The sequence below is a fragment of the Streptomyces sp. NPDC085524 genome (genome assembly GCF_044541755.1).
Lineage (GTDB): Bacteria > Actinomycetota > Actinomycetes > Streptomycetales > Streptomycetaceae > Streptomyces.
Genome location: NZ_JBITTH010000025.1, coordinates 56,910 through 113,029, shown reverse-complemented (window position 1 = coordinate 113,029; position 56,120 = coordinate 56,910). Strand labels below are relative to the sequence as shown.

The 56,120-nt window shown below is 72.5% G+C and carries 51 protein-coding genes, 2 pseudogenes and 1 riboswitch (2 of these 54 cut by a window edge); of the genes and pseudogenes, 30 read left to right on the top strand and 23 right to left on the bottom strand.

Annotated features, from left to right (window positions below):
• From guaA to ACIGFK_RS31830, 4 genes are all read left to right on the top strand, one after another.
• Positions 1-42 carry the 3' portion of a glutamine-hydrolyzing GMP synthase gene (gene guaA / locus ACIGFK_RS31845; protein WP_376662496.1) on the top strand. 1,545 nt of this gene lie to the left of the window's left edge, so 42 of the gene's 1,587 nt are visible here — the last part of the coding sequence; its start codon lies beyond the left edge, outside the window; its stop codon occupies positions 40-42.
• A gap of 253 nt (positions 43-295) precedes the next feature.
• Positions 296-1,057 (top strand): class II aldolase/adducin family protein, encoded by a 762-nt coding sequence (locus ACIGFK_RS31840; RefSeq protein ID WP_376660510.1) that lies wholly within the window; start codon positions 296-298, stop codon positions 1,055-1,057.
• Between the two features lie 102 nt (positions 1,058-1,159).
• Entirely contained in the window at positions 1,160-2,425 is a 1,266-nt protein-coding gene (locus ACIGFK_RS31835; RefSeq protein ID WP_400054585.1) for a hypothetical protein, read from the top strand.
• An 18-nt stretch (positions 2,426-2,443) separates the two neighbouring features.
• Complete coding sequence (locus ACIGFK_RS31830; RefSeq protein WP_376660512.1) at positions 2,444-2,950, top strand: DoxX family protein; 507 nt, start codon at positions 2,444-2,446, stop codon at positions 2,948-2,950.
• On the opposite strand, the gene ACIGFK_RS31825 is transcribed toward ACIGFK_RS31830, so the two are convergent.
• Together ACIGFK_RS31825 and ACIGFK_RS31820 are read right to left on the bottom strand one after the other, a co-directional pair.
• On the bottom strand, positions 2,896-3,120 hold the full coding sequence (locus ACIGFK_RS31825) for a hypothetical protein (RefSeq protein ID WP_376660513.1): 225 nt from the start codon (positions 3,118-3,120) through the stop codon (positions 2,896-2,898). The two genes, ACIGFK_RS31830 and ACIGFK_RS31825, sit on opposite strands and share 55 nt — an antisense overlap.
• The gene (locus tag ACIGFK_RS31820) at positions 3,107-4,405 is read right to left on the bottom strand and encodes a PspC domain-containing protein (RefSeq protein WP_400054582.1); all 1,299 of its coding nucleotides are present in this window, start codon (positions 4,403-4,405) and stop codon (positions 3,107-3,109) included. Before ACIGFK_RS31820 ends, ACIGFK_RS31825 begins: the two co-directional genes overlap by 14 nt.
• A gap of 131 nt (positions 4,406-4,536) precedes the next feature.
• Here ACIGFK_RS31820 and ACIGFK_RS31815 point away from each other — a divergent pair, with 131 nt between their 5' ends.
• From ACIGFK_RS31815 to ACIGFK_RS31805, 3 genes are all read left to right on the top strand, one after another.
• Positions 4,537-5,826, top strand: a complete 1,290-nt coding sequence (locus ACIGFK_RS31815) for a PspC domain-containing protein (RefSeq protein ID WP_376660515.1) — start codon at positions 4,537-4,539, stop codon at positions 5,824-5,826.
• Complete coding sequence (locus ACIGFK_RS31810; RefSeq protein ID WP_376660516.1) at positions 5,823-6,512, top strand: LuxR C-terminal-related transcriptional regulator; 690 nt, start codon at positions 5,823-5,825, stop codon at positions 6,510-6,512. Before ACIGFK_RS31815 ends, ACIGFK_RS31810 begins: the two co-directional genes overlap by 4 nt.
• A 117-nt stretch (positions 6,513-6,629) precedes the next feature.
• Complete coding sequence (locus ACIGFK_RS31805) at positions 6,630-7,742, top strand: alpha/beta hydrolase (RefSeq protein WP_376660517.1); 1,113 nt, start codon at positions 6,630-6,632, stop codon at positions 7,740-7,742.
• Between the two features lie 41 nt (positions 7,743-7,783).
• On the opposite strand, the gene ACIGFK_RS31800 is transcribed toward ACIGFK_RS31805, so the two are convergent.
• The 3 genes from ACIGFK_RS31800 to ACIGFK_RS31790 all read right to left on the bottom strand — a co-directional run bounded on the left by ACIGFK_RS31800 (position 7,784) and on the right by ACIGFK_RS31790 (position 10,303).
• A complete protein-coding gene (locus ACIGFK_RS31800; protein WP_376660518.1) occupies positions 7,784-8,827 on the bottom strand; it encodes an NlpC/P60 family protein in 1,044 nt (347 codons plus the stop codon).
• Positions 8,828-8,943: 116 nt separating this feature from the next.
• Positions 8,944-9,297, bottom strand: a complete 354-nt coding sequence (locus tag ACIGFK_RS31795) for a hypothetical protein (RefSeq protein WP_376660519.1) — start codon at positions 9,295-9,297, stop codon at positions 8,944-8,946.
• Positions 9,298-9,376: 79 nt separating this feature from the next.
• On the bottom strand, positions 9,377-10,303 hold the full coding sequence (locus tag ACIGFK_RS31790) for an alpha/beta fold hydrolase (RefSeq protein ID WP_376660520.1): 927 nt from the start codon (positions 10,301-10,303) through the stop codon (positions 9,377-9,379).
• Between the two features lie 110 nt (positions 10,304-10,413).
• Between ACIGFK_RS31790 and ACIGFK_RS31785 the strand changes: the two genes are divergently transcribed.
• Both ACIGFK_RS31785 and pcrA read left to right on the top strand, forming a co-directional pair.
• Complete coding sequence (locus ACIGFK_RS31785) at positions 10,414-10,755, top strand: ArsR/SmtB family transcription factor (RefSeq protein WP_376660521.1); 342 nt, start codon at positions 10,414-10,416, stop codon at positions 10,753-10,755.
• Complete coding sequence (pcrA, locus tag ACIGFK_RS31780; protein ID WP_376660522.1) at positions 10,739-13,240, top strand: DNA helicase PcrA; 2,502 nt, start codon at positions 10,739-10,741, stop codon at positions 13,238-13,240. The genes ACIGFK_RS31785 and pcrA overlap by 17 nt, the downstream gene beginning before the upstream one ends.
• A 28-nt stretch (positions 13,241-13,268) precedes the next feature.
• Here the strand turns inward: pcrA and ACIGFK_RS31775 are convergent, their stop codons facing one another.
• Entirely contained in the window at positions 13,269-14,798 is a 1,530-nt protein-coding gene (locus ACIGFK_RS31775) for a peptidoglycan DD-metalloendopeptidase family protein (RefSeq protein WP_400054578.1), read from the bottom strand.
• Between the two features lie 220 nt (positions 14,799-15,018).
• Positions 15,019-15,801 carry an esterase/lipase family protein gene (locus tag ACIGFK_RS31770; RefSeq protein ID WP_376660524.1) on the bottom strand — a complete coding sequence of 261 codons (783 nt, stop codon included), beginning with the start codon at positions 15,799-15,801 and terminating at the stop codon, positions 15,019-15,021.
• Positions 15,802-15,983: 182 nt separating this feature from the next.
• On the opposite strand from ACIGFK_RS31770, the gene ACIGFK_RS31765 reads away from it, so the two are divergent.
• Positions 15,984-16,385 (top strand): cobalamin B12-binding domain-containing protein, encoded by a 402-nt coding sequence (locus ACIGFK_RS31765; RefSeq protein WP_365172474.1) that lies wholly within the window; start codon positions 15,984-15,986, stop codon positions 16,383-16,385.
• A gap of 206 nt (positions 16,386-16,591) precedes the next feature.
• On the opposite strand, the gene ACIGFK_RS31760 is transcribed toward ACIGFK_RS31765, so the two are convergent.
• Complete coding sequence (locus ACIGFK_RS31760; RefSeq protein WP_400054577.1) at positions 16,592-18,178, bottom strand: DUF5691 domain-containing protein; 1,587 nt, start codon at positions 18,176-18,178, stop codon at positions 16,592-16,594.
• A 267-nt stretch (positions 18,179-18,445) separates the two neighbouring features.
• Positions 18,446-19,789, bottom strand: a complete 1,344-nt coding sequence (locus ACIGFK_RS31755) for an SWIM zinc finger family protein (protein ID WP_400054575.1) — start codon at positions 19,787-19,789, stop codon at positions 18,446-18,448.
• A gap of 134 nt (positions 19,790-19,923) precedes the next feature.
• Between ACIGFK_RS31755 and ACIGFK_RS31750 the strand changes: the two genes are divergently transcribed.
• The 5 genes from ACIGFK_RS31750 (at position 19,924) to sucD (ending at position 27,099) form a co-directional block, all read left to right on the top strand.
• The gene (locus ACIGFK_RS31750; protein WP_400054573.1) at positions 19,924-21,030 is read left to right on the top strand and encodes an AAA family ATPase; all 1,107 of its coding nucleotides are present in this window, start codon (positions 19,924-19,926) and stop codon (positions 21,028-21,030) included.
• Positions 21,027-23,306 carry a DUF5682 family protein gene (locus ACIGFK_RS31745; RefSeq protein ID WP_386467410.1) on the top strand — a complete coding sequence of 760 codons (2,280 nt, stop codon included), beginning with the start codon at positions 21,027-21,029 and terminating at the stop codon, positions 23,304-23,306. Before ACIGFK_RS31750 ends, ACIGFK_RS31745 begins: the two co-directional genes overlap by 4 nt.
• Positions 23,307-23,520: 214 nt before the next feature.
• Positions 23,521-24,729: a VWA domain-containing protein gene (locus tag ACIGFK_RS31740; protein ID WP_400054571.1), complete on the top strand. Its 1,209-nt coding sequence runs from the start codon at positions 23,521-23,523 to the stop codon at positions 24,727-24,729.
• Between the two features lie 279 nt (positions 24,730-25,008).
• Positions 25,009-26,187: an ADP-forming succinate--CoA ligase subunit beta gene (sucC, locus tag ACIGFK_RS31735; RefSeq protein WP_054227727.1), complete on the top strand. Its 1,179-nt coding sequence runs from the start codon at positions 25,009-25,011 to the stop codon at positions 26,185-26,187.
• Positions 26,188-26,208: 21 nt separating this feature from the next.
• The gene (gene sucD / locus ACIGFK_RS31730) at positions 26,209-27,099 is read left to right on the top strand and encodes a succinate--CoA ligase subunit alpha (RefSeq protein WP_030710487.1); all 891 of its coding nucleotides are present in this window, start codon (positions 26,209-26,211) and stop codon (positions 27,097-27,099) included.
• Positions 27,100-27,175: 76 nt separating this feature from the next.
• Here sucD and ACIGFK_RS31725 read toward each other — a convergent pair whose 3' ends face one another.
• Positions 27,176-28,777 (bottom strand): helix-turn-helix domain-containing protein, encoded by a 1,602-nt coding sequence (locus ACIGFK_RS31725; RefSeq protein ID WP_400054569.1) that lies wholly within the window; start codon positions 28,775-28,777, stop codon positions 27,176-27,178.
• 119 nt (positions 28,778-28,896) lie between these two features.
• Between ACIGFK_RS31725 and ACIGFK_RS31720 the strand changes: the two genes are divergently transcribed.
• A complete protein-coding gene (locus ACIGFK_RS31720) occupies positions 28,897-30,501 on the top strand; it encodes a DUF6350 family protein (protein WP_400054568.1) in 1,605 nt (534 codons plus the stop codon).
• Between the two features lie 101 nt (positions 30,502-30,602).
• Here the strand turns inward: ACIGFK_RS31720 and ACIGFK_RS31715 are convergent, their stop codons facing one another.
• A complete protein-coding gene (locus tag ACIGFK_RS31715; protein ID WP_376660846.1) occupies positions 30,603-31,238 on the bottom strand; it encodes a hypothetical protein in 636 nt (211 codons plus the stop codon).
• Between the two features lie 222 nt (positions 31,239-31,460).
• Between ACIGFK_RS31715 and purN the strand changes: the two genes are divergently transcribed.
• On the top strand, positions 31,461-32,084 hold the full coding sequence (purN, locus tag ACIGFK_RS31710; protein ID WP_376660847.1) for a phosphoribosylglycinamide formyltransferase: 624 nt from the start codon (positions 31,461-31,463) through the stop codon (positions 32,082-32,084).
• Positions 32,081-33,676, top strand: a complete 1,596-nt coding sequence (gene purH, locus ACIGFK_RS31705) for a bifunctional phosphoribosylaminoimidazolecarboxamide formyltransferase/IMP cyclohydrolase (RefSeq protein WP_400054566.1) — start codon at positions 32,081-32,083, stop codon at positions 33,674-33,676. The genes purN and purH overlap by 4 nt, the downstream gene beginning before the upstream one ends.
• A 122-nt stretch (positions 33,677-33,798) precedes the next feature.
• Here the strand turns inward: purH and ACIGFK_RS31700 are convergent, their stop codons facing one another.
• On the bottom strand, positions 33,799-34,407 hold the full coding sequence (locus tag ACIGFK_RS31700; protein ID WP_376662313.1) for a hypothetical protein: 609 nt from the start codon (positions 34,405-34,407) through the stop codon (positions 33,799-33,801).
• 310 nt (positions 34,408-34,717) lie between these two features.
• Positions 34,718-35,335, bottom strand: a pseudogene (locus tag ACIGFK_RS31695) (RNA-guided endonuclease InsQ/TnpB family protein); the annotation flags it as partial.
• A 192-nt stretch (positions 35,336-35,527) separates the two neighbouring features.
• Between ACIGFK_RS31695 and ACIGFK_RS31690 the strand changes: the two are divergent.
• The 3 genes from ACIGFK_RS31690 to ACIGFK_RS31680 all read left to right on the top strand — a co-directional run bounded on the left by ACIGFK_RS31690 (position 35,528) and on the right by ACIGFK_RS31680 (position 38,138).
• Positions 35,528-36,388, top strand: a complete 861-nt coding sequence (locus ACIGFK_RS31690) for a bifunctional methylenetetrahydrofolate dehydrogenase/methenyltetrahydrofolate cyclohydrolase (protein WP_376662314.1) — start codon at positions 35,528-35,530, stop codon at positions 36,386-36,388.
• Positions 36,378-36,809: a DUF3017 domain-containing protein gene (locus tag ACIGFK_RS31685; RefSeq protein WP_376662315.1), complete on the top strand. Its 432-nt coding sequence runs from the start codon at positions 36,378-36,380 to the stop codon at positions 36,807-36,809. Before ACIGFK_RS31690 ends, ACIGFK_RS31685 begins: the two co-directional genes overlap by 11 nt.
• A gap of 339 nt (positions 36,810-37,148) precedes the next feature.
• A complete protein-coding gene (locus ACIGFK_RS31680; protein ID WP_376662316.1) occupies positions 37,149-38,138 on the top strand; it encodes a malate dehydrogenase in 990 nt (329 codons plus the stop codon).
• Between the two features lie 114 nt (positions 38,139-38,252).
• Here ACIGFK_RS31680 and ACIGFK_RS31675 read toward each other — a convergent pair whose 3' ends face one another.
• Entirely contained in the window at positions 38,253-38,744 is a 492-nt protein-coding gene (locus ACIGFK_RS31675) for a carboxymuconolactone decarboxylase family protein (protein ID WP_400054563.1), read from the bottom strand.
• Positions 38,745-38,791: 47 nt separating this feature from the next.
• Here ACIGFK_RS31675 and ACIGFK_RS31670 point away from each other — a divergent pair, with 47 nt between their 5' ends.
• Positions 38,792-40,204: a PLP-dependent aminotransferase family protein gene (locus ACIGFK_RS31670; protein ID WP_400054562.1), complete on the top strand. Its 1,413-nt coding sequence runs from the start codon at positions 38,792-38,794 to the stop codon at positions 40,202-40,204.
• A gap of 148 nt (positions 40,205-40,352) precedes the next feature.
• Here the strand turns inward: ACIGFK_RS31670 and ACIGFK_RS31665 are convergent, their stop codons facing one another.
• Entirely contained in the window at positions 40,353-41,189 is an 837-nt protein-coding gene (locus ACIGFK_RS31665; protein WP_376661945.1) for a hypothetical protein, read from the bottom strand.
• Between the two features lie 117 nt (positions 41,190-41,306).
• Between ACIGFK_RS31665 and ACIGFK_RS31660 the strand changes: the two genes are divergently transcribed.
• Positions 41,307-41,621 carry a hypothetical protein gene (locus ACIGFK_RS31660; protein WP_376661941.1) on the top strand — a complete coding sequence of 105 codons (315 nt, stop codon included), beginning with the start codon at positions 41,307-41,309 and terminating at the stop codon, positions 41,619-41,621.
• A 19-nt stretch (positions 41,622-41,640) separates the two neighbouring features.
• Entirely contained in the window at positions 41,641-42,837 is a 1,197-nt protein-coding gene (locus ACIGFK_RS31655; protein WP_376661942.1) for a glutathionylspermidine synthase family protein, read from the top strand.
• Between the two features lie 77 nt (positions 42,838-42,914).
• Here ACIGFK_RS31655 and rocD read toward each other — a convergent pair whose 3' ends face one another.
• Entirely contained in the window at positions 42,915-44,120 is a 1,206-nt protein-coding gene (gene rocD / locus ACIGFK_RS31650; RefSeq protein ID WP_376661943.1) for an ornithine--oxo-acid transaminase, read from the bottom strand.
• Between the two features lie 109 nt (positions 44,121-44,229).
• Positions 44,230-44,320, top strand: a riboswitch (ZMP/ZTP riboswitch).
• A 35-nt stretch (positions 44,321-44,355) separates the two neighbouring features.
• Here rocD and glyA point away from each other — a divergent pair.
• From glyA to ACIGFK_RS31630, 4 genes are all read left to right on the top strand, one after another.
• Positions 44,356-45,627 carry a serine hydroxymethyltransferase gene (glyA, locus tag ACIGFK_RS31645; protein ID WP_376661944.1) on the top strand — a complete coding sequence of 424 codons (1,272 nt, stop codon included), beginning with the start codon at positions 44,356-44,358 and terminating at the stop codon, positions 45,625-45,627.
• 365 nt (positions 45,628-45,992) lie between these two features.
• Positions 45,993-47,006, top strand: a complete 1,014-nt coding sequence (gene trpS, locus ACIGFK_RS31640) for a tryptophan--tRNA ligase (RefSeq protein WP_386467427.1) — start codon at positions 45,993-45,995, stop codon at positions 47,004-47,006.
• Between the two features lie 92 nt (positions 47,007-47,098).
• A complete protein-coding gene (locus ACIGFK_RS31635) occupies positions 47,099-47,692 on the top strand; it encodes a 2'-5' RNA ligase family protein (RefSeq protein WP_376662230.1) in 594 nt (197 codons plus the stop codon).
• A 181-nt stretch (positions 47,693-47,873) separates the two neighbouring features.
• On the top strand, positions 47,874-48,815 hold the full coding sequence (locus ACIGFK_RS31630) for a YihY/virulence factor BrkB family protein (RefSeq protein ID WP_376662229.1): 942 nt from the start codon (positions 47,874-47,876) through the stop codon (positions 48,813-48,815).
• Here the strand turns inward: ACIGFK_RS31630 and ACIGFK_RS31625 are convergent.
• Complete coding sequence (locus tag ACIGFK_RS31625) at positions 48,763-50,007, bottom strand: D-alanyl-D-alanine carboxypeptidase family protein (RefSeq protein ID WP_376662228.1); 1,245 nt, start codon at positions 50,005-50,007, stop codon at positions 48,763-48,765. The two genes, ACIGFK_RS31630 and ACIGFK_RS31625, sit on opposite strands and share 53 nt — an antisense overlap.
• A gap of 121 nt (positions 50,008-50,128) precedes the next feature.
• Here ACIGFK_RS31625 and ACIGFK_RS31620 point away from each other — a divergent pair, with 121 nt between their 5' ends.
• Entirely contained in the window at positions 50,129-50,401 is a 273-nt protein-coding gene (locus tag ACIGFK_RS31620; protein ID WP_376662227.1) for an SCO4848 family membrane protein, read from the top strand.
• Positions 50,398-51,927: a metallophosphoesterase gene (locus ACIGFK_RS31615; RefSeq protein ID WP_386467430.1), complete on the top strand. Its 1,530-nt coding sequence runs from the start codon at positions 50,398-50,400 to the stop codon at positions 51,925-51,927. The genes ACIGFK_RS31620 and ACIGFK_RS31615 overlap by 4 nt, the downstream gene beginning before the upstream one ends.
• A gap of 220 nt (positions 51,928-52,147) precedes the next feature.
• Here the strand turns inward: ACIGFK_RS31615 and ACIGFK_RS31610 are convergent.
• The 6 genes and pseudogenes from ACIGFK_RS31610 to ACIGFK_RS31585 all read right to left on the bottom strand — a co-directional run.
• A pseudogene (locus ACIGFK_RS31610) lies at positions 52,148-52,747 on the bottom strand (RNA-guided endonuclease InsQ/TnpB family protein); the annotation flags it as partial.
• A gap of 212 nt (positions 52,748-52,959) precedes the next feature.
• Entirely contained in the window at positions 52,960-53,688 is a 729-nt protein-coding gene (locus ACIGFK_RS31605) for a TetR/AcrR family transcriptional regulator (protein WP_376661260.1), read from the bottom strand.
• An 11-nt stretch (positions 53,689-53,699) separates the two neighbouring features.
• Positions 53,700-54,137 carry a thiol-disulfide oxidoreductase DCC family protein gene (locus ACIGFK_RS31600; RefSeq protein ID WP_376661261.1) on the bottom strand — a complete coding sequence of 146 codons (438 nt, stop codon included), beginning with the start codon at positions 54,135-54,137 and terminating at the stop codon, positions 53,700-53,702.
• A 3-nt stretch (positions 54,138-54,140) separates the two neighbouring features.
• Positions 54,141-54,545 carry a hypothetical protein gene (locus ACIGFK_RS31595; RefSeq protein ID WP_376661262.1) on the bottom strand — a complete coding sequence of 135 codons (405 nt, stop codon included), beginning with the start codon at positions 54,543-54,545 and terminating at the stop codon, positions 54,141-54,143.
• Between the two features lie 199 nt (positions 54,546-54,744).
• Positions 54,745-55,272, bottom strand: a complete 528-nt coding sequence (locus tag ACIGFK_RS31590; RefSeq protein WP_376661263.1) for a hypothetical protein — start codon at positions 55,270-55,272, stop codon at positions 54,745-54,747.
• A 43-nt stretch (positions 55,273-55,315) separates the two neighbouring features.
• Positions 55,316-56,120 carry the 3' portion of a serine hydrolase domain-containing protein gene (locus ACIGFK_RS31585; RefSeq protein ID WP_400054556.1) on the bottom strand. The gene runs 317 nt beyond the window's last position, so only the last 805 of its 1,122 coding nucleotides appear in the window; its start codon lies beyond the right edge, outside the window — the gene reads right to left on this strand; the stop codon is at positions 55,316-55,318.

Below are 56,120 nucleotides of genomic sequence, written 5' to 3'. Positions count from 1 at the left end.
GACTGCACGAGCAAGCCCCCGGGCACCATCGAGTGGGAGTAGGGGCCCCCGCCCCCGCAGACGGCGCCGCCGCTCAGCCTGGCTGAGCGGCGGCGCCGTCGTTTGCCCTGACGCCGGCCTCGCACCGGTCGGCGCCGGGACGTCCCCCGGGCTCCGGCCGACTGGGCCCGGCTCCGCCCGACTGGGCCCGGCTCCGTCCGGCTCTCCGGCGGGGCGGCGGCCGGGCCACGGCTCTGGTCTCCTCGGCCTGGCGCGGGTACCTTGCGCCGCGAGCCGAGCCGTCGAAGGAGCGCCCATGCAGGACCAGCCCGTACCCGTGCCCCTGGAGCGGCTCGCCTTCGAGATGCCGCCCCGGTTCGCCACGGCCGACGAGGAGCGCGCGCACCGCAAGGAGCGGCTCGCCGAGGCGCTGCGGCTGCTGGCGCGGCTCGGCTACGGGGGCGGGGTCGGCGGGCAGATCACCGCGCGGGACCCCGAGTTCGAGGACTGCTACTGGGTGAACCCGTTCGGGCGGGCCTTCGCCGGCCTCACCGCCGACGACCTGCTGCTGGTCGACGGGGACGGGCGCGTGCTCCGGGGCGGGCGCCGGGTCAACGAGCTGGCCTTCGCGGTGCACGCCGCCGTCCACCGCTTGCGCCCCGGCGCGGTGGCCGTGGTGCGCGCGCAGGCCCCGTACGGCCGCGCACTCGCGGCACTGGGCGAACTGCTCGCCCCGATCACCGAGGAGGCCTGTGCCTTCTACGAGGACCACGCGCTGCTGGACGAGTTCACCGGCGCGGAGGAGCCCGGCCGGATCGCGCACGCGCTGGGCCCGTACAAGGCGCTGATCCTGCGCAACCGCGGGCTGCTGACGGTCGGGGACTCGGTCGACGCGGCGGTCTGGTGGTTCATCGAGGCGGAGCGGGCGGCGCAGGTGCAGCTGACGGCCCGGGCCGCCGGGAAGGCGGTGCCCGTCGACCATCGCTCGGCGGTCGCCACGCGCGCGCGGTTCGGGTCCGATCTGGCCGCCTGGGTGAGCTACCAGCCCCTCCGAGAAGAGGTGGCGTCAACATCATGAACCGTTAATCACCTGCTCTGACATCGTGCGCAATCCGGAGCACTGCCCCAGTGGTGCACAATTCGCTGGCATTGCACCGTAGTTCAGAGAGGTGGCACGCACGTGGCTGTCCAAGAGATGTCTGAGATGTCCCGCGGTACCCACACGGCCGCCTGCGCCTGCGACGAGTGCGCACGGGAAGGGCACCGCCGCGCGGTCGCCGCGTTCCTGGAGAAGCGCGATGAGTTCGCCTCCGGCCACGGCGTGCCGGCCGCCGTGGCGCACTCCCTCGGCGCCTCCCGCCAGTGGGTCTCGGACGAGCTGACCCTGTCGGCCCGCGCCGCCGCGGACCGCGGCCGGGAGGCCGGGAACTCCTGGCTGTACCTGTTCTCCCGGCGGGCCGTCCTCGCCGTGTGGATCGCCGCCGGGGTCCTGCTGGTGGTCCAGGTCGGCACCGCGCTCGGCACCGGCTGGTCCACCGCCCGCACCGCCGGACTGCTGGCCGCCCTGGTGCTGGCCGGGCTGCTCACGGTCGCGGCACGCGCCCAGTCGGTCCGCGGCGGGCTGCTGGCCCCGCTGGTCGGCGAGGACAACCGGCTGTCCACCTCGAAGGCGGCGGCGAGCGCCTGGGTCGTGCTGACGGCCTTCGCGACGCTGCTGCCCGCCCTGCGGCTGGCGGCCTCCTCCCCGGGCCCCGAGCGCCAGGCCCTCTACGCGGGGCTCGCACTGGACCGGGCGCTGCCGCTGCTGGCGGTGGTGTCGCTGACCTCGGCGGTGGCGGTGCTGGTGCGCCGGGTGGTCTCCGTACAGATCATGGGCCAGCGACTGCAGAAGCTGCCCGCGGACCGGCCGCGCGGGGTGGACCTGCTGACGGACGACGCGGGGCGCGGAAGCTTCCCCGACGCCCAGTACGTGCTGGTGTCCACGGTGGTGCTCGCCTACGCGGGGGTGTCGCTGGCCCGCTTCCCCGCACGGCTCCCCCAGCTGCCCTGGGCGCTGGCGCTGCTGGTGGCGCTGTCGGCCGCGGTGTACCTCGCGGCGAAGTACGCGGAGGGCAGCCGCCCCCTCGTCCTGTCGGTGGTCCGCAGACGCGAGCCCGGGGACCTGGACGCCGCGGTCCGCCCCGGGGACGACCTCGAGATCCGGGGCGTGGGATTCGTACCGCCCGGGGCGCAGACGCCGGAGATGCTGGCCCGGCTGGTGGTGCGGATCGGCACGATCCACGTCCACGTGCCGCTGGTCCCGGTGGCGGGCGGGTTCACCAACCCCTCCGACGCGGTGCTGACCGTGCCGGTGCCCGCGGAAGTGGAGCCGGGACGGATCGACATCCAGGTCATCACGGCCGCAGGAGTGGAATCCAACCGCTGCATCATCGACGTGGCCGAATGATCGGGGTAGACATGAGGGGTGACCCTCACCGGAACTGACGTCCAGTCCAGAGCGGAGGGGCTGCTCGCCCCTGCCTCCCGCCATGCCCTGCTGCCCCTGAGGATCTTCCTCGGCGTGACCTTCGTCTACGCGGGGCTCGACAAACTGACCGACCCCGCATTCCTGTCCGCCACCGGCACGGGATCCATCGGCGACCTGATGCACGGGGTGCGCGACACCGCCGCGATCCCGGCCATGGTGGACCTGGCGCTGAAGGCCCCCATCGGCTTCGCGGTGGCCATCGCCATCGGGGAACTGCTCGTCGGCCTCGGAGTGCTGGCCGGCCTGCTGACCCGGATCGCGGCCCTCGGCGGAGCGCTGATCTCGCTCAGCCTCTGGCTGACGGTGTCGTGGGCGGTGACCCCGTACTACTACGGCAACGACCTGATCTACCTGATGGCATGGACCCCGCTGATCCTCGCCGGGGCGCCCTACCTGTCGCTGGACTCCGTGATCCGGTCGCGCCGGTCCCTGCGCACCGCATAGGTCACCATCCCCACCAGGGCGGCGAGGCAGAGCCCGCCCAGGGCCATGGGGACGACCAGGAACCACGGCACGTCGGCCTCGCCCGCCGCGTCGAGCAGGTACATCACTCCCGCGGTCAGCAGCACGATCCCCGCGAGGAGCCGTCCCGGCTGGAACTCATGACGCGGCACGGGCCACCTCCACCTGTCCGACACCCGCGTGCAGGTGCAGATCGATCGTCCCGCCGGCCTGCGTGCCGGCGGTGGGCGGCAGCGTCTGCGTCTGGGTTTCGCCGCCGCTCTTGATGCGTACGTCCTGGCTGGTCTCCCCGGGCATGTGGATGTCGCCCAGCTTGACCGACACGTCGGCCTGCGCCGTGACCTCCCGGGGCACGATCACCTTCAGCCGGCCCGCCTCGACGGACGCGCGGACCGAAACGGTGGTGCCCTTCGGGACGTCCAGCCGGCTCAGGTCCAGGGTGGCGAGCCCGGTGCCCGCCTCGTACACGGGCCGTACGTCGGCCACCGACGCGGGCCGCCACGCCACCCGCTCGAAGTCGGTGCCGATCTCGGGCGGCAGCGCCGACGCGCCCGCCAGCAGCCCGGCGGTGACGAGCCCCAGCAGAACGGTCCCGAAGCCGGTGCGGCCCTTGACCGAGCTGACCGCGAGACCCAGGCCGAAGACGGCCAGCGCCGCGGCGAGCCCGATCTGGAGGGCGTGGCCGAGCGTGCTGCCCTCCCAGACGGAGGCGGCCCCGGCGATCCCCGCCAGCACGGCCAGTACGAAGATCCGCCCGCCGATCCCGCCGCCCGGGCGCACCGGTGCGGGGGCGGGCTTCTCGGGCGCCCGCGGGGCCGTGCCGCGGGCCGGTGCGTCCTCGGCGTCCGCGGGGCCCCACAGGTACCCGGTGGACCCGACCGGGCCGGTGGTGCCGTCCTTGACCAGCGGGTCCCGCCACCAGGACGGGCTGCCGGGCACGGGCGGGGCCTGCGTCTCCGGCGGCGCGGGGGAGTGCGCGGCCGGCATCTCCGCCTCCGGCGCCCGGGCCCGGCGCCGCTGCGACCAGTACGAGGCACCGCCCAGCGCCAGGACGACCAGGATCGAGAAGACCGCGAGCCCGCCGTTGTCCAGCATCGACAGGAACAGCGCGCAGCCGACCAGGGCCGCGAACACCGCCGCCAGCGTGGCGCCCTCCACCCGGCCGGTCAGCAGCTTCTTCGCCTCGCTCTCCTCCTCGCCCTCCTGCGGGAGCATCAGCCACGCGAAGCCGTAGAAGATCAGCCCGACGCCCCCGGTGACGGTGAGGACGCCCAGGACGATCCGGAAGACCACGGGATCCAGGTCGAAGTACCGGCCCAGCCCTCCGCACACGCCCGCGAGGACCTTGTCGCGCCTGCTGCGGCGAAGGGGCGGCCGGGCGTCGGGGGGCTGCGGGGCCCCGGCACCGGCCGGTGGGGCGTCGTGTACTTCGGTCATGCCTCCATGGTGACGGGCCCGGAACGCCCCGGGCATCCGGCCCAACCCTGGCGCAACCCTGATATCCCCCCGTCCTGAATGGGGGGATGCCCTGATGCCCGGCCGCCCGCGCGCATGTGACCCTTGGTGACATGCCCGTAGCCGCCGCTCCCCACCACGTGCCCGATACCGACGAGGCGCCGCCGCGCAAGCTCTACCGCAGCGCCGACGGCCGGATGCTCGGCGGAGTCGCACGCGGTCTCGCCGGGCACCTCGGCCTGCCCGTGGTCTGGGTCCGCCTCGCCTTCCTCGGCCTGTTCATGTTCGGGGACGGCCTCGGCGTGCTGCTCTACGGCGCGTTCTGGGTCTTCGTACCGCTCGGCGTCGGCGGCCGGTCTGCGAACCGCTCCTTCTTCGAGACCCTCACCGACGGCGGCCGCCACCTGCGCCGCCCCGACAAGGGCCAGGTCCTCGCACTCATAGCCCTCTTCGTCGGCGTGTGGATCTTCATCGCGAAGCTCCAGGCCGGCGGCTCCTCCGGCCGCTACGTGTGGCCGACGCTGCTCGTCGGCGCGGGCGTGGTCCTCGTATGGCGGCAGGCCGACAACGCGCGGCGCGCCCACTGGGGGGACGCCGTCGCGCGTCGCGGCCGGCTGTTCCAGGCCGCCCGGGCCCTCGCCGGGGTCGCCCTCGTCGGCGTGGGCCTGACCGTCTTCATCGTCGTACGGGGCTCCGCCGCGCAGCTCGGCAACGTCCTCACCGCCACCCTCGCCGTCCTCGTCGGCGTCGCCCTGCTCGCCGGTCCCTGGCTGATCCGCATGACGCAGGACCTCTCCGAGGAACGCCTGATGCGCATCCGCGCCCAGGAACGCGCCGAGGTCGCCGCCCACGTCCACGACTCCGTCCTGCACACCCTCACCCTGATCCAGCGCAACGCGGAGGACGTCGGCGAGGTGCGGCGCCTCGCCCGGGCCCAGGAGCGCGAGCTGCGGAACTGGCTCTACAAGCCCGAGGGCACCGGCAAGGACGAGGCCGAGGAGCCGTCCACCCTCGCGGACGCCGTGAAGAAGACCGCCGCCGAGGTGGAGGACCACCACGGGGTGCCCATCGAGGTCGTCGTCGTCGGGGACTGCCCGCTCGACGAGAAGCTGGGCGCACAGATCCAGGCCGCGCGCGAGGCGATGGTCAACGCCGCCAAGTACGGTGGCGAGGGCGGGCCGGTACAGGTGTACGCCGAAGTGGACGGGCAGACGGTGTTCGTGTCCGTACGCGACCGCGGACCGGGTTTCGACATGGACGCGGTACCGGACGACCGCATGGGCGTACGAGAATCGATCATCGGCCGGATGCAGCGCAACGGGGGGACCGCACGACTGCGGTCCGCGCCCGACGGCGGCACGGAAGTCGAGCTGGAGATGGAGAGGGCGGCGAAGGCGGCATGACCGAGGACAGCGCTGAGAAGGAAACCCGGAGGGTCCGGGTGGTACTCGTCGACGACCACCGGATGTTCCGCGCGGGCGTACAGGCGGAGATCGGCGAGACCGACCGGACCGGGGTCGAGGTCGTCGGCGAGGCGGCCGACGTCGACCAGGCCGTCACCGTCATCACCGCCACCCGCCCCGAGGTGGTCCTGCTCGACGTGCACCTGCCCGGCGGCGGCGGGGTCGAGGTGCTGCGGCGCTGCGCCCCGCTGATGGCGGCGGCGGAGAACCCGGTGCGGTTCCTGGCGCTGTCGGTGTCCGACGCCGCCGAGGACGTCATCGGCGTCATCCGGGGCGGCGCCCGCGGGTACGTCACCAAGACCATCACCGGCACCGAACTGGTGAACTCGGTCTTCCGCGTGCAGGACGGCGACGCGGTGTTCTCGCCGCGGCTGGCGGGCTTCGTGCTCGACGCCTTCGCCTCGACGGACGCCCCGCCGATCGACGAGGACCTGGACCGCCTCACCCAGCGCGAGCGCGAGGTGCTGCGGCTGATCGCGCGCGGCTACGCGTACAAGGAGATCGCCAAGCAGCTGTTCATCTCGGTGAAGACGGTCGAATCGCACGTCTCGGCGGTACTCAGGAAGCTCCAGCTCTCCAACCGCCACGAGCTGACCCGCTGGGCCACCGCGCGCCGCCTCGTCTGACGCCTGACCTGCGGGTGAACCCGCGGCGACACCCCGGGGCCGGGCCCCGGGGTGTGATCCACGACGCAGTCGGCGAGGGCAACCGGACGGCATCACGCCGCCCTCTTGGGTGGCGTGATGAGCCTGACGGGGACACCCTTCTTCGTGACGGCGATCGTGCTCACCGCGGTCGCCGTCATCCTTCCGCTGGCCTTGTGGAGCAAGGTGCGCGGCCCCGCCGCCGCACGCGTGGCGGTCCGCGCGCTGATGGTGGTGTTCGCTCAGGTCACCGCCGTCGCCGTCGTGTTCGTCGCCGTGAACCGGGCGGAGAACTTCTACGCCTCCTGGGGTGACCTGTTCGGCACCGGCAAGTACGTCCAGGCCGCCCCCGACCTCGGCCCGGACGGGCTCGGCGGGAAGAAGGCCGAGGAGGTCAAGCAGGCCCCGAAGGTGCACCAGGACTTCCAGCCGGTGGAGGGCCTCGGCGGGCGGGTCAAGAAGACCGAACTCGACGGCAAGATATCGGGGGTCAAGGGCGACGTCATGGTGTGGCTGCCGCCGCAGTACGACGAACCGGCCTACAAGGACAAGAAGTTCCCCGTGGTCGAGCTGATCCCCGGCATCCCCGGGACCGGCAAGTCCTGGTTCCAGGGGCTCCACGCGCACGAGGTGCTGGAACCGCTGATGAAGAGCGGGAAGGTGCAGCCGTTCATCCTCGTCTCGCCGCGCGCCATGCTGCTCGGCAACGGCGACACCGGCTGCGCCAACATCCCCGGCAAGGTCAACGCCGACAGCTGGTTCAGCGTCGACGTCCGCAAGATGGTCACCGACAACTTCCGGACCTCCGAGGACCCCAAGCACTGGGGCGTGGCCGGGTACTCGGCGGGCGCCTACTGCGCCGCCAAGCTCGCGATCGCCCACCCCGACCGCTACAGCGCCGCCGTCTCCTTGTCCGGCTACAACGACCCGGGCCAGGAGCCCTCCTCGCTGGTCGCCCAGGACCCGGAGCTGCGCCGTACGCACAACCTCAAGGCCGTGCTCCAGGCGGCGCCCAAGCCGCCGGCGGTCTCGCTGTGGATGTCGGGGGCCGAACAGGACGGCTACCTGTCCGGCATGGACCTGAAGGGGCTCGCGAAGGCGCCGACCGTGGTGCACGCGGAGAAGGTGGTCGGCGGCCACAACCTCGAGGCGTGGTCCAAGCAGCTCCCGCAGACCTTCGGCTGGCTGAGCGGCGTGGTCAAGGCGCCGTAGCGGCGCTGCGAGTACTGCAAGTACTGCGCGGGCGATGCCGGCTATGCGGGGCGCGAGGCGCCGGCCCACGGCATCGAGTCGACCGGGGCGATGCGGACCGTGGACCCGGGACGCGGGGCGTGGATCATCTGTCCGTTGCCGATGTAGAGCCCGACGTGAGTCACCCCGGAGTAGAAGAACACCAGGTCGCCGGGGGCCAGCTGATCGCGTGAGACCCGCTGTCCGGCATTGATCTGGGTGTAGGTGGTGCGGGGGAGGGAGACCCCGGCCGAGCGCCAGGCCGCCTGGGTCAGCCCCGAGCAGTCGAAGGACCCCGGGCCCGTCGCGCCCCACACGTACGGCTTCCCGATCGCCCCGTACGCGAAGGCCACCGCGCGGGCCGCGCGCGAGCCATCGGAAGGCGGGGGCGGGGTCGCGGTGTGCGGCCCGGCGGGGGCGGCACCGGCCGACTGGGCCTCGTACGCGGCGCGCTGTTCGGCGGTGAGCCTGGCGAGCAGCTGCTTGGCCGCGCTGAGCTTGCCCTCGATCTCCGCCTTGTGCTCGGCGAGTTCGTCCTGCCGCGAGCGGAGGTCGGCGAGCCGGCCGGCGGCCTGTTCGCGGAGCTTGCCCACCTCGTCGAGGCGGCGGCGCACGGTGCTGATCCCCGCGGCGTTGCGCTCCTGGGCGCGGGTGACGATCGCGGCCTGGGACAGGTACTCCTGCGGGTCGGCGGCCAGGGCGAGCTGCACGGCGGTGCCGAGGGAGCCGCTGCGGTACTGGCCGGCGGCGAGCGAACCGAGGGCGCTGCGGGCGGCGTTGAGCTGGTCGGTCTTGCGGGCGGTCTCGTCGCGCAGGCCGGTCAGGGCCCGCTCGGCCTCGTCGGCCCTCTCCTTCGCCCCGTTGTACCGCTCGGTCGCCGCCTCGGCCTCCTCGTAGAGCCGGTCCACCTCCGCCTTGACCTGCGAGGGGGTGGGCTGGGGGTCGGCCTGGGAGGTGCCTTCGAAGGCGGTGGCGGTGGCAGCGCCCGCGAGGGCCAGGGTGGCGGCGGTCGTCCGTACCGTTCCGCCGGAGAGCGGGCGCTGCCTGGGCTTTCGATGACTGGCCACGAGGGCCTCACGTCCTTCCCCTGTCGGCTGGGTCTTGGGGGAGGACGCTAAACCTGGAAGTAACGGGCGGATGACGAGATGACCCGAACTGATCGGATGTGGTGGATCGCTTGTCGTCAGTGCCAGAGAACGGCGATAAAGATGTTGATCACGGTCAGTCCGCCGACCGCGCCGAACAGCGCCTTCTCGACGCGCTCCTCGTCGCGCTTCACGTAGACGAGGGCGAGGACCACGAAGAGGACCGCCAGCTTCACGCCGATCTTGACGTGGTTGAGGGAGCCCCCGTCCATCTCCCGGAAGCCGACCAGCAGCACGCCGGTGACGAGCATGGTGAGTGCGCCGTGCAGCATGGCCGGCACGAAGCGTGCGGTGCCCGCGCTCATCGCCTTCATCTGGGTGAGGAAGCCTCCGAGGAGCGAGGCTATTCCGATGATGTGCAGGCCGACGAAGGCGTTGATGAGTACGTCCATGGCGTCGAGCGTACGGGGTGCCTGATCACGGTTTTCGGTCAGGCGGGCGAATGCGGCGGCGCCGCGGCGGGCGTGCCGGTCAGCCGAAGAACCGGGTCAGTTCGGCGGCCACGAACTCCGGCTGCTCCTCCGCCAGGTAGTGGCCGCTGCCGTCGACGCGGACGACCCGGGTGTCGGTGCCGAGCGCCGGGACCGCGGCGAGCAGCCGCTCGTAGTTGCTGTGTTCGCCGCCGAGGGCGAGCAGCGGCGCGGTCACGGGGGCGTAGCCGGCGAGGTCGGCGATGTCCTGGCCGAAGGTGCGGTACCAGGCGTTGCCCGCGCGGATCGCGTCCGGGGAGTCGTAGGCCCGGGCGTACACCGCGCGGGAGCGGGCGTCGATCGAGGCCTGGTCGACGGCCATGTCCGAGAACAGCCGGTCCAGCAGGAGGTGGTAGCGGCCCTCCAGGAGCTGCTCGGGCAGCCCCTCCACCTGGTTGAAGGCGAACCACCACAGGTGGTGCAGGCCGGACCGGGGGAGCAGCGGCATCTGCGCCCAGCTCTCGTCCGGGTGCGAGACGTCGAGCAGGGCGATGCGGCGGGTGGCCCCGGGGTGGTTCGCGGCGAAGGCGTAGGCGACCATCGCGCCGATGTCGTGGCCGGCGATGTGCGCGGAGCCGATGGAGAGGTGGTCGAGGAGGGCGCGGAGGTCGGCGGCCATCGTCTTCTTGTCGTACCCCGTCTCCGGCTTGGCGGAGCCGCCCATGCCGCGCAGGTCGACGGCGATCACCCGGTGGCGGCGGGCCAGCGCGGGCATCACCTTGTTCCACTGCCACCAGGTCTGGGGCCAGCCGCCGAGGAGGACGAGGGGTTCGCCGCTGCCGCCTTGCACGTAGTGGAGGCGGGTGCCGTTGACCTCGGCGTGGCGGCTGGTGAAGGCGCCGTCGAGGGAGGCGGCGAGGGCTGCGTCGTCGAGCGCGGCCTCGTCCAGCGCGGCGTCGTCGAGCGGGGTGGGCGGAGTGGTGGGCATGGGGTGTCCTCATGTCGGATTGACCGTACGAAGATCTCGTACGGTCATGACGGTACGAGATCTTCGTACGGTCTGGCAATGTCCGTACGAGATCTGCGTACAGTTGGTGCATGCCTGCTGAGCTGACCCACCCCGCCACCGACCGCATCGACCTGGTCGAGGTCCTGGCGGCGCTCGGGCACCCCGTCCGGCTGGAGATCGTCCGCAAGCTGGCCTCCGGGGAGGAGGCGTTCTGCGGCGAGGTCGTGCCGGACCTGCCCCGGTCCAGCGTCACGCACCACCTCAGGACGCTGCGCGAGAGCGGAGTGATCTGCCAGCGGCCGCGCGGGCGCAAGCTCTACCTGGCGCTGCGCCGTGACGACCTGGACCGGTGCTTCCCCGGTCTCCTGGAACTCGTGCTCGGCTGTCGGTCCCGCCCCCTAGACTCGGAATGCGATGAGCAGCCTCTTTGACGACAGCTTCCTGGCCGACCTCACCCCCTCCGACGAGGTCCCGCCGCCGCCCGAGGACCACGCCGCCCCCGAGTCGGGCGCGGACGATCTCTTCGGGGGCAAGTTCGACATGCCCATGTCCGGGGATGCGTACTACCGGGACGGGGCCCCCAGGCCCGTCATCGACCCGGCGACGCTCCTGGACGGGCTGAACGAGCAGCAGGCGGCCGCCGTGGTGCACGCGGGCTCCCCGCTGCTCATCGTGGCCGGCGCCGGCTCCGGCAAGACGCGCGTGCTCACGCACCGCATCGGACACCTGCTGTCCGCGCGGAACGTGCACCCCGGCCAGATCCTGGCGATCACCTTCACCAACAAGGCCGCCGGTGAGATGAAGGAGCGCGTCGAGGGCCTGGTCGGCCCGCGCGCGAACGCCATGTGGGTCTCCACCTTCCACAGCGCGTGCGTCCGCATCCTGCGCCGCGAGTCCAAGCGGCTCGGCTTCACCTCGTCGTTCTCGATCTACGACGCCGCGGACTCGAAGCGCCTGATGGCGCTCGTCTGCCGCGATCTGGACCTGGACCCGAAGAAGTTCCCGCCCAAGGCCTTCAACGCGAAGATCTCCAACCTGAAGAACGAGCTGATCGACGAAGAGGCCTTCGCCGACCAGGCCGCGGACGGCTTCGAGAAGACCCTGGCCCAGGCCTACGCGATGTACCAGGGGCGGCTGCGCGAGGCCAACGCGCTCGACTTCGACGACATCATCATGACCACGGTCCACCTGCTCCAGGCGTTCCCGGACGTCGCCGAGCACTACCGGCGCCGCTTCCGCCACGTCCTCGTCGACGAGTACCAGGACACCAACCACGCGCAGTACACGCTCGTGCGCGAGCTGGTCGGGACCGGCTACCCGGACCTGCCCCCGGCCGAGCTCTGCGTGGTGGGTGACGCCGACCAGTCGATCTACGCCTTCCGCGGCGCGACCATCCGCAACATCCTCCAGTTCGAAGAGGACTACAAGGACGCGACGACGATCCTGCTGGAGCAGAACTACCGCTCCACGCAGACGATCCTCTCCGCCGCCAACGCCGTCATCGAGCGCAACGAGAACCGCCGCGCGAAGAACCTGTGGACCCAGGCCGGCACCGGCGCCGTCATCACCGGCTACGTCGCGGACACCGAGCACGACGAGGCCCAGTTCGTCGCCGACGAGATCGACCGGCTGACGGACGCCGGGGACGCGAAGGCCGGCGACGTCGCGATCTTCTACCGGACCAACGCCCAGTCGCGCGTGTTCGAGGAGATCTTCATCCGCGTCGGACTGCCCTACAAGGTCGTCGGCGGCGTCCGCTTCTACGAGCGCAAGGAGGTCCGGGACGTCCTGGCCTACCTGCGCGTCCTGGCCAACCCCGAGGACAACGTCCCGCTCCGCCGCATCCTGAACGTGCCCAAGCGCGGCATCGGCGAGCGCGCCGAGGCGATGATCGACGCGCTCGCGATGCGCGAGAAGATCACCTTCCCCCAGGCGCTGCGGCGCGTGGACGAGGCCTTCGGCATGGCCGCCCGCTCGACGAACGCGGTCAAGCGGTTCAACGTCCTGATGGAGGAGCTGCGCACCATCGTCGACTCCGGCGCCGGGCCCGCCGTGGTCCTGGAGGCGGTGCTGGAGCGCACCGGATACCTTGCCGAGCTCCAGGCGTCGACCGACCCGCAGGACGAGACGCGCATCGAGAACCTCCAGGAACTCGCGGCCGTGGCGCTCGAATTCGAGCAGGCCCGGGAGGCTGCTGCCACCGAGGCGGCCGAAACCGGCGCCCCGGCCCCCGGCCCCGGCACCCTCGCAGAGTTCCTCGAGCAGGTCGCGCTCGTCGCCGACTCCGACCAGATCCCGGACGAGGACACGGACGGCACGGGCGTCATCACGCTGATGACCCTGCACACCGCCAAGGGCCTCGAGTTCCCGGTGGTCTTCCTGACCGGCATGGAGGACGGGGTCTTCCCGCACATGCGCGCGCTCGGCCAGACCAAGGAGCTGGAGGAGGAGCGCCGGCTCGCCTACGTCGGCATCACGCGCGCCCGCGAGCGGCTGTACCTGACCCGCTCGAGCATGCGCAGCGCGTGGGGCACCCCCTCGTACAACCCTCCGTCGCGGTTCCTCGAGGAGATCCCGGCGCAGTACCTGCAGTGGAAGCGCACCGGTGCCGCGCAGAAGCCGGCCGGTCCGATGCGGAGCATGGGCGGCGGGAAGGCCTCGTTCGGCACCTCGCCGGAGTCGTTCCTGTCCTCGTCGCGCACGAAGTCGGGTCCGTCGGGATTCGCGACGCGCCGGGCGGCCGACAAGCCGGTCATCGCCCTGGCGGTCGGGGACCGGGTCACGCACGACCAGTTCGGGCTCGGCACCGTCATGGAGGTCAAGGGCGCCGGTTCGGACGCGCAGGCCACCATCGACTTCGGGGACGACAAGCCGAAGCGGCTGCTCCTGCGCTACGCGCCGGTGCAGAAGCTGTAGCGGTCGCAGGGCCTGGAGGGACCCTCGCTCAGCGGGGGTCCAGGCCGTGGCTGCGGAGCCACGGCAGGGGGTCGATCGCGCTGCCGCCGCCGGGCCGTACCTCGAAGTGGAGGTGCGGGCCGGTGGAGTTGCCGGAGTTGCCGGAGTACGCGATCACGTCGCCCGCCTTGACCTTGCCGGACCGGATCTTGGTGCTGCTGAGGTGGCAGTACCAGGTCTCGGTGCCGTCGGGCGAGGTCACTATGGCCATGTTGCCGTAGGCGCTGTTCCACTGGGTGCGCACGGTGCCGTCGGTGGCGGCCATGACCGGGGTTCCGTAGGAGACCGGGAAGTCGATGCCGGTGTGCACCGACATCCACATGCCGCCGGCCTGCCCGAAGCTGGCGCTGAGGCCGTGCTGCGAGACGGGGATGGCGAACTTGGGGCGGGCCGCTTCCTTGGCCGCCTCCTCCTCCGCCTTCTTCTTCTTTTCCTCTTCCTGACGCAGGCGCAGGTCGATGCGCTCCTGCGTGCGGCTCGCGCGGTCCGCGAAGTCGCCCGCGTCGGCGCTGAGTGCCGTCAGCTGCGTGTCGAGCTTGGTGTTCGCCGCGACCGGCTTCACGGAGGCCGGGTCGGGTGCGGCCATCGTCGTGGTGTCGTCGGAGGACTTCTCCGTGCCCGTGAGCCCGCCGACGGAGGCGGCCGCGATGCCCGCGACGCCCATCACGCAGGCGGAGGGCACGGCCACGGTCAGCAGGGCGGAACGCTTCGCCGGGGTCCTGCGGCGGCTGCTGCTGCCCGCCTTGGCGTTGCCGCCGCCCTTGCCCTTGGGGGCGTTCCGGCGCGCGGAGCGCGGCCCGGGGGTCACCGGCATGGCCTGGGTGGGCAGGTCGTGCACCTGGTGCACCTCGGGGACCTCGTACGACTCGTACGCCTCGGGGTCGCCCGGCGCGTCGGGCGCCTCGGGTGCTTCGTCGAGTGCCGCGTCGTCGGCCGCAGCAGCGGGGACGGGCTCGAAGACGGAGGTCTCGGCGTAGGGGTCGGGTTCGTCGGCGACGGGGACGGAGGGGACCTCGTAGGCATAGCCAACGGTGGTCGCCTCGTACGCGTACTCCTGCTGCGCGGGCTGCTGCTGCTCGGTATAGGCGGAGTAGCCCGTGACGTCCGTGAAGCCCGTTCCGGCCGTGTTCCAGGCGGTGGCGTCGTAGGCGCCGGTCTCGGTGCCGTAACCCGGCATCGCCCAGTGCCCGGTCTGCTCGGCCGAGGTGTCGTAGCCGAACGAAGGCGCCGTCTGATAGCCGGAGTAGTCCGTGTTCGGAGCGCTCCAGGCGCTCGAGTCCCACTGCCCCGTCGTGTCCGCGGGTGCGGTCTGCGCGGGGATGCTGGACAGATAACCGTCCTGGGAGGTCCACGCCGTGGTGTCGTACGCGCCGGTCTCATAGGAGCCGTAGGTCGCGTAGTTGACCCCCTGACCCTGCGTTTCGTAGGAAACGTAGGTCGAGTCACCAGCGAAAGTGGTGGTGCCGAGGCCGTCGTACCCGAAATCCGGGTACTGGCCCGACGTTGGGCGGTCGTTCACCAACTTCTCTTTCGCCTCGGCAGTGGGGCCTGGGTGGCCGGTGAACCGGGGTTCACCGGAGGAGAGCAGTGGCGTGACTGTACCCGGCGGTTCCTCGCATCGACAATCTTCGGAGGGTTTCTGGATCGCCGGAACCGGGCATTCGGCCGTCTTTCGGTCGCCGAAAGACGCACCCTTGGCCTTGAGTTCGAAATTCGTTCGACTTCAGGCCGTCCGGCGGCTACGCGACCGACGCGGCTCCCGGGCCCGCGACGGCCGCCGGGGCGGCCCCGTCGAGGGCCCGCCGGACCGCGGCGATCACGGTGGGGTGCGCGGGCAGCGCGAGGTGTCCGATGCCGGTGACCTCCACGTTCTCCACGCGGAGATCCGGGTGCTCGATCCTGGCCGTCCCCACCGGGGCCATCAGTGCGTCGAACTCGCTCCAGAACGCGACGCACCGGGTGGCGCAGCCGGGCGCGGGCATCGCCAGTTCGGCCAGCACCTCGGAGTCGGGCCGCATCTGCCGCACCAGCGGGTGCGCGTCCATGAAGGGGGCGACCGCCGTGCCGGAGTGCGGGGTGCCGAGCGTGACGAGGGTGCGGACGAGGGCGTCACCGCCGAGGCGCTGGACGTAGTACCGGCCGACCAGCCCGCCCAGGCTGTGCCCCACGAGGTCCACCCGGTCCTGGCCGGTCCGCGCGCACAGCTCCTCCACGCGCCGGGCGAGGTGGCGGGCCGTGACGCGCAGGTCGCGTGTGAAGGGCGAGTAGTTGTACGCCTCCACGTGCCGCAGGCCGCCGGCGCCGAGCGCGCGGCGCAGCAGGACGAAGACGGAACGGTTGTCGGTGAACCCGTGGAGGAGCAGTACGGGCGGCCGCGCCGAAGGCGGGTCGGGGACGGTCTTCTCCTGGCACACTCCGGTGGGATAGAGGAGAAGGTGTCCGCCGAGCACGACCACCTCGAGCGCGCCGGCCCGCAGCGCGGCGCCGGACGTGGGTATCGACACGGGTATGGACAGCCCCATTGCGGCCTCCCCTGGCCTCCCCTGAGCCTTCGGGACCGCGGCCGGTAGCGCCACCGTGCCGTGCGGCTGGCGGCACGGTGGCGCAATGCCGTCCCACGTGTGATTTCCCCCTCGTGGTTGACCGTGAAACGGTGGCGTGCGCGATGCTGTACTTAACGTTCGTTCACTCGGGAGGCAGTGCGATGGGTGTGACCGGTCCGATCCGTGTGGTGGTGGCCAAGCCGGGTCTCGACGGCCACGACCGCGGGGCCAAGGTGATCGCGCGGGCGCTGCGGGACGCAGGCATGGAGGTCATCTACACGGGCCTGCACCAGACCCCCGAGCAGATCGTGGACACCGCGATCCAGGAGGACGCCGACGCGATCGGCCTCTCGATCCTCTCCGGCGCCCACAACACGCTGTTCGCCCGCGTCCTCGAGCTGCTCAAGGAGCGCGACGCGGAGGACATCAAGGTCTTCGGCGGCGGCATCATCCCGGAGGACGACATCGCTCCGCTGAAGGCCAAGGGCGTGGCCGCGATCTTCACCCCGGGCGCGACGACGACGGCCATCGTGGACTGGGTCCGCGCGAACGTCCGCCAGTAGCCTCCGGCCCGGCCCCCGTCGCCGGGGGCAGTTCCAGCCCGTCCGGCGTTTGAGGACTGGGGTCCGGGGCGGAGCCCCGGGGAACGGTGGAAGGGCGGGGCGGGGAGCGGCTCCGCGCAGCGGCGACCGGCACCCGCCCCACCCACCGCGCCAGCCCTGCCCTCCCCCGGAGGGATCAGGCGGCCGGAGCCCTCCCCCGGGAGGGATCAGGCGGCCGGAGCCAGCTCCGCCAGCATGGCCTCGCGCAGCCGAAGCGTGGCCACCAGCCGCTGAAACGCCTCGGCCCAGTACGCGGCAGCCCCCGGCACCGCATCCTCCGGCTCCGCCACCCCGGCGGTCAGCGCCTCCAGCCGCCCTGCCTCGGCAGGGTCGAGGCAGCGCTCGGCGAGCCCCATCACCCCGCTGAAGCTCCACGGGTAGCTCCCCGCTTCCCGGGCGATGTCCAGCGCGTCCACGACCGCCCGCCCGAGCGCCCCCGCCCACGGCACCACGCACACGCCGAGCAGCTGGAACGCCTCGGAGAGCCCGTGGGCGCGTATGAACTCCGCGACCCAGTCCGCCCGCTCCCCGTCCGGCAGGACCGACAGCAGCTTGGCCCGCTCCGCCAGCGAGGCCGTGCCCGGGCCGGCGGCGGGCGGTGCGGACGGCATGCCGAGCAGTGCCCGCGACCACTCCGCATCGCGCTGCCGCACCGCCGCCCGGCACCAGGCCGCGTGCAGTTCCTCCGTCCAGCCCTCGACCTCGGCGACCGGCAGCGCCACTATCTCCGCCGGGCCGAGGCCCCCGAACCGCTCCCGCCAGCAGGACAGCGGCGCCGCCTCGACCAACTGGCCGAGCCACCACGCACGCTCCCCGCGCCCGGCGGGCGGCCGCTTGACCACCCCGTCGCGGAGCATTCCCGCATCGCACTCGGCCGGCGGGGCCACCCCCTCGGGGCCGACGCAGGCCAGCGCGCGCTCCGCCATCCGCCCCGCCAGCGCCGAGTGCGGCAGCGCGGACAACAGTTCGGCGGCCGTCGCGCGGACATTGCGGCTGCGGTCGCCGAGCGCCGCCTCGAGGAACGGCTCGTCCCCGTCCGACAGGCCCACCCTCAGCGAGTCGAGGAACATCAGCCGGTCCTCGGCCCGTTCGGTGCTCCAGGTCGTCGCCAGCAGCTGCCGGGCGGCCCCCGCATCGGCTTCCCGTACGGCGCCCAGCAGCGCCACCCGTTCCGCGAACAGGCCCTCCTGCCAGAGCCGTTCCACCCCGGCCGGATCCGTCGGCTCCGGGAGCTCCCCGGCGCCGCCGGTCCCGCCCCGCAGCGCGAACCGCCAGTCGGGATTCAGCCGGGCCAGCCACAGCCCCCGCACCCCGGCCAGCGCCAGGGCGTGCGGCCGCAGGTCCGTACGGGCCCGGGCCGCATCCAGCAGTGCGGGGAGCAGCGAGGCCGGCGAGCGGTAGCCGTGCCGCCGGGCGGCGGCCAGCCATTGGGGCAGCAGCTCCGTCAGATCCGGGGCGGCCCCCCGCCGCCCGCCGCCGCCCGCCGCGCCGGAGCGGCCCGCCAGCAGCTGGGCGAGCCGCCGCCGGGCCGCCTCCGGCGGTGCCGGACGCGGGTCCCGCGGCGCGGGCTCCGGGCGCGGGCCCGCCTCGGCCGGCCGCAGCCCGGCCCGGCGGCGCACGGCGTGCACGGCCGCCGCGTCCAGCAGCGCCTGCGGTGATCCCGTGGGCCCCCCGCCCCGGCGTCGGTCGGTGCCCAGCAGCGCGGCCCCGACCAGCTCCTCCCAGTCCCCGTAGCCCTCGTCGGCCTTGTCCATCGCGCCCCTCCCTCTTCCCTCGTCCTGCTCCGTGTCCTGCGCTCCGGTCCCGCCCCCTCCGCGGGACCGGAGCGGTCGATGCCCCCGTCGGGCCCGGCCGACCCGGTCGACCGTGCTCAGCTGGCGTGGTTGTCGTTCATGCAAGCCCCCCGGCTCCTCGTCACCTCGCGACGGCGCCCCCGCGCCGCCGCGTACTTCCCGTAGTCCTTGTCAGAGGACACAGAACCCCCCAGGCCCCCAGTGATTTCTCTTCTTGTCCCGGCCCGTTCAGGCCAGCGCGACCGGCTCGGGCGAACCCGGCTGCCAGGCCGTCAGCGGAGTGAAGCCCCGATGGCCGCATTCGCCGAACACCGTCACCGGGCCCCCGCCCGACAGCGCGGCCAGCTGCCACAGGCCCCCGCGTGAGCGGCTGCCCGCCCCCGTGAGGGGCACCGGCAGGGCGGAGGTTCCCTCCGCATCCGCCAGTTGCCAGCCCAGCTCTCCCGGTATCGGGACCACCGGACCGAGCACCACCGGCCAGGACTCCAGCCACGGGTCGTCCCGCAGTGCCGCCCCGTACGCCTCCAGTGCCGCCCCCGTACTCACGCCGGCCGGAACCTCCGTGCACGGCACGGCCGCCGAGAACCTCTCCCCGAGGTCCCCCCGCAGCCCGGCGGACCCGGGCCGGAAGCGGATCTCCGCCTCCAGCACCAGCCCCACCGGCAGGGCCAGCCCCGGCGGCCGCCCGGGCGGACCGAAGTCCAGCACCAGGGCGGGCCGCCCGCTCCCCGTCCCGCGCAGCCATATCCGGCGGGTGGTGAGCCGGCCGTCCGGTGACGCCGAGTCGTACTGGGCCAGCACCAGCCAGCGGTCCCGTATGGCCTCCCCCTCCCCGGAAGCCGGCAGTCCCACCCGGCTGCGCACCGTCGCGGCCAGCTGATCGGGCAGCTCCGCCACCCCGAGCCAGGCCCGGTCCAGCAGGTGCAGCAGCGCCGCCTCCTCCAGCATCCGGGCGGGCCAGCCGGGCCCGCAACTGGGTATCGTCCCCAACTCCCGCACCCGCCCCGCCAGTCCGGGAGCCTGGGCGTCCACCATCCGGGCCGCCGTCTCCTCCCACGCCCCGTAACCGGCCTGCTCCTGGCCCGCGAGACCGCCGCGCAGCAGATCGGCCAGCCGCTGCTCCAGCTCGGTCACGCCCGCCCCGATCCGGGAAGCCCGCCGCTCCGCCCGCTTCCGCGCCCCCTCGGCATCCGCCGGGCCCCCCGCCCCGGTGGCGGGGCGCGCGGCCTTCGCCGCCCGGTCGGCCAGCCACTGGGCGGCCCACTCCGGCGCCTCCGCCGGCTCGCCCGCCCCCTCCGCGGACCAGAGCAGCAGCAGCCCCAGTGCGTGCTTGCACGGGAACTTCCGGCTCGGGCAGGAGCACTTGTACGCAGGTCCCGTCAGGTCCACGACGGTCTGGTACGGCTTGCTGCCGCTGCCCTTGCACCACCCCCATACAGAACCGGAAGCGGAACCTCCGATCTGCGACCACGGCCCCGCCCCGCCGAGTCTGCTTCCCGCCTTGCGTGAGGCATCGTCAGGAGCCAGAGCCAGTACCTGTTCCGCTGTCCAGCGGACCCCCTGCTCAGTCATGGGAACAACCGTAGAGACCCCCACTGACAATCGCTCTGACCTGCAACAACGCCTCGAACAAGGGTCGTTGTCAGTGGCGTGGTGCACCTTGGATCCAGCAGTCGGGAGCGGCTGCCGAGCATTGGAGGGGGACCATGACCACGCACGAGGACGCCCGCGGAACCGAGGCGCTGCGACCGCACGCAGAAGACGCCTTCGCACACGAACTGAAAGCCCTGGCAGCCGTCGACGACCGGCCCCGCCCGGCCCGCTGGAAGCTCTCCCCGTGGGCCGTCGCCACCTACCTGCAGGGCGGCACGCTCGAGGACGGCACGGTCATCACACCCAAGTACGTGGGGCCGCGCCGGATCGTCGAAGTCGCCGTCACCACCCTCGCGACCGACCGCGCCCTGCTCCTGCTCGGAGTCCCCGGCACCGCCAAGACCTGGGTGTCCGAACACCTCGCCGCCGCCGTCAGCGGGGACTCCACCCTCCTCGTCCAGGGCACCGCCGGCACCCCGGAGGAGGCCATCCGGTACGGCTGGAACTACGCCCGCCTCCTGGCCCACGGCCCCAGCCGCGAAGCGCTCGTCCCCAGCCCCGTCATGCGGGCCATGGCCGAGGGCATGACCGCCCGCGTCGAGGAGCTCACCCGCATCCCCGCCGACGTCCAGGACACCCTCATCACCGTCCTGTCCGAGAAGACGCTCCCGATACCGGAGCTCGGCGAAGAAGTGCAGGCCGTGCGCGGGTTCAACCTCATCGCCACCGCCAACGACCGCGACCGCGGGGTCAACGAGCTCTCCAGCGCGCTGCGCCGCCGCTTCAACACCGTGGTCCTGCCGCTGCCCGCCACGGCCGACGCCGAGGTGGACATCGTCGCCCGCCGCGTCGACCAGATGGGCCGCGCCCTCGACCTGCCGGCCGCACCCGAGGGCCTCGAGGAGATCCGGCGCGTCGTCACCGTCTTCCGCGAGCTGCGCGACGGTGTCACCGACGACGGCCGCACCAAGGTGAAGTCGCCCAGCGGCACCCTGTCCACGGCCGAGGCGATCTCCGTCGTCACCGGCGGCCTGGCCCTGGCCGCGCACTTCGGGGACGGCGTGCTGCGCCCCTCCGACGTGGCCGCGGGGATCCTCGGCGCCGTCGTCCGGGACCCGGCCGCAGACAAGGTCGTCTGGCAGGAGTACCTGGAGGCCGTGGTCCGCGAGCGCGACGGCTGGAAGGACTTCTACCGCGCCTGCCGGGAGGTGACGGTATGAGCCCGAGCCCGAAGGGCCCCCTGCTCCTGGGGGTGCGGCACCACGGGCCGGGATCGGCGCGCGCGGTGCGGGCCGCCCTGGAGGCGGCCCGGCCGGCGGCCGTCCTGATCGAGGGCCCGCCCGAGGGCGACGACCTCCTCGCCCTCGCCGCCGACCCGGGCATGCAGCCGCCCGTGGCGCTGCTCGCGCACGCCGCGGACGATCCCGGCAGGGCCGCGTTCTGGCCGCTGGCCGAGTTCTCCCCGGAATGGGTCGCCATCCGCTGGGCGCAGGAGGCCGGAGTACCGGTGCGGTTCATGGACCTGCCGGCCGCGCACTCGCTCGCCCGCAAGGAGGAGGAGGGCGGGCAAGGCGGGGAGGGGGAGGAACCGGAGCGGTCCGTACGGGTGGACCCCCTGGCCGTGCTGGCCGAGACCGCCGGGTACGACGACCCCGAGCGCTGGTGGGAGGACGTCGTCGAACACCGGGGCGCCGAGGAGGCCGACGCCCTGGGCGCGTTCGAGGCGCTCGGCGAGGCCATGGGAGCCCTCCGCGAGGCCTACGGCGACGGCGACCACGACCGGGACCTCGTCCGCGAGGCGTACATGCGCCAGCGGATGCGGGCCGCCCGCCGGGAGTTCGGCGACGGGTACGCGGTGGTGTGCGGGGCCTGGCACGTCCCGGCACTGCGGGCGAAGACCACCGTCGCCGCGGACAGGGCGCTGCTCGCCGGACTGCCCAAGGTCAAGGTGGAGACCACCTGGGTGCCGTGGACGCACCGCAGGCTCGCCCGGGCCGGCGGGTACGGAGCGGGCATCACCTCGCCCGGCTGGTACGCGCACCTCTTCGCGGCCCGGGACCGGCCCGTCGAGCGGTGGCTGACCAAGGTCGCGGGGCTGCTGCGGGAAGAGGACCGGCAGGTCTCCTCGGCGCACGTGATCGAGGCGGTCCGGCTGGCGGAGACACTGGCCGCGATGCGGGGGAGGCCGCTGCCCGGGCTGACGGAGACGCTGGAAGCCGTCCGGGCGGTGATGTGCGACGGCTCCGACATACCGCTCGCGCTCGTCGAGGACCGCCTGGTGGTCGGCGACGTGCTCGGCGAGGTCCCCGACGGGGCTCCCGTCGTACCGCTCCAGCGCGACCTGACCCGGCAGCAGCGCTCGCTGCGGCTCAAGGCCGAAGCCGCCGACCGCGAGCTGGAGCTGGACCTCCGCAAGGACACCGACAGCGCGAAGTCGCTGCTGCTGCACCGGCTGCGGCTGCTCGGGATCGAATGGGGCAGGCCGACCGCCTCCCGGGGCAGCACCGGCACCTTCCGGGAGACCTGGCGGCTCCGCTGGGAGCCGGAGTTGTCGGTGCGGGTCGCCGAGGCCGGCATATGGGGCACCACCGTCCTGGCCGCGGCCACTGCGAAGGCCGAGGCCCAGGCGGCCGCGGCGGAGGAGCTCGGGGAGGTCACGGCGCTGGCCGAGCAGTGCCTGCTGGCCGGGCTGTCCGAGGCGCTGCCCGCCGTACTGCGGGCCCTGGCGGACCGGGCCGCGCTGGACACCGATGTGGCACGGCTCGCCAAGGCCCTGCCGGCGCTGGCCCGTTCGCTGAGGTACGGGGACGTCCGCGGTACCGACGCGGCGGCCCTCGCCACGGTGGCGGCCGGCCTCGCCGAACGGATATGCGTGGCCCTCCCGTCGGCGTGCGCGGCCGGGCTGGACGCGGACGCGGCGGCGGAGTTGCGGGGCCACGTGGACGGGGTGCACGGCGCGGTCGGGCTGCTGGCGGACGCGGAGGAGGGGCTGCGCGAGCGCTGGTCCGAGGTGCTGCGGAAGCTGGCCGCCCGGGACACGGTGCCCGGCCTGATCCGCGGCCGGGCGGTCCGGCTGCTGCTCGACGACGGGCGGCTCCCGGCCGAGGAGACGGCCCGGCTGATGGGGCTCGCCCTGTCACCGGCGGCCGACCCGGCCGATGCGGCGGGCTGGATCGAGGGCTTCGCGGGCGGGAGCTCGGGCGGCGGCACCCTGCTCGTCCACGACGACCGGCTGCTGGGCCTGATCGACGCCTGGCTGGTGGGGGTGCCGGAGCGGGCGTTCACCGACGTACTGCCGCTGCTGCGGCGCACGTTCGGGGCGTACGAGCCGGGGGTGAAGCGGACGCTGGGCGAGCTGGTGCGGCGGGGGCCCGGCGGGGCCGCGGCACCGGTGCCGGGCGCGGCTCCCGAGGGCTTCGCGCCCGAGCTGGACCCCGTCCGGGCGGATGCGGTGGTGGAGGTGGTGCGGATGCTGCTGGCCGGTGCGGTGGCGTGAGGCCGGGTGCGGCGCCGTTGCCGGGGCGCCGCCCCCGGACCCCCGCGCCTCAAGCGCCGGCGGGCTGGAAGTGCCGCTGCACGGCACCCGGGGCTCCGCACCGGACCCCGCTCCTCGGCGGGGCTGGACAGCACGGCGGGCGTGGGAGACCGCCCGGAGAAGGGCCGCGGGTCACGTGCGGCCGCGATACGACGAGTGCAAGGGGGACGGACGGATGAGCAGGACGGGAAACCAGGTGGGGGCGCCGGTCGCGCAGGCCGAGGGCGCCGCCGTGAAGGGGGCCGACCCCGCCGGGGGCGAGAGGCTGCGGCGGTGGCGGATGGTGCTGGGCGGGGGAGAGGGCGACGGGACCGGGTGCGTGCTGAGCGGGCGGGACGCGGGGATGGATGCCGCGCTCGGTGCGCTGTACGGGGGCGGAGGGGGCCGGAAGGCGGGAGGTGAGCGGTCGGCCGGGCTCGGGGGGTCCGCGCCGAACGTGGCCCGCTGGCTCGGGGACATCCGTACGTACTTCCCCAGCTCGGTGGTCCAGGTCATGCAGCGCGACGCGATCGAGCGGCTCGGCCTGTCCGCCCTGCTGCTGGAGCCGGAGATGCTGGAGGCCGTGGAGCCGGACGTCCATCTGGTCGGCACCCTGCTCTCGCTGAACAAGGCGATGCCCGAGACGACCAAGGAGACCGCGCGGGCCGTGGTCCGCAAGGTCGTCGAGCAGCTGGAGAAGAAGCTCGCGGCGCGCACCAGGGCCACGCTCACCGGAGCCCTCGACCGGTCCGCCCGCATCAGCCGGCCCCGGCACCACGACATCGACTGGGACCGGACCATCCGGGCGAATCTGAAGAACTACCTGCCCGAGTACCGGACGGTGGTCCCCGAGCGGCTGATCGGCTACGGCCGGGCGGCGCAATCGGTGAAGAAGGAGGTGATCCTCTGCATCGACCAGTCGGGTTCGATGGCGGCCTCCGTCGTCTACGCCTCCGTCTTCGGGGCGGTGCTGGCCTCCATGCGGTCGATCGCGACGCGACTGGTCGTCTTCGACACCGCCGTGGTGGACCTGACCGACCAGCTCGACGACCCCGTGGACGTCCTCTTCGGCACCCAGCTGGGCGGCGGCACCGACATCAACCGGGCCCTCGCCTACTGCCAGTCGAAGATCACCCGTCCCGCCGACACCGTCGTCGTCCTGATCAGTGATCTCTACGAGGGCGGCATACGCAACGAGATGCTGAAGCAGGTCGCGGCGATGAAGGCGGCGGGGGTCGAGTTCGTCACCCTCCTCGCGCTGTCGGACGAGGGCGCCCCCGCCTACGACCGCGAGCACGCCGCCGCCCTTGCCGCGCTCGGGGCCCCGGCCTTCGCCTGCACCCCCGACCTGTTCCCCGATGTCATGGCCGCGGCGCTGGAGAAGAGGCCCCTCCCCATGCCATGACGAGCCCGGACCGCGCCACCCTGTGAATCGGTAGATCGCACGAACTTCCAGTTCAACCGTGAGGCGATCTGTGAGGGGAATCACCGCTCAGGTGTGATCTGCGATTTAGGGACCTACGTCCCACGGGGATAACCTGCGGGACGGACATGCCGCGTCCACGGTCACCGTGTGCGCCTTCCTAGTGACAGCGCCGTCACGTTGCCCTCCGCGGCACGCCCACGCAGATAGCAGACAAACCGCGAATCACTGCGAATCTTTGAAGACAAGGGACGGACGCGCGTGGACCTGTTCGAGTACCAGGCGAGGGACCTCTTCGCCAAGCACGGTGTACCGGTGCTGGCCGGTGAAGTCATCGACACGCCTGAGGCGGCTCGCGAGGCCACCGAGCGGCTGGGCGGCAAGTCGGTCGTCAAGGCGCAGGTGAAGGTCGGCGGCCGTGGCAAGGCCGGTGGCGTGAAGCTTGCCGCCACCCCGGACGAGGCCGTCGCCCGCGCGACGGACATCCTCGGCATGGACATCAAGGGCCACACGGTCCACAAGGTGATGATCGCCGAGACCGCGCCGGAGATCCTGGAGGAGTACTACGTCTCCTACCTCCTCGACCGGACCAACCGCACCTTCCTGGCCATGGCCTCGGTCGCGGGCGGCATGGACATCGAGCAGGTCGCCGAGGAGACCCCGGAGAAGCTCGCCAAGGTCCCGGTGAACGCCAACGAGGGCGTGACCATCGAGAAGGCCCGCGAGATCGTCGCCCTGGCCCAGTTCCCGGCCGAGGTCGCCGAGAAGGTCGCCGAGGTCCTCGTGACCCTGTGGCAGACCTTCATCGCCGAGGACGCGCTCCTCGTCGAGGTCAACCCGCTCGCGAAGGTCGCCTCCGGCGACGTCATCGCACTCGACGGCAAGGTCTCGCTCGACGAGAACGCCGAGTTCCGCCAGCCGGGCCACGAGGAGTTCGTGGACCACGCGGCCGCGAACCCGCTCGAGGCCGCCGCCAAGGCGAAGAACCTCAACTACGTCAAGCTCGACGGTGAGGTCGGCATCATCGGCAACGGCGCGGGTCTCGTCATGAGCACCCTCGACGTCGTCGCGTACGCCGGCGAGAACCACGGCGGCGTCAAGCCCGCCAACTTCCTGGACATCGGCGGTGGCGCCTCCGCCGCCGTCATGGCCAACGGTCTCGAGATCATCCTCGGCGACCCGGACGTCAAGTCCGTCTTCGTCAACGTCTTCGGTGGCATCACCGCGTGCGACGAGGTCGCCAACGGCATCGTCCAGGCGCTGGCCCTGCTGGAGGAGAAGGGCGAGGCGGTCACCAAGCCGCTCGTCGTCCGTCTCGACGGCAACAACGCCGAGCTGGGTCGCAAGATCCTCTCGGACGCCAACCACCCGCTGGTGCAGCGCGTGGACACCATGGACGGCGCGGCCGACAAGGCCGCCGAGCTCGCGGCTGCGAAGTAAGGGCAGAGGTCAAAGACTCACATGGCTATCTTCCTCAACAAGGACAGCAAGGTCATCGTCCAGGGCATGACCGGTGCCACGGGCATGAAGCACACCAAGCTGATGCTGGCTGACGGCACCAACATCGTCGGCGGCGTGAACCCGCGCAAGGCCGGCACCACCGTCGACTTCGACGGCACCGAGGTCCCGGTCTTCGGCTCCGTCGCCGAGGCGATGGAGAAGACGGGCGCCAACGTCTCCGTCCTCTTCGTCCCGCCGGCCTTCGCCAAGGCCGCCGTGGTCGAGGCGATCGACGCCGAGATCCCGCTGGCCGTCGTCATCACCGAGGGCATCGCGGTGCACGACTCCGCCGCCTTCTGGGCGTACGCGACCGCCAAGGGCAACAAGACCCGCATCATCGGCCCGAACTGCCCGGGTCTGATCACCCCCGGCCAGTCCAACGCCGGCATCATCCCGGGCGACATCACCAAGCCCGGCAAGATCGGTCTCGTGTCCAAGTCCGGCACGCTGACCTACCAGATGATGTACGAGCTGCGCGACATCGGCTTCACCTCCGCCGTCGGCATCGGTGGCGACCCGGTCATCGGCACCACGCACATCGACGCCCTGGAGGCCTTCGAGGCCGACCCGGAGACCGAGCTGATCGTCATGATCGGTGAGATCGGCGGCGACGCCGAGGAGCGTGCGGCGGACTTCATCGCGAAGAACGTCACCAAGCCGGTCGTCGGCTACGTCGCGGGCTTCACCGCCCCCGAGGGCAAGACCATGGGCCACGCCGGCGCCATCGTCTCCGGTTCTTCTGGCACCGCACAGGCCAAGAAGGAGGCCCTCGAGGCCGCAGGCGTGAAGGTCGGCAAGACGCCGACCGAGACCGCGAAGCTGGCGCGCGAGATCCTGAACGCCGCTCAGTAAGCAGTCCGCGTACGGACGCACGGGCGTGGCCCGCACCCCTCGGGAGGTGCGGGCCACGCCCTTTTCCGTGCGCCCCTCACTCGACCTTCGGAGCGATCCTGGCCGGACCGGCCGCCGGGTCGGAGCGCAGCTTGTCGTGGAGGGCCTTGCTCTCCTCGGTGAGCTGCTGGGGCCCACTGTGCGGGGGCACGCCGGAGACGTTCGCCCCGGGTGCGTTCGGCGGCTCGTACTTGGTGGGGGCGGTCGCGGTCGTGTACGCGGTGGCCACGGCGATCACCGCGGCCAGGCTGACCACCGCGCGCGTCCGAAGCCGGGCGCGCCGCTCGCTGGAGTTCCGTACGGCGGCAGCCGGGCGCGGCTCGAGCGCCACGGCCGGCTGCAGCGCGGTGAACCTGTCGCGCAGCAGTGCGGACTGCTTCTCCGGAGCCACCGCGGCCAGCTCGGGGATCCGCGAGGCGAGCGTGGCGTGCGCGTGGAGCAGCCGGTTGCCGGCGGTGGGGGTGCTGGCCTCCGTCTCGGCGGCGGTGTCGGGCAGGTCGAGTCCCACGCCGTCGTAGAGGAGCACGGTGCGGCGGTGGTTGGTGGGCAGCGCGAGCATGGCGTCGAGGAGGATCCGGTCGGCGGGCTCGGCGGGGGGCTTGTCGGGGTGGCGGTGGGCGCGGCGGAACTGGTGCCAGGGCGAGAGCGCGTACTCGTGCACGGCCGCGCGCACCCAGCCCACCGGGTCCGGGTCGGTCGCCACCTCGGGCCAGCGGTCCCAGGCCAGCTGGAAGGCCCGGTCGACGGCCTCCAGGGCGAGGCCCCGGCGGCCGGTGAGCAGATAGGCCTGCCGGGTGAGGGCGGGGGCGGCGTGGGCGTGGAGGGCGTCGAAGTCCTCGACCGGCAGCCGGGCCGACGGCTCCTCGGGCTGCTCCTCCGGTTGCTCGGCCGGTTGTCCGGCCTGCTGCTCCGCGGGGGGCCCGTCGGCCTGCTGGCCGGTTCCGGCGGAGGTCGGCCGGGGGGTCTCGGCGGGCCCGTGGGACCCGGAGGCCTCTGCCGCGGCCGGACGCGCCTCCGCGGGGAGCGGCTCGGCGCTCCCGCCCGACTGCGGTCCCGGGGCCGCGGCGCCGAGCCGGGCGGGGCCGGGTGACGGTGTGTCGGCCGGTGCGGGCGGGTGGTCGGGCTCGGGGACGGTGGTGTGCTCGGCCGCCGGGCCCGGGGCGGCTGCCCCTGGTGCGTCGCCGGCGGCGGGCGGCGCGGAGCTCCCCGAGGACCCGGGCGGCGCGGCCGCTGCGGGTGCCGCCGCGGGCGGCGCCGGCTCGGGGTCGGCGGGTGGCTCCGCGGCCTGCTCGGCCGTGGGCTCGGGCAGGGGGCCGGTTCCGGTGAAGAGCCGTACGGCGCCCGGCGACGCGCACACATCGGATGCGAGGGCGCCGAATGACTCGGCGTCAGTGCCCGGCATGTCCGCGGCGGTGGCCTGGAGGCGGGTCAGAAAGCGGGCGTAGGCCTCCAGTTTGCGCCCGCGCGGGGCCGTACGGCCGGTTTCCCAGGAGCGGACCGTGGTCGGAGTGACGCCCACCACCGCCGCGACCTCATCGTGCGTCAGCTCCGCCGCTTCGCGCAGTCTGCGGCGCTCCTTCGGGGACGGGAGGCTCCGCTCCGCGTCGGATGCGGAGGTCGTTTCGACGCTTTGTGTCATGCCACACTCCCCGCGACCTGACCGCTCTGGGCGAAAAAGTACATAAACGTATATTGGGCGACACCACGGATATTCGCCCGTTACGCACTCATAGCGCGTGTCGAAGGCACCATGGCGGGGTGACCCAAGTGACCGAACGCGGGACCCCGTTGCAGGCGGCCCCGCGAGCCGGCCGGCGGCGCCGTTCGCCGGCCGCCGCCGCATGCGTGATCGGCGGCGCCGTGGCGGCCGGGCTCGGGCTCGGCTTCCTCGCCGTGCTCGTCATCGTCCTGTGGATCAGCTCCCCCTATCCCGACAGCGGTCCCGGCGGCGCCCTCCACCTCGCCGCGGGCCTGTGGCTGCTCGCGCACGGCACGGAGCTGGTCCGGTACGACACGCTGTCCGGCGTGCCCGCGCCCGTCGGGGTGACCCCGCTGCTGCTCGTCGCGCTGCCCGTGCTGCTGATGCGGCGGGCCGCCCGGCTGGGAAGCGCCTCCGTGGACGGCGAGGAGGGCGGCGAGGAGGTGCTGCCCGCCGGCGCCGTCTTCTCGGCCGTGCTCTGCGGGTACCTCGCGGTCGGTGCGCTCGCCACGGTGTACGCCGCCGGGGGGCCGATGCCGGCCGATCCGCTGAGTGCGGCCTGGCACGTACCGCTGGTCGCCGTGCTCGCCGCGGCCGGGGGGGTGTGGGCCGCCCGGGGGCGTCCGGTCGGGCCGCTGCCGTCCTGGCTGCCAGGGGGCGTACGGAGGGCGGTCGCGCGCCCCCGGTACGCGCGGGCGCTCCGTGCCGGGGCGGGCGGGGCGCTGGTCCTGCTGGGTGGCGGGGCGCTGCTGGTCGGCGTCTCGCTCGCGTGGCACGGGGCCGAGGCGCAGGCGTCGTTCCTGGCGCTGACCGGGGTGTGGTCGGGGCGGTTCGCGGTGCTGCTGCTGGCGGTCGCGCTGATCCCGAACGCGATGGTCTGGGGGGCGGCCTACGGGCTCGGGCCGGGCTTCGCCCTCGGCGCCGGCGCGAGCGCCACCCCGCTCGGCTTCGCCGGGTCGCCCTCGCTGCCGCGCTTCCCGCTGCTGGCCGCGCTCCCGCCCGAAGGGCCCGGGACCCCGCTGACCTGGGCGGCGGTCGGGGTGCCGGTGGTGGCCGGGCTGGCGGTGGGGTGGTTCGCGGTGCGCCGGGCGCGGGAGGTGTCGATCGGGGAGACCGCGCTCACGGCGGCCCTGGGGGCGCTGGTGTGCGGGGTGGTCATGGCCGGGCTGGCGGCTGCCTCGGCGGGGCCGATGGGGTCGCGGCAGCTCGCGGAGTTCGGGCCGGTGTGGTGGGTGGTGGGGGTGGCGGCCTTCGCGTGGACCCTTCCGGGGGTCGTGGTGGCCGTGGCGGTGCATGCGTGGCGGAACCGGCCGGTTGCGCTCGCGCTGGGCCAGGTGGAGGGCGAGGGGGAGGGCGGGTGGCACGACAGCGGGGTGCGGGAGCTCCGCTGGGAGGCCTTGCGGGCGGCGGCCGGTGGGCTGATCCCGGACATCTCCACGCCGTCGCCGTCGCCGCCGTCGCCGCCGTCGGCTGTTGCTCCGGCTGCTGCCGCTGCCGCTGCCGCGGCTCCGGTTCCGCCGGTTCCGGTGTCGCCTCCGGCGCGGGTGCTGACCGTTGTCTCCGCGGTGGGGCCGGATCTGACGGTGCCGCAGGCTGCGGAGCCGCCGTTGGTTCCGCCGGTGGTGGGGGCCCGGGTGCTGGCACGGCGCAAGCCGCCGGGGTAGCTCCGCCGGCGGGGCGGGTTCTCGGGTGCGGGGCCGTTGCCGGGGCGCTGCCCCGGACCCCGCGCCTCAAGCGCCGGCGGGGCTGGAGTTGCCCGGCTGGGCTACTGGCGGACCTTCAGGATGTCGCCCACCACGTTGTTCGGGAGCAGGGTGTTGCACTGGAGTTCCGCGGACTGGGTGAGGGCGTCGTCGCGGCAGACGTAGAAGTCCTTGTACGCCAGCTGCAAGGCGTACGAGCTCATCGCCAGCAGGATCGCCAGCGAGGCCGTGACCAGGCCGCTCACCGCCGCCGTGCGTTGCGGGCGGGCCGCCGGGCCCAGGGCCGCCAGGCCGCCGGGCCGGGGCTGGGACTGGGGCTGGTCCGGGTCGGCCGTCGCCGGGGCCGGGCGGCCGCGCAGGGCGCTGATGCCCCAGTAGAGGGCCAGCGCGCCCAGCAGCAGGCCGGCCGACGGGATGCCGAAGATCCCGAAGAAGAAGCCCCACATGCCGGCCAGCAGCGCGTACCGCGCCCGCCGCTGGACCGGGTCCGTCGGGTCCCAGCGGGCCGGGCCCCCCTGGCCGTCCGTGTTCCCCGGGTCCTCCCCGGGCTCCCGCCCCGGTCCGCCGCCGGCACCGGCGCGCGGCTGCCACGGCTGGTCCGGCCGGCCCTCCGGCGGAGCCGCGAACGGGTTGTCGTCCGTGGCGGGGGAGGAAGGCGTGGAGGGGGCGGAGGAGTCGGGCTGGCGGCGGTCCGGCATCGGGTGCGTTTCTTCCCCTGTGTCAAGGACGTCAGGGCGACGTCGAGGCGTGTATGCCAGACGCTACCGCCCGGCCGTCCCCCCGTCCCTCGGGGGCCGTCCGGTGTGCCGGTATCGTTGCAGGCGGTCGGTGGCTTCGTATGGTTCCCCGTATATCGGTACCCCGAAGTTTCGTATGACCACACAAGACGAACACCGCAATCCCGCGAGAAAGGGCCTCCCATGGCCGCCTCCCGCCTGGTCGTGCTGGTCTCCGGTTCCGGCACCAACCTCCAGGCCCTGCTCGACGCCATCGACGCCCACCCCGGCGGACCCGAGGGCTTCGGTGCCGAAGTCGTCGCCGTGGGGGCCGACCGAGAGAACATCGCGGGCCTGGAGCGGGCCGAGAAGGCCGGGATCCCCACCTTCGTGTGCCCGGTCAAGGCCTACGGGAGCCGCGAGGAGTGGGACGCCGCCCTCACCGAGGCGACCGACGCGTACGCCCCGGACCTCGTGGTGTCCGCAGGGTTCATGAAGATCGTGGGCAAGAAGTTCATCGACCGCTTCGGCGGCCGGTTCGTCAACACCCACCCCGCCCTCCTCCCCTCCTTCCCCGGTGCGCACGGCGTACGGGACGCGCTCGCCTACGGCGCGAAGGTCACCGGCTGCACGGTCCACTTCGTGGACAGCGGCGTGGACACCGGTCCGATCATCGCCCAAGGTGTGGTCGAGGTGCGGGACGAGGACGACGAAGCCGCTCTCCATGAGCGCATCAAGGAAGTCGAGCGCCAGCTGCTCGTCGACGTCGTGGGGCGCCTGGCCCGGCACGGCTACCGCATTGAGGGACGAAAGGTAACGATCCAGTGACCGCCGCAGACACCGCAGCGAGCAACGACCCGACCACGAACCAGCGGCCGATCCGGCGTGCGCTCATCAGCGTCTACGACAAGACGGGACTGGAAGACCTGGCCCGCGGCCTGCACGAGGCGGGCGTCTCGCTCGTCTCCACCGGTTCCACCGCCTCGAAGATCGCCGCCGCCGGAGTGCCCGTCACCAAGGTCGAGGAGCTCACCGGCTTCCCCGAGTGCCTGGACGGCCGCGTCAAGACCCTGCACCCGCGCGTACACGCCGGCATCCTCGCCGACCTGCGCCTGGAGGACCACCGCAACCAGCTCGCCGAGCTGGGCGTGGAGCCCTTCGACCTGGTGGTCGTCAACCTCTACCCGTTCCTGGCCACCGTCCAGTCGGGTGCCACTCCCGACGAGTGCGTGGAGCAGATCGACATCGGCGGTCCGTCGATGGTCCGCGCCGCCGCCAAGAACCACCCGTCGGTCGCCGTCGTCACCAGCCCGGCCCGCTACGCCGACGTGATCGCGGCCGCCCAGGGCGGCGGCTTCGACCTCACCGCCCGCAAGCGGCTCGCGGCCGAGGCCTTCCAGAACACCGCCGCCTACGACGTGGCCGTGGCCTCCTGGTTCACGAACGCGTACGCGCCGGAAGAGGGCGCCGTCCTCCCCGAGTTCCTCGCGGGCGCCTGGGAGCGCAAGTCGACCCTCCGCTACGGCGAGAACCCGCACCAGGCGGCCGCCCTCTACACGGACGGTCAGCCGGGCGGCATCGCCAACGCCGAGCAGCTGCACGGCAAGGAGATGTCCTTCAACAACTACGTGGACACCGAGGCCGCCCGCCGCGCCGCCTACGACCACGAAGAGCCATGCGTCGCGATCATCAAGCACGCCAACCCGTGCGGCATCGCCGTGGACGCGACCGACGTCGCCGCGGCCCACCGCAAGGCGCACGCCTGCGACCCGCTGTCGGCCTTCGGCGGCGTCATCGCCGTCAACCGCCCGGTGACCGTCGAGCTCGCCGAGCAGGTCGCGGAGATCTTCACCGAGGTCATCGCCGCCCCCGCCTACGAAGAGGGCGCGGTCGAGATCCTGGCCAAGAAGAAGAACATCCGCGTGCTCAAGGTGGACGGCACCCCGCACCAGCCGGGCGACCTGAAGCCGGTCTCCGGCGGCGCGCTGCTCCAGCAGTCCGATGTCTTCCAGGCCGAGGGGGACGACCCGGCCAACTGGACCCTCGCCACCGGCGACGCCCTCTCCGCCGACGAGCTCGCCGAGCTGGTCTTCGCGTGGAAGGCCTGCCGGGCCGTCAAGTCCAACGCGATCCTGCTCGCCAAGGACGGCGCCTCGGTCGGCGTCGGCATGGGCCAGGTCAACCGCGTGGACTCGGCGAAGCTCGCCGTCGAGCGGGCGGGCGCCGAGCGCGCGCAGGGCTCGTACGCCGCCTCCGACGCCTTCTTCCCCTTCCCGGACGGGCTGGAGATCCTGACGGCCGCGGGCATCAAGGCCGTGGTCCAGCCGGGCGGTTCGGTCCGCGACGAGCAGGTCGTCGAGGCCGCGAAGAAGGCCGGCGTGACGATGTACTTCACCGGCACCCGCCACTTCTTCCACTGACACCGGCGCCGGGGCCCCGACACGGGGTCCCGGTTCCGCAACGGCGAAGGCCGCGCCCCGCATTGCAGCGGGTCGCGGCCTTCGCCGTGCGTGCCGTACGACTCGTACGGGTCGTGCGGGGATCAGAAGCGCGGACGCTTGAACCAGGAGGCGCCGGGGGCGGAGACCATGGCCGCGAGGATGAGGCCGCCGATGGCGAGGCTGACGACGCCGCCGGCCGCACCCTGGCCGCCGTTGGCGGACGTGTTGGCGAAGTTCATGATGCCGCCGAGGATCGTCAGGGCCGCGTAGACGATCGAGGTGATGCGGACGCCGTTGCCGCCCTTGGCGTACTTGGCGCCGAGGACGACGGCCAGCACGCCGAGGGCGAGGATGAAGAGGCCGAGGGCGATCACGACGCCGCCGACCACGTCACCGGCCGCGCCGCTGTCCGTGGTGGACAGCGCGGCTCCGCCGAGCAGCGCGACGAGGCCGAGGATGATCTGGAGGCCGCCGACGACGAAGAGGAGCACGCGCGCCGTCTTCACCATGCCGGGCATCTCCATGGGCATGCCCGGGTAGCCGCCGGGGCCGCCGGGGTACGCCGGGTAGCCCTGGGGCGCGCCCTGCTGCGGGTAGGCGTAGCCGCCCTGCGGCGGGACGCCCTGCGGGGCCTGCTGCGGGTAGCCGTAGCCGGGCTGGCCCTGCGGGGGCTGCTGTCCGTACGGGTTGTTCGGGTCGCCGAAGCTCATTTGGGGTGTTCCTCCGTGGAAGTGCGGGGACGCACGGCAAACGCGCGGAGGAATTCTGCATCTTGCGGTCCGCCCCCCGGCCCTGCCCGCGGCACTCTTTTCCCTGCATCGTCGTCCGCCCGACCTTGACTTGTCCAGTTGGTTCGCGCGGGGCCGGGGAATCGTTGCGCAAGTGCATTGACTTCATTCCCTGCCCGTCGGCAAGGGAGTTCCACTCCCACGGGTGGCTTTTCCTGCTTCACCACGGACCGCCCCGATCGAGAGGAGGACTCCCGTTGAGGTCTTGCGCCCGTTCCACAGGCAGCGACCGGTTGCTGATCTTTTCTCCGGTCGACAGGGCGACGAGGGACATCAGCCCCATGTCGATGCCCACGATGTTCGTGGTGTTTGGCGGAGACGGGGGAGTGTCCTCGCAGAGCAGGGATACGAACCACCGCCCGGCGCTGTGATGGGACACGGTCACCGTCGTCGGCACCGCATCCGCAGGCAGCGGACGTGACCAAACGACATCCAACGGCTCGGGCATCTTCGCCAGAGTCAGGCGACCGTCCACGTAGCGGAACGCGCTGCGCGTGTACTCCGCCGAGCCTCGCGACTTCCGCTTCGACTTGAAGCGGGGGTGCTTCGACCGCTTCCCCCAGAAGCCCACGAAGGCTGCCTGGAGAGGCCGCAGCGCCTGCTGGAGTGGCACTGAGGACACCTCGGCCAGGTAGCTGAGATCCTCGGTCCGCTTCCACGCCGTGAGCATCGCAGACGTCTCGCCGTAGCCGACCCGTTCTCGACGCACCGACCAGGCCTCACTCCGGGCGGCGAGCGCCAGGTTGTAGACCTTGCGGACGCAGCCGAAGGTCCGTGACGGCTCAGCTGCCTGCACCTCCGTCGGATAGAAGCGGTATCGGAAGGCACGCTTCACGGAACAAACCGCCATGACCAGGACGCTAGGGTCGGTCGCGATCCGAACGCAAGCGCGGGTGAGAGCGTCACGCAGCGGTATGACGCCAACGGTTTCGAGTCCGGGCACGCGTTTCCTTGCCTGGATGAAACCGAGCCCGCCAACCGGAGAGGGGCTCGAGCGGGCCGTGACTGGAACCGGGGCCGCTCCATCCGGGAGGATGGGTACATGACCGCCCAGATTCTCGATGGCAAGGCCACCGCGGCCGCGATCAAGTCCGAACTGACCGCCCGTGTGGCGGCCCTGAAGGCCCGGGGCACCACCCCCGGCCTCGGCACCCTGCTGGTCGGCGACGACCCGGGCAGCCGCTGGTACGTCAACGGCAAGCACCGGGACTGCGCCGAGGTCGGCATCGCCTCCATCCAGCGCGAACTGCCCGAGACGGCCTCCCAGGAGGACATCGAGGCGGTCGTCCGGGAGCTCAACGACAACCCGGAGTGCACGGGCTACATCGTCCAACTCCCGCTGCCCAAGGGCATCGACACCAACCGGGTCCTTGAGCTGATGGATCCGCTCAAGGACGCCGACGGCCTGCACCCCATGTCGCTCGGCCGGCTGGTGCTGAACGAGCCGGGTCCGCTGCCCTGCACCCCGTACGGCATCGTCGAGCTGCTGCGCCACCACGACGTCGAGATCAACGGCGCGCACGTCGTCGTCCTCGGCCGCGGCATCACCGTCGGGCGCTCCATCGGCCTGCTGCTGACCCGCAAGTCCGAGAACGCCACAGTGACCCTCTGCCACACCGGTACGCGCGACCTGTCCGGGCTGCTGCGCCAGGCCGACATCGTCGTCGCGGCGGCCGGCGTCCCGCACCTGGTCAAGCCGGAGGACGTGAAGCCCGGCGCGGCCGTGCTCGACGTGGGCGTCAGCCGCGACGAGAACGGCAAGATCGTCGGCGACGTGCACCCGGGCGTCGCCGAGGTGGCGGCCTGGATCTCCCCGAACCCGGGCGGTGTCGGCCCCATGACGCGCGCCCAGCTGCTGGTCAATGTCGTCGAGGCGGCGGAGCGGAGCACCAGTGCAGGCTGAACCCGATGCGGAGCAGGCGGCAGGGGGGCGGCCGCCCGGTTCCCGCCGCTTCCCCTCCGTCACCCGGGACACCGCCCGCCCCGAGGGCAGCGGCCGCGCCGTGCCCGGTGCGGTGTCCACGCCCGCCCGCCAGTGGCCGATGCTCAGCGTGCTCGCGGCGACCGCGGCCGGGCTGCTGACCACGGCGCTGGGGCACCCGCGCATAGGCACCCTGGTGATCGGCATCGCCCTGATCGCGGCCTCCGCGATGCGGCGGCTGCTTCCCTCGGTGGGGATGCTCGCGGTGCGCTCCCGCTTCACGGACATGGTCACGTACGGGCTGCTGGGCGTGGCGATCACGCTGCTCGCGCTGGTGATCGAGCCCAAGCCGCCGCTGGAGATCCCGTTCCTGGAGGACGCGGTCCGCTTCACCGTGCGCTGAGCCCCCTGGAGGCCGGAGGAGAGGCCGGAAGGGGAGGCCGGAAGGGGGCCCGAAGGGTGAGCCGCGAGAGGAAGGCCCGAAGGGGAATCCCCCCGCGGACCCCGGAAGGGAGGCCCGGGGATAGCCCGAAAGGGTCGATGTGCAGGGCGGGAACCACCCTTCCGCCTTCGAACCCTCCGGTTCGTGTGCCATGCACCACAGGGACCGGGGGATCGAGCCGCTCGAAGGTCGGATAGCCTGACGGCGGATGTCTCTTCACATCAAGATTCACTGGGGAGCGGCGTCCTCCAGCACATGGGGCGGGACGCCCCAACCGCCAGCTGTCTAACGGAGAAGGCCATGACCCGCACTCCCGTGAATGTCACCGTCACCGGCGCCGCCGGCCAGATCGGCTACGCGCTGCTCTTCCGCATCGCGTCCGGCCACCTGCTCGGCGCGGACGTGCCGGTCAAGCTCCGCCTCCTGGAGATCCCCCAGGGCATGAAGGCCGCCGAGGGCACCGCCATGGAGCTCGACGACTGCGCCTTCCCGCTCCTCAAGGGCATCGACATCTTCGACGACCCGAACCAGGGCTTCGCCGGCGCCAACGTCGCGCTGCTCGTGGGCGCCCGCCCGCGCACCAAGGGCATGGAGCGCGGTGACCTGCTCTCCGCCAACGGCGGCATCTTCAAGCCGCAGGGCGCCGCCATCAACGCGAACGCCGCGGACGACATCAAGGTCCTGGTCGTGGGCAACCCGGCCAACACCAACGCGCTCATCGCGCAGGCCGCCGCCCCGGACGTACCGGCCGAGCGCTTCACCGCGATGACCCGCCTGGACCACAACCGCGCGATCACGCAGCTGGCCCAGAAGACCGGCTCGGACGTCACCGACATCAAGCGCCTCACCATCTGGGGCAACCACTCGGCGACCCAGTACCCCGACATCTTCCACGCGGAGATCGCCGGCAAGAACGCCGCCGAGGTCGTCAACGACGAGGTGTGGCTCGCCGAGAACTTCATCCCGACTGTCGCCAAGCGCGGCGCCGCGATCATCGACGCCCGTGGCGCCTCCTCGGCCGCCTCGGCCGCCAACGCCGCCATCGACCACGTCCACACCTGGGTCAACGGCACGGCCGCCGGCGACTGGACCTCGATGGGCATCCCGTCGGACGGCTCCTACGGCGTCCCGGAGGGCATCATCTCCTCCTTCCCCGTCACCACCAAGGACGGCAAGTACGAGATCGTCCAGGGCCTGGACATCAACGAGTTCTCCCGGAAGCGCATTGACGCCTCCGTGGCGGAGCTCGTCGAGGAGCGCGACGCGGTGCGCGAGCTCGGCCTGATCTGATCCCGGATCGCTTCACCGGAACGCCCCGGCGGGTTCACCCGCCGGGGCGTTCCGCGTTCCCGGGGCCGGCCCGGTGCGGACCCCCGTACCGCGCCGGGCCGGTCCGGCGCGGGATCAGGCCTTGTACATGCCCGGCTTGTAGTGGCCCGGCACCAGGCGGGTGGTGACGCCGATGCGGTTCCAGACGTTGATCGTCGCGATGACGGCGATCAGCTGGGCCAGCTCGCGCTCCTCGAAGTGCTTGGCGGCCTTCTCGTACACCTCGTCGGGCACGAAGCCGTCGGTCAGCACGGTGACGGCCTCGGTGAGCTCGATCGCGGCGAGCTCCTTCTCCGTGTAGAAGTGCCGCGACTCCTCCCACGCGGGCAGCAGCACGATCCGCTCGACGCTTTCGCCCGCCGCGATGGCGTCCTTGGTGTGCATGTCGATGCAGAAGGCGCAGTGGTTGATCTGCGAGGCTCGGATCTTCACGAGCTCGACGAGGGCCGGGTCGAGGCCCTTCTTGGCGGCGATCTCCAGGGCCAGGACGGCCTTGTAGACCTCGGGGGCGACCTTCGCCATCTGCATGCGGGGCGTGTGCTCGTGTGCGTTCTGTGTCTCGGTCATGTGATCAACCCTAGGGGCCGGGCGGCCCACCGATATGGTCCATATCCATGACGGATTCCCGGGCCACTTTCGGTGCCGACCTGCATCTGGACCTCTCCGCCGGGCGCGGCCTGCGGGCCGGGCTCACCGAGGCGCTGCGCGAGGCCGCGCGCAGCGGGCGGCTGGCGGCCGGCACCCGGCTGCCGTCCTCGCGGTCGCTCGCCGTCGACCTGGGAATCGCGCGGAACACGGTCGCGGAGGCGTACGCCGAGCTCGTCGCCGAGGGCTGGCTGACGGCCCGCCAGGGCTCCGGGACCCGGGTCGCCGAACGGGCCCGGCCGCGCCGGACCGCGGCCGCCGCCACCGGCCGGGTACGGCGTCCCGCGCGCGGCGGGCCCGCGCACGACCTCCAGCCCGGCTCCCCGGACCTGAGCGGCTTCCCGCGCGCGGCCTGGCTCTCGGCGGCCCGGCGCGCGCTGACCAACGCGCCGAACGAGGCCTTCGGGTACGCGGTCGACGCGCGCGGCCGGACCGAACTGCGGGAGGCCCTCGCCGGGTACCTGGCACGGGCGCGCGGGGTGTACGCCGACCCGGAACGGATCGTGCTGTGCGCCGGGTTCGTGCACGGGCTGTCCCTGCTGGCGGGGGCGCTGCGGGCGCGGCGGGTGCGGGAGGTGGCGGTGGAGGGGTACGGGCTGGACATCCACCGCGACCTGCTCGTGAAGGCGGGGCTGCGGACGCGTCCGCTGGGCGTGGACGCGGAGGGCGCCCGTACGGGCGAACTGGGCGCGGGCGGGCCGGGCGTGGGCGCGGTGCTGCTGACCCCCGCGCACCAGTTCCCGACCGGCGTCGCGCTGACCCCGGCCCGGCGGGCGGCCGCCGTGGACTGGGCCCGGACCACGGGCGGGCTGATCCTGGAGGACGACTACGACGGGGAGTTCCGCTACGACCGCCAGCCGGTCGGGGCGCTGCAGGGACTGGACCCGGACCGGGTCGTGTACCTGGGCACGGCCAGCAAGTCCCTCGCGCCGGGGCTGCGCATCGGGTGGATGGTGCTCCCGCCGGGGCTGGTGGAGGAGGTCCTGGCCGTCAAGGGCCCGACCGACTGGACCTCCAGCGCGCTGGAGCAGCTCACGCTCGCGGAGTTCATCACCTCCGGGGCGTACGACCGGCACGTGCGCGGCATGCGGCTGCGGTACCGGCGGCGGCGGGACGAGCTGGTGGCGGCGGTGGGGGACCGGGTCGGGGTGTCGGGGATCGCGGCGGGGCTGCACGCCGTGCTGGACCTCCCGGAGGGGGCGACGGAACGCTCGGTGATCCAGTCGGCGGCCTGGCAGGACCTCGTCCTGGACGGCCTGTCCCGCCACCGCCACCCCGAGGCGGACCTCCCGCCGCGCCCGGCGGTGGTCGTCGGCTACGGGACCCCGTCGGACAGCGCGTGGAACCCTGCGCTGGCCGCGCTGTCCGCGGTGCTGCCGTAGGGAGTGTGCGGCGCCGCTGTCGGAGGCGCGGGGTCCGGGGCGGAGCCCCGGTTCGGGAAGGGGCGGGGTGGGGGAAAGCCCCGCGCAGCGGTGCGGCTGAGCCTCCCGGGCAGGCTCCGGCCCCGCGCAGCGGCACGGCACCCCCGGTTCACGCCGGGGCCGGGTCCGCCGGGGCCGGGGGTTCGCCGAAGCGGGCCAGTGCCAGGGCTCCCGCCAGGGCCACCGCGAAGCCCAGCACCGCGAGCCACGTCAGGCCCTCGCGGGTGCGGTCGCCGAGCCAGGCCACGCCCACCACCGCCGGGCCGATCGTCTCGCCGAGCACCATCCCGGCCGTCGCCGCCGTCACGGAACCGCGCGCCAGCGCCGAGGTGAGCAGGAGGAACGCCGCGCCGCCGCCCAGCAGGAGGGCGTACAGCGCGGGGTTGAGCAGCTCCCGCAGGGAGAAGGAGTCGATGAGCCGCACCGACACCTCCACCACCCCGAACCCCGTCCCCGAGGCCAGGCCGAGGACGAGGGCCCGCGGTCCGTCGGGGAGCCGGCCGGCCGCCGCGCCCACGGCCAGCACCATCACCGCCACCCCCAGCAGCCCCAGCTTGAGGGCCAGGGAGCCCTCCCCTGAGCCCTCCTCCCCGGAGGAGAGCCCCAGCATCAGCAGCCCCGCGCACACCACCCACACCGCGCCCCACTCCGTACGCGAGAGCCGGACCTTCAGCAGCCGCGAGGCGACCACCGCCGTCACGGCCAGGCTCGCCGCCAGCGCGGCCCCCACCGTGTAGATGGGGACGTGGCGCAGCGCGATGATCTGGAGCACGAACCCGGCCGCGTCCAGGCCGAGGCCGGCGAGATACCGCCACTGGCGGGCCGCCCGCATCAGCAGCGCCGGGTCCACCCCGGAGCCCGTCCCGGGCTCCGCGGCCCGCGCCGCCATCGCCTGCAGAACGGACGCCGTACCGAAGCAGACCGCCGCACCCAGCGCGCAAATCATCCCAATGAGCACGAACTGACTCTAGGTCACGGTTTCTGCGACGGCCGGATTCCGTCGCCCCGGGGCACCGCTCTACTCTGTCCCGCAGTACGCCGGGTCCCAGGGGGAGCAGCAGACATGGACAGCAGCAACACCAGCCAGCGCCGCATGCGCTCCGGCGCGGTCGCCCTCGGCGGCATGGGCCTGCTCGCGGCGACCCTCGTCGCCTGCGGCAGCAGCGACGAGCCGGACAAGCGCTGCGCGTCCCGCTCCACGCTGGAGCACCTGAACAGCAAGGAGTGCAAGAGCGGCGGCCGCGGCTCGTACTACTACGGCGGCACCGTCAAGGCCGGCAACGGCCGGGCCTACGTCTCCGGCGGCAGCTTCGACAAGTCCGCCGTCACCCGCGGCGGCATCGGCGGGCACAGCAGCTCCGGCTCCAGCGGCGGCTGAGGAACACGGGACCAGGCACATGAAGCGGCACACCATCGAGCCCCGCCCCGACTGGCAGAAGACCGTCGAGGAGCAGGGGCTGATCTACCCCCTCACCCGCTACCCCGACGACTCGCTGCGCCCCTACTGGGACGAGAGCGCGTACTACTCCTTCTCCCTCCCCGAAGTGGAGGCGCTGGAGAACGTCGTCGAGGAGCTGCACGCCATGTGCCTGGCGGCGGCCGCACACATCGTCGACCACGACCGCTTCGCCGACCTCGGCATCACCGACGCGAAGCTCGCCGCGCTCATCGCCGACTCCTGGCGGCGCCGCGCCGAACAGCCCTCCCTCTACGGCCGCTTCGACCTGCGCTACGACGGCAGCGGCAGCCCCGCCAAGCTGCTGGAGTACAACGCCGACACCCCGACCTCCCTCGTGGAGGCGGCGAGCCCGCAGTGGTTCTGGATGGAGGAGCGCTTCCCCGGCGCCGACCAGTGGAACTCCCTCCACGAGCGCCTCGTCGACGCCTGGCGCCGGCAGGCCGAACTGCTGCCGCAGGGCGTGCTGCACTTCGCCCACTCCGAGACCGACGAACTCGGCGAGGACCTGATGACGGTCGCCTACCTCCAGGAGACCGCGGAGCAGGCCGGCATCGAGACCCACGCCCTGTCCGTCGAGCAGATCGGCTGGGACAGCCTCACCGGCCGGTTCGTGGACGACAAGCTCCGCTTCATCCGCGGCTGCTTCAAGCTCTACCCGTGGGAGTGGCTGGCCACGGACGAGTTCGGCCCGCAGGTCCTCGGTACGTACGACCTCGGCGGCGGCAGCGGTTCCACCTGCTGGATCGAGCCGCTGTGGAAGATGCTGCTCTCCAACAAGGCGCTGCTCGCGATCCTCTGGGAGCTCTTCCCGGAGCACCCGAACCTGCTGCCCGCCTACCTCGACGGACCGCGCGAGCTCGCCGGCACCACCGGTTACGTCGCGAAGCCGCTGCTGGGCCGCGAAGGCGCCGGCGTCACCCTCCACGAGGCGGGCGGCGACGGGGAGCCGTTCACGCCGGAGGAGGGCGAGCGGTACTGCTTCCAGGGTCTCGCCCCGCTGCCGGACTTCGACGGCAACCGGGTGGTGCTCGGCGCGTGGGTCGTCGAGGACGAGGCGGCGGGGCTCGGCATCCGCGAATCCGCGGGGCCGGTCACGGACGAGTACGCCCGCTTCCTCCCGCACGTGATCCTGTAGGGCGGGCCCGGCCGGGCGGGCCTCCCGGCCGGCGGAGCCCGGCGGCCCCGCCCTCCGGTCCTCCGGGTGCCGGGCGGCTACGCGGACAGCACCGACCGGAGCTGGTCCAGGCCCCAGTCCAGGTCCTCCTTGCTGATCACCAGCGGCGGGGCGATGCGGATCGTCGACCCGTGGGTGTCCTTCACCAGCACCCCCAGCTCCATCAGCTTCTCGGAGATGTCCCGGCCCGTCCCGCGCGAGGGGTCGATGTCGACGCCCGCCCAGAGTCCGCGCCCCCGCACGGCCGTCACCGCACCCCCGCCGACCAGCAGGTTCAGCTCACGGTGCAGGTGGTCGCCCAGCTCGGTGGCGCGCTGCTGGTACTCGCCGGTGCGCAGCATCGCGATCACCTCCAGGGCGACGGCGCAGGCGAGCGGGTTCCCGCCGAAGGTGGAGCCGTGCTCGCCAGGCCTGAACACCCCGAGCACGTCCCGGTCGGCGACGACCGCCGACACCGGCACCACGCCGCCGCCGAGCGCCTTGCCCAGGATGTAGACGTCCGGGACGACGCCCTCGTGCTCGCAGGCGAAGGTCTTCCCGGTCCGGCCGAGGCCCGACTGGATCTCGTCCGCCATGAACAGGACGTTCCGCTCGCGCGTGAGGTCCCGTACGCCCTGGAGGTATCCGGCGGGCGGCACCAGCACCCCCGCCTCGCCCTGGATCGGCTCCAGCAGCACGGCCACCGTGTTCTCGGTGACGGCGTGCGCCAGCGCGGTGAGGTCGCCGTACGGGACGATCTCGAAGCCGGGGGTGTACGGGCCGAAGTGGTCGCGGGCGTCGTGGTCCGTGGAGAAGGAGACGATGGTGGTGGTCCGGCCGTGGAAGTTGTCGGCCGCGACCACGATCTTGGCGTGCCCGTCCGGGACGCCCTTGACCTCGTAGCCCCACTTGCGCGCGGTCTTCACGGCCGTCTCCACGGCCTCCGCGCCCGTGTTCATCGGCAGCACCATGTCCTTGCCGCACAGGGCGGCGAGCTCGGTGCAGAAATCGGCGAACCTGGCGTGGTGGAAGGCGCGCGAGGTGAGCGTGACCCGCTCCAGCTGCGCGTGGGCGGCGTCGAGCAGCCGGCGGTGGCCGTGCCCGAAGTTGAGCGCCGAATAGCCTGCGAGCATGTCGAGGTAGCGGCGGCCCTCCACGTCGGTCATCCACGCGCCTTCCGCGGAGGCGACGACGACGGGCAGCGGGTGGTAGTTGTGCGCGCTGTGCGCGTCGGCGGAACGGATGGCATCAGCAGTTGTCGACACGGGGTCTCCGATCGTCCGTCAGGCCTGTGACGAGGGTGGCGTCACTTTCCATCCTCGCTCGTATACCGGGCGGAGAAACCTTTCTCGTGGCGCGCCCGCTAAGGTGGGCGGTACGCACGGCGACTGGCGTACGGAGAACCAACTCCGGGGGAGTCGTGCGCGCACGACCGCTATCAGGGCCGCTCGCCTGGGCCTCGCGGGGACGAGACACGAAATCGACCCCGGAGGAGCCGCCATGAGCGCGAACCACCGTCATCCCGCCCTTCTCGCGACCGACCCCGAACTGGCGTCCTTCGTCGCGGCGGAGGAGACCCTGCAGGCCGAGACGCTGCGCCTGATCCCGAGCGAGAACTACGTCTCGGCGGCCGTCCTCGAAGCCTCCGGCACCGTCCTGCAGAACAAGTACAGCGAGGGCTACCCGGGCCGCCGCTACTACGAGGGCCAGCAGAACATCGACCGCGTCGAGGCCCTGGCCGTCGAGCGCGCCAAGGGCCTGTTCGGCGTGGACCACGCGAACGTGCAGCCGTACTCCGGCTCCCCGGCGAACCTCGCCGTCTACCTGGCCTTCGCGAAGCCCGGCGACACGGTGATGGGCATGGCCCTGCCGATGGGCGGGCACCTGACGCACGGCTGGGGCGTCTCGGCGACGGGCTCCTGGTTCCGCGGCGTGCAGTACGGCGTGCGCGCGGACGACGGGCGCATCGACTACGACGCGGTGCGCGAGCTGGCCCTCGCCGAGCGGCCGAAGATCCTCTTCTGCGGCGGCACCGCGCTGCCGCGCACCATCGACTTCGAGGCCTTCGCGTCGATCGCCGAGGAGGCGGGCTCGATCCTGGTCGCCGACGTGGCGCACATCGCGGGCCTGATCGCGGGCGGCGCGCACCCGTCCCCGGCGGGGCACGTGGACGTGATCTCCACGACCACGCACAAGACCCTGCGGGGTCCGCGCGGCGCGATGCTGATGTGCCGGGAGGAGCACGCGAAGGCCATCGACAAGGCGGTCTTCCCGGGTCTGCAGGGCGGCCCGCACAACCAGACGACGGCGGGCATCGCGGTCGCCCTCCACGAGGCGGCGCAGCCGTCCTTCACGGCGTACGCGCACGCGGTCGTCGCCAACGCGAAGGCGCTGGCGGAGGCGCTGCTGGAGCGGGGCTTCGACCTGGTCTCGGGCGGCACGGACAACCACCTGATCCTGATGGACCTCACCTCGCGCGAGGTCCCGGGCAAGGTCGCGGCGAAGGCGCTGGACCGCGCGGGCATCGTGGTCAACTACAACACCGTCCCCTTCGACACGCGCAAGCCGTTCGACCCGTCCGGTGTCCGCATCGGCACGCCGTCGCTGACGTCCCGCGGCCTCGGGGTCGAGCACATGCCGGTGGTCGCGGACTGGATCGCGCGCTCGGTCGACGCCGCGGCGAAGGCCGACGAGGCGGCCCTTGCCGCCGTCCGGGCCGAGGTCACGTCCCTGATGGCCGCCTTCCCGGCCCCGGGCCTCCCCCTGGCCTGACCCCCCGCGCCCCGAGTCGTCGGGTGCGGCGCCGTTGCCGGGGGCTCCGCCCCCGGACCCCCGCTCCTCAGACGCCGGAGGGGCTGCAATTCCCCCGGCGGGGCCGGAGGACGGCGCTCAGCCGAAACCAGCCCCGCCGGCGTGTGAGGCGCGGGTTCCGGGGCGGAGCCCCAGGGACCCCCGCGCAGCGGACCGGTGGAAAGCGGTCGCTCGGCCGGGGTGGGATTCGGCCACCGCGCTACCCGGTGGTACGGCCGGCGCGCCCGCCCCGCCGCAAGGGGGCGCGGTCCGGCCGCACGCATTCTCCATCGGGTTCCGGACACCGGCGGGCCCGAGCCCGCCCCCGCACCTGAGAGAATGAAGCCATGGCTTCTGATCGTCCTCGCGCGCTCTCCGGCATCCAGCCCACCTCCGGTTCGTTCCACCTCGGGAACTACCTCGGAGCCATCCGCCAGTACGTCGCCCTGCAGGAGACGCACGACGCGTTCTACATGGTCGTCGACCTGCACGCGATCACCATGCCGCAGGACCCGGCGGCCCTGCGCGCGAACACCCGCCTCTCCGCCGCGCAGCTCCTCGCCGCCGGCCTCGACCCCGAGCGCTGCACGCTCTTCGTCCAGAGCCACGTGCCCGAGCACGCGCAGCTCGCCTGGGTCATGAACTGCATCACCGGCTTCGGCGAGGCCAGCCGGATGACCCAGTTCAAGGACAAGTCCGCCAAGGGCGGAGTCGGCAGCGCCAGCGTCGGCCTGTTCACGTACCCGATCCTCCAGGTCGCCGACATCCTGCTCTACCAGGCGCACTCCGTCCCCGTCGGCGAGGACCAGCGCCAGCACGTCGAGCTGACCCGCGACCTCGCGGAGCGCTTCAACCAGCGCTTCGGCCAGACCTTCACGCTCCCTGCCGCGCACATCGTCAAGGAGACCGCGAAGATCTACGACCTCCAGGACCCCTCGATCAAGATGTCGAAGTCCGCGTCCTCCCCCAAGGGTCTGATCAACCTCCTCGACGAGCCCAAGGTCACCGAGAAGAAGGTCAAGAGCGCGGTCACCGACACCGAGACGGAGATCCGCTTCGACACGGAGAAGAAGCCCGGCGTCAGCAACCTGCTCACGATCTACTCCACGCTCACGGGCGAGACCATCCCCGAGCTGGTGGCGAAGTACGAGGGCAAGGGCTACGGCGCGCTGAAGACGGACCTGGCCGGTGTGATGGTCGATTTCGTCACACCGTTCAAGCAGCGCACCCAGGAATACCTGGACGACCCGGAGACGCTGGACTCCATCCTGGCCAAGGGTGCGGAGAAGGCCCGGGCGGTCGCCGCCGAGACCCTCGCGCAGGCCTACGACCGGATCGGCTTCCTGCCCGCCAAGCACTGACCGGCACTCGCGAAAGACGGCCCTGGCGGTACAGGGGGTGCTGCCCCCACACTGGGGCGACAGCACGCATTCGGACGACGGAGGAGACATACGTGGGGACCGTAACGCTCGGCGTTTCGATCGCGGTCCCGGAGCCGTACGGCAGCCAGCTCCAGGAGCTGCGCGCCGGCTTCGGGGACGCCGCCGCGCACGGTATTCCCACGCATGTCACCCTCGTGCCGCCCACCGAGGTGGAGGCCGACCGGCTGCCCGCGATCCGGGCCCACCTGTCCGAGGTCGCGGAGGCCTTCCGGGGTTTCCGGATGCGGCTGGCCGGGACGGGAACGTTCCGGCCGCTGTCGCCGGTCGTCTTCGTCCAGGTCGTGGAGGGCGGTGCGGGCTGCACCCGCCTCCAGAGCGAGCTCCGCAATCCGCAGGGCCCGCTCGTCCGCGAGCTGGCCTTCCCGTACCACCCGCACGTCACCGTCGCCCACGGGATCTCCGAGGAGGCGATGGACCTCGCGTTCAGCACGCTCGCCGACTACGCGGCCGAGTGGCTCTGCGAGGGTTTCGCGCTCTACGAGCAGGGCTCCGACGGGGTCTGGCGCAAGCTGCGTGAATACCCTTTCGGCACGGGCCCGACGGGGGTCCCGGCGCAGCCGGGCGCGCCCGCCGAAGCGGCCCGGGCGACCGTACGCCCTTCCTGACCGAGCGGCCGCCGGCCCAGCCGGACGGTGAGCCGGGTGGCCAGCCGGGCCCGGAACCGGATCTTCCGTAGGACCAGGGCGTGGAACGGATGAGTCGTGGGGCGAAAAGTCACAATCGACGACCGTAGTCCCCGAAACCAGCAATCCCGGCTATTTCCGGCAGGCCAATTACGGTGACTTCATGGACTGGCTGACGAAACTCCCGGTGATCGGGCCGCTTGCGGCGCGCCTGATGCGGACGCACGCGTGGCACTCGTACGAGCGGCTCGACCGCGTCCACTGGACCAGGCTCGCCGCCGCGATCACCTTCATCAGCTTCCTCGCACTCTTCCCCCTGATCACCGTGGCCGCCGCGATCGGCGCGGCGCTGCTCAGCCCGGAGCAGCTGGACCGGCTGGAGAAGAACCTCGCCGAGCAGGTCCCGGGGATCTCGGACCAGCTCGACATCGAGGGGCTCGTCGCGAACGCCGGCACGGTCGGTCTCGTCGCCGGCGTGATCCTCCTCCTCACCGGCATCGGCTGGGTGGGCGCGATGCGGGACTGCCTGCGCGCGGTGTGGGACAAGGACGACGAGGACGAGGGCAACCCGATCGTCCGCAAGGGCAAGGACGGGCTCGTCCTCCTCGGCCTCGGCGCCGTGGGCCTGGCCTCGGCCGCGGCCTCGATCTTCGGGGCCAGCGCGGTCGGCAGGTCCGCGGAGTGGCTGGGCATCCCGCAGCACGGCGCGGGCGGCGGGCTGCTGCGGGCCGCCGCGTTCGGGGTGGGTGTCGTGGCCGCCTTCCTGATGCTGCTCTACCTGCTCACCCTGCTGCCCGGGGTCGAGCCCTCGCGCCGCCGCCTGATCCAGGCGGCGCTGATCGGCGCGGTCGGCTTCGAGCTGCTGAAACTGCTGCTCAGCGGCTATATGCGGGGGGTCGCCGCGAAGAGCATGTACGGGGCCTTCGGCACGCCGATCGCCCTGCTGCTCTGGATCAACTTCACGGCGAAGCTGCTGCTGTTCTGCGCCGCCTGGACCGCCGCCGGCGGCGAGGAGGGCGAGGAGGCGGAAGCGGACGAGGACGAGGACGCCGCTACACCAGCTCCTCGCCCCTCCCACGACGGCCCCGCGGCCAGCGCCGGTTGACGACGAAGGCGCCGCCCCCGAGGAGGGCGATCACCCCGCCCGCCACGCCCAGCGCGGTGCCGATGCCGCCCGAGGAGTTCCCGCCGGCCGCCGACGGGTCGTGGTCGTGCGACTGGGCCGGGGAACCGTGGGGAGAGGTGTCCTCGCTCTTGGGCCGCACCAGTTCACCCACCGGCTTGACCTTCCCGGCCGCCGCGAACCCCCAGTCGAAGAGCGCGGCGGTCTCCTCGTACACCGTGTTCGCCCCGCCGGTGCCGGGGTTCATCACCGTGACCAGCAGCTTGCGCGAGCCCTGCTGGGCGGCTCCGGTGAAGGTGGCTCCGGCCATGGTGGTGTTGCCGTTCTTCACCCCGGCGATGCCCTTGTAGGGGGCGATGCCGCCCGCTCCCGTCATCAGGCGGTTGGTGTTCTGGATCTCGAAGTACTCGCGCGGCTTCCCGGGCTCCTGCTTGCCGGGGAACTTGGCCTCGGCCGTGCCGCAGTACTCGCGGAAGTCCTGCTTCTGCAGTCCGGAGCGGGCGATGAGCGTGAGGTCGTACGCGCTCGACACCTGGTCGGGAGCGTCGTACCCGTCGGGGGACACGACGTGGGTGTCCAGCGCCTGCAGCTCCTCGGCGTGCGCCTGCATGTCCTTGACGGTCTTGTCGATGCCGCCGTTCATGGCCGAAAGTACGTGCACGGCGTCGTTGCCCGACCGCAGGAACACCCCGAGCCACAGGTCGTGGACGCTGTACTCGTGGTCCTCCTTCACCCCGACCAGGCTGCTGCCGGGGCCCACGCCGTCCATGTCCTTGTCGGTGACCTTGTGGACCTGGTCCTTGGGCAGCCCGGGCAGCACGGTGTCCGCGAAGAGCATCTTCATCGTGGAGGCCGGGGGGAGCCGCCAGTGCGCGTTGTTCGCCGCGAGGACCTCGCCGGACTCGGCGTCCGCCACGATCCAGGACCGGCCCGTCAGGTTCGTGGGCAGCGCGGGCGCCCCCGGCAGCAGGTTGACCTGCGTCCCCGGCTGGCCGAGCCGCGTCCCGCCGACGGTGGACATCGACGCGGGCGGGGCCGCGGCCTGCGGCGTCTTGCCGGTCCCGCCCTTCCCGTCGGCCGGCGGCGACGGGACGGCGTGCGCGGGGGCCACGAGCATCGAGGGGACGAGCAGCGCGGGGATGAGAACCGTCAACGCGGTCTTCTTGGCGGACACGCAGGTGAAAGTACATCCCGATGAGCTGATCGCCGTCACGGACCGGCCAATTCGCTGCAAGCTCCCCCGGGACAGCCCACCCCGGCGCGTCCGTCCCGGGGAAGAATCCGATACTGAGGGCATGAAACTCAGCCGTACCGCCTCCTGGTTCCTGCTCGCCTTCGGCGTGTGGAGCTGGTTCATCTGGGTGTCTTTCGTCCGGAACCTGTGGAAGAACGGCAGTGGGCTGGCGTTCGATGCAGCGGGTGACCCCACGACCTACTTCTGGGTGCACCTGACCCTCGCGGTGACGTCCTTTCTCCTGGGGACGGCCGTCGGTGTGATCGGGTTGCTCGGGGTACGGGCGCTGCGGCGCGCATCACGCACGGGAACGGACGAGGGCCACTCCGAATGAAGATCGTGATCTTCGCGCTGATCGCCCTGGCGGTCCTCGCCCTCCTGGTACTGGTCCACCGCTGGCTCTGGATCCGGCTGGTGCGCGACACCACGGTCCCGGGCGGCCGGTCGCGGCGGGCCGGTACGGTCCTGATGATCACCCTGCCCCTCCTCTCTGTGGCCGCCCTGACCACGGGCCGCGGCGGGGCGCCCTTCTGGCTCCAGCAGACGGTGGCCTGGCCGGGGTTCCTGTGGCTCGCGGTGCTCCTGTACCTGACCCTGACGATGCTGGTCGCGGAGCCGATCCGCGCGCTGTTGCTCCGCCGTGTGGCCCAGCGGCCTCCCACCGGGGAGGTCCGGGGCGCCGCCCCGGACCCTGCGCCTCCATCGCCGGCGGGGCCGGACGCTGCCGCCCCCGCCTCTGCCGCCGAGCCCGCTGGGCAGGGCACCGGTGGCCGACCGGCCGGAGCGGCGCCGGCCAGGGCCACCGCGGGTGCTGCCCTGGCCGCGGCCCCGGCGGGCACGGCCGCCCGCGCGGCGGAGCACCCCGCGGCCGGCACCGGGGCTCCGGCTGTCCAGGAGCCCGGTACCGACGGCACGGCGGCCGACACCGGCGGTCCGGCCGACCAGGGCTCCCGCCCAGCCGGCGGCCCGGCCGCCGGCGGCACGCCGGGCCCGCAGGGCCGTACCTCCCCCGCCGAGCCCGCCGCAGGCGACCTGCAGACGCGGCGGCGGTTCGTCGCGCGCGCGATCGGCGGGGCGGCCGCGGCCGTGGCCGTGGCGACGGTCGGGAACGGGGCCTACGGAGTCCTGCGCGGCCCGAGCGTGCGGCGGGTGCGGGTACCGCTCGCCAAACTGCCCCGCGCGGCGCACGGCTTCCGGATCGCCGTCGTCAGCGACGTCCACCTCGGGCCGATCCTCGGCCGCGCCCACACCCAGCGCATCGTCGACACCGTCAACCGCACCCAGCCCGACCTGATCGCCATCGTCGGCGACCTCGTCGACGGCGACGTCCACGACCTCGGGCCCGCCGCCGAGCCGCTGCGCCGGCTGGCCGCGCGCCACGGCTCGTACTTCGTCACCGGCAACCACGAGTACTTCTCCGGCGCCCGGCAGTGGGTCGACCACGTCCGCGAACTCGGGCTCACCCCGCTCGAGAACGCCCGCCGCTCCCTGCCGTACTTCGACCTCGCCGGCGTCAACGACATCGCGGGCGAGAACGAGGGCGAGGGCCCGGACTTCGCCGCGGCCCTCGGCGACCGCGACCGGGCCCGCGCCGCCGTGCTCCTCGCCCACCAGCCCGTGGTCATCCACGACGCCGTCCGGCACGGCGTCGACCTCCAGCTCTCCGGCCACACCCACGGCGGCCAGCTGTGGCCCGGCAACTACCTGGCGGAGCTCGCGAACCCCACGGTGGCCGGCCTGGAGCGGTACGGGGACACCCAGCTCTACGTGTCCCGCGGGGCAGGGGCCTGGGGGCCGCCGGTCCGGGTGGGTGCGCCGTCCGACATCACAGTCGTCGAACTCGCCTCATACCAGGCCTGACCCTCGCCACACCGGCAACGACCCGCCGGGAATCGGTCTTCTGCCGACTCCGTGCTCTCGTCCTGGCGGGCGTCGCCGCGATCTCAACCGGCAGCTGGAGGCCACGGGTCGAGTTCCGCGAATTCCGGAACAGGTCGCCCAGCAGGCCTCGATGGTGCAGATCTGGCAGAAGAAGGACTACTTGACATCCTCCCCCTCATGAACGAGGGGGATTCCTACCTCACGCTGCCTGGCGGACCCGCGGTCCGTCAGGTCTTCCACGATCAGCGGTAGCCGGGGTGAGACCAGCCCGGACGAGCATCACGCGTGCGGAGTTCTTGTCCCGAGGGGAGACGGCTCCGCACGCGGTGCACGTGTACGTACGCTCTGACAGCGGCAGTGCGTGCTTGGTTCTCGCTCCGCACTGTCCACAGTCCCTTGTTGTGTCATGCGCGTCGCTGGTGGTGGTGGCGGTCTCCTGAACACCCCAGTCGATACCGATCACCGCACCGGTCTCGGGGAGTGGCCGTGTCTCTGTCTGGACGACGAAGGACGCGTACCAGTGGCCGAGGCTGTCGCGGTAGATACGGACGCTGGATGGCTCGGCGGGCAGTTCACGCGACCACACAATCGTCAGCGATATACGGCCCGCCAGATGGAGACGGCCGTCCTTCAGCCGGAAGCCACTGCGGGTGTAGTTGAGGGTTGGATCCGTCAGTTCCTTCTTCTTGAAGCGGGGCATCCCGGCCCGCTGCCGCATCGGTAGCCGCGCCTTGATGTCCTTCAACGCCTTGGCGCGGGATGCGGCGAAGTTCCGAATGATCTGCTGCTGCGGCACACTGAAGACGACACGCGCAGACGGAAGGTGTAGCGGGCGCGCCCGCCCTTCCCGACCTCCGCCAATGCCGCCATAACGCCAAGCTAGAGCCACAGCCCGCCTCGGTCCTGGGATTCCCGGCACCCCACCCGAACGAGTGACCGACCATCCACAGCAGCCGACGTGCCCTCAACCACCAGACCTCCAACTGCCGGAGGTCGCCGTGCGGTCCGGGCCTACGCGGGGCCGGGGTCCGAGGCCTTCTTGCGGGCCCGCGCCGTCGCCGTCTCGGCCATGCCGGGCAGGAAGTCGGCGAACAGCTCGTGCAGCTCCCGCACCAGCGGCCGCAGCACCCGGAACCGGGCGAGGACGATGCCCCGCGTGGTCAGCTGCGCGCCGCGCTCGGCGAGCCGCCGGGTCTTCTCGCTGTCCGGAGAGCGGTCGAAGACCCAGTAGAGGACCATGCCCATCTGCGAGAGCCACATCAGCTCCGGCAGCACGTCGGCCAGTTCGGCCGGCACCTTGGTCTTCGCGCCCGCCAGCACCTCGCGGTGTATGTCGATGCAGGCCTGCCGCGCGGGCTCGGACTCCGGGGAGAAGGGGCTGAGCGGACTCTCCGGGTCCGCCGCGTTCTTGAAGAACTGGGAGGCGAACTCGTGGTACGGGGCCGCGATGTCCAGCCAGGTCGTCAGTACGCCCGCGAGCCGCTTCTGCAGATCGGTCTCGTTGTCCAGGATGGGCCGGACCGCCGCCTGGTGGGCGGCGCCGATCCGGTCGTAGAACCCCTGGACCAGGTGTTCCTTCGATTCGAAGTAGTAATAGGCGTTGCCGACCGAGACGCCGGCCTCCTTCGCGATACCCCGCATCGTCGTCTTGTCGAAGCCGCGCTCCTGGAAGAGCCGGAGGGCGGTTTCGAGGATGAGCGTGCGGGTCTGCTCGCTCTTGGGAGCCTTCTGATCAGTCACGGTGGATGAGCCTATCGGGGGACGGCGCAGTGGTCGTCACAGGCCGGTGCTTCGGACTCCGCTCCGGTGTCCGCACCGCCCTCGGTCCGTACCGCCTGACGCCATGCGGAGGCCGTGTACATGGCGGCCCGGGCGAAGGGCCGGCCGGCCGCGGTGGCCAGCCAGTTGGCCCGCGGCCGGTGTTCGGACAGCGCCCACAGGCAGACGACGAAGGCGTCCGTCCCGGTCCACACCTGGCCCGAGTCCCCGATGACGGTGATCTCGCGGAGGGTGGAGGCGTGGTCGAGCTCCGGGAACCGCCGCCGCGCCTCGGCGGACGCGGCGGGGACGAGCCGGAGCGGTACGAGCCAGCGCTGCCCGAGCAGCCAGTGCCGGATGTGCACGCAGAGCGGGCAGTCGGCGTCGTAGAGGACGGTCAGGTGGCGGATCGCCGCCCGCGGCGCGGCCACCGGTCAGGCTCCGGCCGGCGCGGTCCACCCCTGGGGGGCGAGCGGCGGGGTCTGCTGGCGCTCCATCACTCCGCGGCGGCGCATCTTGTTGAGCACGTACACGTTGCCGAGGTGCATGACGCCGAGGACCAGCAGGACGATGCCGAGCTTGAACGACAGGGCCTCGAAGAGCTCGCGCGCGCTCTCGATGCCGACGTCCGAGCGCAGGAACAGGGTCACGAACCCGATGTTCACGAGGTAGAAGCCGACCACGAGGAGCTGGTTGACGGCGTCGGCGAGCTTCTCGTTGCCCGCGAGGACGTCGCCGATGAAGACGCGGCCGTTGCGGCTGAGCGTACGGGCGACCCAGACGGTGAGACCGATGCTGATGCACAGGTAGATGACGTATGCGACGACGGTGAGGTCCACGGTCCCCAGCCCCTTTGAACGTGTTCAACTGCTGACGGTGATGACTGTAGAGCCTTTTTTGAACAAGTTCAAGCGAATGGGGAGGCCGCTGGGGAGCCGGCCGGGACGGGGCGCACCGACGCCTCCCGGGCATGGCGAAGGCCCCCACACCGGACGGGTGCGAGGGTGGCCGTGGAGGAGGGGGCCCGGCCCCCGTCGGTCAGAAGCTCAGCGAACGGGCGAGGTTCAGCTGGGACATCACCCAGGGGTACGTGGTCGCGTCCTGGGCCGGGATCATCGTCGAGTGGTGGCGTCCGCCGCTGGTGACGGTGACCTGGATGTAGCCCGTGGTCTTCTTCTCCTTCATCAGGAGGAACAGCAGGCCGAGCAGGCAGAAGATGAAGAAGACGATCGCGAGGACGATCGCGTGGGTCGGGATCTTCTCCTCGGTGCGCGAGAAGTCGGTCGCGTTCCACATCGCGCCCTTGAGCGGCATCGCGCCCGACGGCGTGATGATCTGGTCCCCGGCGATGGTGATGTCGCCGATGGACATGCCGACGCCGCCGACCGGAGCGGCGGCGGGCTGGGCGGGAGCCGCGAAGCCCTCGCCGCCGATGGTCGGCTGGTAGCCCGGGGTCGCCGGGTACGGCTGCGGATAGCCGTAACTGGCCTCACCCGGGCCCCACTTGTAGGCGTCACCGCCCTGGGAGGGGTCGCTGGCATACGGATTCGGCTGCTGATCACTCATGCGGCCGATCCTTCCACAGAGACCCCCCGCTCCGTACCCCCGGTCAGAGAGCCGCACCCACCAGCTTTCCGATGTGTTCACGCAGCAAGTCAGGGTTCCCGGTGGCCGGTACGAGGGAGTAGACGACGGTGCGCGCACCGTGTTCGGTGGCGAACACCCCGCTGGTGGTACGGCCCATGGAGCCCGTCTTGCCCCACACCACGGTCCCGCCGATCTCGTACCGCATCAGACCGGCCATGCTGAACCGGTCCCTGTTCTTCACGCCCTCCGAGAGCGCCGGCATGGTGAACAACTGCCGCTGCTCGGCGGGCCGCAGGAGCCGGCCGCGCAGCAGGGCGGTCATGAAGCGCTCCAGATCCGGGGCGTTGGAGACCATGCCGCCCTCGGACCAGGCCCAGGGGTCGATCTCGCTCGGGTCGGCCAGCACCGGGCCGGGGAGGGAGCGGTCGCCCGCCTCGGGGGAGTACGTGTGGCGCAGGCCGAGGGGGCGGGCGATCCGGCGCTGCACCTCGTCGGCGTAGGAGTGGCCGGTGGCCTTCTCGATCACCATGCCGAGGAGGAAGTAGTTGGCGCCGTTGTACTGCTGCGTGAGCACGGGGTACCGGGGCGCGGCGCACTTCGGGTCGGTCCAGTGGGAGATCACCTGCTCGGGGGTCGGGGCGTCCCCCTTCACGAAGCCGACGCAGGGCAGCTCCAGGCCGCTGGTGTGGCTCATCAGCTGGCCCACGGTGATCGGCTTCCAGTGCGCGGGAAGGGTCCCGGGGAGGATCTCCTGCACCGGGGTGTCGATCGTGAAGCGGCCCTCGCCGATCAGCTGGAGCACCAGCGTGGAGGTGAACAGCTTGGTG

Bases quoted from the DNA above. Each gene is read 5' to 3' on its own strand.
- ACIGFK_RS31840 (WP_376660510.1), top strand. From the start codon at position 296: ATGCAGGACCAGCCCGTACCCGTGCCCCTGGAGCGGCTCGCCTTCGAG.
- ACIGFK_RS31820 (WP_400054582.1), bottom strand. From the start codon at position 4,405: ATGACCGAAGTACACGACGCCCCACCGGCCGGTGCCGGGGCCCCGCAG.
- ACIGFK_RS31815 (WP_376660515.1), top strand. From the start codon at position 4,537: ATGCCCGTAGCCGCCGCTCCCCACCACGTGCCCGATACCGACGAGGCG.
- ACIGFK_RS31810 (WP_376660516.1), top strand. From the start codon at position 5,823: ATGACCGAGGACAGCGCTGAGAAGGAAACCCGGAGGGTCCGGGTGGTA.
- ACIGFK_RS31805 (WP_376660517.1), top strand. From the start codon at position 6,630: ATGAGCCTGACGGGGACACCCTTCTTCGTGACGGCGATCGTGCTCACC.
- ACIGFK_RS31795 (WP_376660519.1), bottom strand. From the start codon at position 9,297: ATGGACGTACTCATCAACGCCTTCGTCGGCCTGCACATCATCGGAATA.
- ACIGFK_RS31790 (WP_376660520.1), bottom strand. From the start codon at position 10,303: ATGCCCACCACTCCGCCCACCCCGCTCGACGACGCCGCGCTGGACGAG.
- ACIGFK_RS31785 (WP_376660521.1), top strand. From the start codon at position 10,414: ATGCCTGCTGAGCTGACCCACCCCGCCACCGACCGCATCGACCTGGTC.
- pcrA (WP_376660522.1), top strand. From the start codon at position 10,739: ATGAGCAGCCTCTTTGACGACAGCTTCCTGGCCGACCTCACCCCCTCC.
- ACIGFK_RS31770 (WP_376660524.1), bottom strand. From the start codon at position 15,801: ATGGGGCTGTCCATACCCGTGTCGATACCCACGTCCGGCGCCGCGCTG.
- ACIGFK_RS31765 (WP_365172474.1), top strand. From the start codon at position 15,984: ATGGGTGTGACCGGTCCGATCCGTGTGGTGGTGGCCAAGCCGGGTCTC.
- ACIGFK_RS31760 (WP_400054577.1), bottom strand. From the start codon at position 18,178: ATGGACAAGGCCGACGAGGGCTACGGGGACTGGGAGGAGCTGGTCGGG.
- ACIGFK_RS31755 (WP_400054575.1), bottom strand. From the start codon at position 19,789: ATGACTGAGCAGGGGGTCCGCTGGACAGCGGAACAGGTACTGGCTCTG.
- ACIGFK_RS31750 (WP_400054573.1), top strand. From the start codon at position 19,924: ATGACCACGCACGAGGACGCCCGCGGAACCGAGGCGCTGCGACCGCAC.
- ACIGFK_RS31745 (WP_386467410.1), top strand. From the start codon at position 21,027: ATGAGCCCGAGCCCGAAGGGCCCCCTGCTCCTGGGGGTGCGGCACCAC.
- ACIGFK_RS31740 (WP_400054571.1), top strand. From the start codon at position 23,521: ATGAGCAGGACGGGAAACCAGGTGGGGGCGCCGGTCGCGCAGGCCGAG.
- sucD (WP_030710487.1), top strand. From the start codon at position 26,209: ATGGCTATCTTCCTCAACAAGGACAGCAAGGTCATCGTCCAGGGCATG.
- ACIGFK_RS31725 (WP_400054569.1), bottom strand. From the start codon at position 28,777: ATGACACAAAGCGTCGAAACGACCTCCGCATCCGACGCGGAGCGGAGC.
- ACIGFK_RS31715 (WP_376660846.1), bottom strand. From the start codon at position 31,238: ATGCCGGACCGCCGCCAGCCCGACTCCTCCGCCCCCTCCACGCCTTCC.
- purN (WP_376660847.1), top strand. From the start codon at position 31,461: ATGGCCGCCTCCCGCCTGGTCGTGCTGGTCTCCGGTTCCGGCACCAAC.
- ACIGFK_RS31700 (WP_376662313.1), bottom strand. From the start codon at position 34,407: ATGAGCTTCGGCGACCCGAACAACCCGTACGGACAGCAGCCCCCGCAG.
- ACIGFK_RS31690 (WP_376662314.1), top strand. From the start codon at position 35,528: ATGACCGCCCAGATTCTCGATGGCAAGGCCACCGCGGCCGCGATCAAG.
- ACIGFK_RS31680 (WP_376662316.1), top strand. From the start codon at position 37,149: ATGACCCGCACTCCCGTGAATGTCACCGTCACCGGCGCCGCCGGCCAG.
- ACIGFK_RS31675 (WP_400054563.1), bottom strand. From the start codon at position 38,744: ATGACCGAGACACAGAACGCACACGAGCACACGCCCCGCATGCAGATG.
- ACIGFK_RS31670 (WP_400054562.1), top strand. From the start codon at position 38,792: ATGACGGATTCCCGGGCCACTTTCGGTGCCGACCTGCATCTGGACCTC.
- ACIGFK_RS31665 (WP_376661945.1), bottom strand. From the start codon at position 41,189: ATGATTTGCGCGCTGGGTGCGGCGGTCTGCTTCGGTACGGCGTCCGTT.
- ACIGFK_RS31660 (WP_376661941.1), top strand. From the start codon at position 41,307: ATGGACAGCAGCAACACCAGCCAGCGCCGCATGCGCTCCGGCGCGGTC.
- ACIGFK_RS31655 (WP_376661942.1), top strand. From the start codon at position 41,641: ATGAAGCGGCACACCATCGAGCCCCGCCCCGACTGGCAGAAGACCGTC.
- glyA (WP_376661944.1), top strand. From the start codon at position 44,356: ATGAGCGCGAACCACCGTCATCCCGCCCTTCTCGCGACCGACCCCGAA.
- trpS (WP_386467427.1), top strand. From the start codon at position 45,993: ATGGCTTCTGATCGTCCTCGCGCGCTCTCCGGCATCCAGCCCACCTCC.
- ACIGFK_RS31630 (WP_376662229.1), top strand. From the start codon at position 47,874: ATGGACTGGCTGACGAAACTCCCGGTGATCGGGCCGCTTGCGGCGCGC.
- ACIGFK_RS31620 (WP_376662227.1), top strand. From the start codon at position 50,129: ATGAAACTCAGCCGTACCGCCTCCTGGTTCCTGCTCGCCTTCGGCGTG.
- ACIGFK_RS31615 (WP_386467430.1), top strand. From the start codon at position 50,398: ATGAAGATCGTGATCTTCGCGCTGATCGCCCTGGCGGTCCTCGCCCTC.
- ACIGFK_RS31590 (WP_376661263.1), bottom strand. From the start codon at position 55,272: ATGAGTGATCAGCAGCCGAATCCGTATGCCAGCGACCCCTCCCAGGGC.